This window comes from Photobacterium damselae, from assembly GCF_003026815.1.
GTDB lineage: Bacteria > Pseudomonadota > Gammaproteobacteria > Enterobacterales > Vibrionaceae > Photobacterium > Photobacterium damselae.
Map to the genome: position 1 here is coordinate 115,343 of NZ_PYOG01000007.1, position 57,671 is coordinate 173,013.

General features: G+C 40.8%; 46 protein-coding genes and 1 pseudogene (2 of these 47 running past the window's edge). 26 read left to right on the forward strand and 21 right to left on the reverse strand.

The features are described 5' to 3' along the window. The 4 genes and pseudogenes from cobT to CTN07_RS09090 all read left to right on the forward strand — a co-directional run. Nucleotides 1-585 (forward strand): annotated as a pseudogene (cobT, locus tag CTN07_RS09075) (nicotinate-nucleotide--dimethylbenzimidazole phosphoribosyltransferase) (it extends 436 nt beyond the left edge of the window). 14 nt (nt 586-599) lie between these two features. Then, nucleotides 600-1,403: an adenosylcobinamide-GDP ribazoletransferase gene (locus CTN07_RS09080; protein ID WP_005298495.1), complete on the forward strand. Its 804-nt coding sequence runs from the start codon at nt 600-602 to the stop codon at nt 1,401-1,403. A gap of 4 nt (nt 1,404-1,407) precedes the next feature. Beyond that, nucleotides 1,408-2,013 (forward strand): cob(I)yrinic acid a,c-diamide adenosyltransferase, encoded by a 606-nt coding sequence (cobO, locus tag CTN07_RS09085; RefSeq protein WP_005298493.1) that lies wholly within the window; start codon nt 1,408-1,410, stop codon nt 2,011-2,013. A 171-nt stretch (nt 2,014-2,184) separates the two neighbouring features. After that, nucleotides 2,185-2,601, forward strand: coding sequence for a phosphate-starvation-inducible protein PsiE (locus CTN07_RS09090; RefSeq protein WP_036763499.1), 417 nt, complete (start codon nt 2,185-2,187; stop codon nt 2,599-2,601). A 79-nt stretch (nt 2,602-2,680) separates the two neighbouring features. Here the strand turns inward: CTN07_RS09090 and CTN07_RS09095 are convergent, their stop codons facing one another. Then, nucleotides 2,681-4,009, reverse strand: coding sequence for an anaerobic C4-dicarboxylate transporter (locus CTN07_RS09095; protein WP_005298489.1), 1,329 nt, complete (start codon nt 4,007-4,009; stop codon nt 2,681-2,683). A 472-nt stretch (nt 4,010-4,481) separates the two neighbouring features. Between CTN07_RS09095 and CTN07_RS09100 the strand changes: the two genes are divergently transcribed. After that, a complete protein-coding gene (locus CTN07_RS09100; RefSeq protein ID WP_036763497.1) occupies nt 4,482-4,934 on the forward strand; it encodes a CBS domain-containing protein in 453 nt (150 codons plus the stop codon). Between the two features lie 116 nt (nt 4,935-5,050). On the opposite strand, the gene yhjD is transcribed toward CTN07_RS09100, so the two are convergent. The 5 genes from yhjD to apbC all read right to left on the reverse strand — a co-directional run bounded on the left by yhjD (nt 5,051) and on the right by apbC (nt 11,193). Continuing rightward, a complete protein-coding gene (gene yhjD / locus CTN07_RS09105; protein ID WP_418005617.1) occupies nt 5,051-5,989 on the reverse strand; it encodes an inner membrane protein YhjD in 939 nt (312 codons plus the stop codon). A gap of 269 nt (nt 5,990-6,258) precedes the next feature. Beyond that, nucleotides 6,259-8,379, reverse strand: a complete 2,121-nt coding sequence (locus CTN07_RS09110) for an AsmA family protein (protein WP_005298482.1) — start codon at nt 8,377-8,379, stop codon at nt 6,259-6,261. Between the two features lie 222 nt (nt 8,380-8,601). Then, entirely contained in the window at nt 8,602-9,195 is a 594-nt protein-coding gene (gene dcd / locus CTN07_RS09115) for a dCTP deaminase (protein WP_036763495.1), read from the reverse strand. A 122-nt stretch (nt 9,196-9,317) separates the two neighbouring features. After that, the gene (gene udk / locus CTN07_RS09120) at nt 9,318-9,962 is read right to left on the reverse strand and encodes a uridine kinase (protein ID WP_005298478.1); all 645 of its coding nucleotides are present in this window, start codon (nt 9,960-9,962) and stop codon (nt 9,318-9,320) included. 145 nt (nt 9,963-10,107) lie between these two features. After that, the gene (apbC, locus tag CTN07_RS09125; protein ID WP_005298475.1) at nt 10,108-11,193 is read right to left on the reverse strand and encodes an iron-sulfur cluster carrier protein ApbC; all 1,086 of its coding nucleotides are present in this window, start codon (nt 11,191-11,193) and stop codon (nt 10,108-10,110) included. A 246-nt stretch (nt 11,194-11,439) separates the two neighbouring features. On the opposite strand from apbC, the gene metG reads away from it, so the two are divergent. From metG to CTN07_RS09150, 5 genes are all read left to right on the forward strand, one after another. After that, on the forward strand, nt 11,440-13,488 hold the full coding sequence (gene metG, locus CTN07_RS09130; protein ID WP_005298474.1) for a methionine--tRNA ligase: 2,049 nt from the start codon (nt 11,440-11,442) through the stop codon (nt 13,486-13,488). Nucleotides 13,489-13,842: 354 nt separating this feature from the next. Further along, nucleotides 13,843-15,243, forward strand: coding sequence for an L-cystine transporter (locus CTN07_RS09135; protein ID WP_005298471.1), 1,401 nt, complete (start codon nt 13,843-13,845; stop codon nt 15,241-15,243). A 64-nt stretch (nt 15,244-15,307) separates the two neighbouring features. Continuing rightward, entirely contained in the window at nt 15,308-16,636 is a 1,329-nt protein-coding gene (locus CTN07_RS09140; RefSeq protein WP_005298469.1) for a CoA-disulfide reductase, read from the forward strand. Nucleotides 16,637-17,138: 502 nt separating this feature from the next. Next, nucleotides 17,139-18,410, forward strand: coding sequence for a dicarboxylate/amino acid:cation symporter (locus CTN07_RS09145; RefSeq protein ID WP_107183700.1), 1,272 nt, complete (start codon nt 17,139-17,141; stop codon nt 18,408-18,410). A 267-nt stretch (nt 18,411-18,677) separates the two neighbouring features. Further along, nucleotides 18,678-19,547: a hypothetical protein gene (locus CTN07_RS09150; protein ID WP_005298465.1), complete on the forward strand. Its 870-nt coding sequence runs from the start codon at nt 18,678-18,680 to the stop codon at nt 19,545-19,547. A 48-nt stretch (nt 19,548-19,595) separates the two neighbouring features. Here the strand turns inward: CTN07_RS09150 and serS are convergent, their stop codons facing one another. The 5 genes from serS to lrp all read right to left on the reverse strand — a co-directional run bounded on the left by serS (nt 19,596) and on the right by lrp (nt 27,458). Beyond that, nucleotides 19,596-20,906 (reverse strand): serine--tRNA ligase, encoded by a 1,311-nt coding sequence (serS, locus tag CTN07_RS09155; protein WP_005298462.1) that lies wholly within the window; start codon nt 20,904-20,906, stop codon nt 19,596-19,598. A 184-nt stretch (nt 20,907-21,090) separates the two neighbouring features. After that, nucleotides 21,091-22,434, reverse strand: coding sequence for a replication-associated recombination protein A (locus CTN07_RS09160; protein WP_005298461.1), 1,344 nt, complete (start codon nt 22,432-22,434; stop codon nt 21,091-21,093). Between the two features lie 106 nt (nt 22,435-22,540). Then, complete coding sequence (gene lolA, locus CTN07_RS09165; protein WP_005298459.1) at nt 22,541-23,152, reverse strand: outer membrane lipoprotein periplasmic chaperone LolA; 612 nt, start codon at nt 23,150-23,152, stop codon at nt 22,541-22,543. Nucleotides 23,153-23,284: 132 nt separating this feature from the next. Beyond that, nucleotides 23,285-26,509 carry a DNA translocase FtsK 4TM domain-containing protein gene (locus tag CTN07_RS09170; RefSeq protein WP_439898619.1) on the reverse strand — a complete coding sequence of 1,075 codons (3,225 nt, stop codon included), beginning with the start codon at nt 26,507-26,509 and terminating at the stop codon, nt 23,285-23,287. Nucleotides 26,510-26,963: 454 nt separating this feature from the next. Further along, nucleotides 26,964-27,458 carry a leucine-responsive transcriptional regulator Lrp gene (gene lrp, locus CTN07_RS09175; protein WP_005298455.1) on the reverse strand — a complete coding sequence of 165 codons (495 nt, stop codon included), beginning with the start codon at nt 27,456-27,458 and terminating at the stop codon, nt 26,964-26,966. Between the two features lie 669 nt (nt 27,459-28,127). Between lrp and trxB the strand changes: the two genes are divergently transcribed. The 6 genes from trxB to infA all read left to right on the forward strand — a co-directional run bounded on the left by trxB (nt 28,128) and on the right by infA (nt 34,748). Next, complete coding sequence (gene trxB, locus CTN07_RS09180; protein ID WP_005298453.1) at nt 28,128-29,087, forward strand: thioredoxin-disulfide reductase; 960 nt, start codon at nt 28,128-28,130, stop codon at nt 29,085-29,087. Nucleotides 29,088-29,235: 148 nt separating this feature from the next. Then, a complete protein-coding gene (cydD, locus tag CTN07_RS09185) occupies nt 29,236-31,017 on the forward strand; it encodes a heme ABC transporter permease/ATP-binding protein CydD (RefSeq protein ID WP_005298450.1) in 1,782 nt (593 codons plus the stop codon). Continuing rightward, on the forward strand, nt 31,010-32,731 hold the full coding sequence (gene cydC, locus CTN07_RS09190; RefSeq protein ID WP_005298448.1) for a heme ABC transporter ATP-binding protein/permease CydC: 1,722 nt from the start codon (nt 31,010-31,012) through the stop codon (nt 32,729-32,731). Before cydD ends, cydC begins: the two co-directional genes overlap by 8 nt. Nucleotides 32,732-32,920: 189 nt before the next feature. Next, nucleotides 32,921-33,634, forward strand: a complete 714-nt coding sequence (gene aat, locus CTN07_RS09195; protein WP_005298446.1) for a leucyl/phenylalanyl-tRNA--protein transferase — start codon at nt 32,921-32,923, stop codon at nt 33,632-33,634. 3 nt (nt 33,635-33,637) lie between these two features. Further along, a complete protein-coding gene (locus tag CTN07_RS09200; RefSeq protein ID WP_036763490.1) occupies nt 33,638-34,330 on the forward strand; it encodes an arginyltransferase in 693 nt (230 codons plus the stop codon). Nucleotides 34,331-34,529: 199 nt separating this feature from the next. Continuing rightward, on the forward strand, nt 34,530-34,748 hold the full coding sequence (gene infA, locus CTN07_RS09205; protein ID WP_005298441.1) for a translation initiation factor IF-1: 219 nt from the start codon (nt 34,530-34,532) through the stop codon (nt 34,746-34,748). 132 nt (nt 34,749-34,880) lie between these two features. On the opposite strand, the gene clpA is transcribed toward infA, so the two are convergent. Together clpA and clpS are read right to left on the reverse strand one after the other, a co-directional pair. Continuing rightward, nucleotides 34,881-37,145 (reverse strand): ATP-dependent Clp protease ATP-binding subunit ClpA, encoded by a 2,265-nt coding sequence (gene clpA / locus CTN07_RS09210; protein WP_005298439.1) that lies wholly within the window; start codon nt 37,143-37,145, stop codon nt 34,881-34,883. Nucleotides 37,146-37,189: 44 nt separating this feature from the next. Beyond that, nucleotides 37,190-37,510, reverse strand: coding sequence for an ATP-dependent Clp protease adapter ClpS (clpS, locus tag CTN07_RS09215; protein WP_036763487.1), 321 nt, complete (start codon nt 37,508-37,510; stop codon nt 37,190-37,192). A gap of 257 nt (nt 37,511-37,767) precedes the next feature. Here clpS and cspD point away from each other — a divergent pair, with 257 nt between their 5' ends. Then, nucleotides 37,768-37,989: a cold shock domain-containing protein CspD gene (gene cspD, locus CTN07_RS09220; protein WP_005298437.1), complete on the forward strand. Its 222-nt coding sequence runs from the start codon at nt 37,768-37,770 to the stop codon at nt 37,987-37,989. A 425-nt stretch (nt 37,990-38,414) separates the two neighbouring features. Here cspD and icd read toward each other — a convergent pair whose 3' ends face one another. Beyond that, nucleotides 38,415-39,668 carry an NADP-dependent isocitrate dehydrogenase gene (icd, locus tag CTN07_RS09225; protein ID WP_005298435.1) on the reverse strand — a complete coding sequence of 418 codons (1,254 nt, stop codon included), beginning with the start codon at nt 39,666-39,668 and terminating at the stop codon, nt 38,415-38,417. 142 nt (nt 39,669-39,810) lie between these two features. On the opposite strand from icd, the gene CTN07_RS09230 reads away from it, so the two are divergent. The 6 genes from CTN07_RS09230 to norW all read left to right on the forward strand — a co-directional run bounded on the left by CTN07_RS09230 (nt 39,811) and on the right by norW (nt 46,860). Then, complete coding sequence (locus tag CTN07_RS09230; RefSeq protein ID WP_005298433.1) at nt 39,811-40,458, forward strand: pseudouridine synthase; 648 nt, start codon at nt 39,811-39,813, stop codon at nt 40,456-40,458. A gap of 276 nt (nt 40,459-40,734) precedes the next feature. Next, nucleotides 40,735-41,847, forward strand: coding sequence for a tRNA 2-thiouridine(34) synthase MnmA (gene mnmA, locus CTN07_RS09235; RefSeq protein ID WP_036763485.1), 1,113 nt, complete (start codon nt 40,735-40,737; stop codon nt 41,845-41,847). Nucleotides 41,848-41,862: 15 nt separating this feature from the next. Beyond that, nucleotides 41,863-42,483: a high frequency lysogenization protein HflD gene (gene hflD / locus CTN07_RS09240; RefSeq protein WP_005298430.1), complete on the forward strand. Its 621-nt coding sequence runs from the start codon at nt 41,863-41,865 to the stop codon at nt 42,481-42,483. An 82-nt stretch (nt 42,484-42,565) separates the two neighbouring features. Then, nucleotides 42,566-43,933 (forward strand): adenylosuccinate lyase, encoded by a 1,368-nt coding sequence (purB, locus tag CTN07_RS09245; protein ID WP_005298428.1) that lies wholly within the window; start codon nt 42,566-42,568, stop codon nt 43,931-43,933. A 263-nt stretch (nt 43,934-44,196) separates the two neighbouring features. Then, on the forward strand, nt 44,197-45,684 hold the full coding sequence (gene norV, locus CTN07_RS09250; RefSeq protein ID WP_005298426.1) for an anaerobic nitric oxide reductase flavorubredoxin: 1,488 nt from the start codon (nt 44,197-44,199) through the stop codon (nt 45,682-45,684). A 24-nt stretch (nt 45,685-45,708) separates the two neighbouring features. Next, the gene (norW, locus tag CTN07_RS09255) at nt 45,709-46,860 is read left to right on the forward strand and encodes an NADH:flavorubredoxin reductase NorW (protein ID WP_005298425.1); all 1,152 of its coding nucleotides are present in this window, start codon (nt 45,709-45,711) and stop codon (nt 46,858-46,860) included. Between the two features lie 76 nt (nt 46,861-46,936). Here the strand turns inward: norW and CTN07_RS09260 are convergent, their stop codons facing one another. Then, nucleotides 46,937-47,299, reverse strand: a complete 363-nt coding sequence (locus CTN07_RS09260) for a DUF1294 domain-containing protein (RefSeq protein WP_036763483.1) — start codon at nt 47,297-47,299, stop codon at nt 46,937-46,939. A 246-nt stretch (nt 47,300-47,545) separates the two neighbouring features. On the opposite strand from CTN07_RS09260, the gene CTN07_RS09265 reads away from it, so the two are divergent. The 3 genes from CTN07_RS09265 (at nt 47,546) to CTN07_RS09275 (ending at nt 51,415) form a co-directional block, all read left to right on the forward strand. Then, nucleotides 47,546-48,679, forward strand: a complete 1,134-nt coding sequence (locus CTN07_RS09265) for a ribosomal protein uL16 3-hydroxylase (RefSeq protein ID WP_005298423.1) — start codon at nt 47,546-47,548, stop codon at nt 48,677-48,679. A 242-nt stretch (nt 48,680-48,921) separates the two neighbouring features. Continuing rightward, nucleotides 48,922-49,857, forward strand: coding sequence for an EAL domain-containing protein (locus CTN07_RS09270; RefSeq protein WP_005298422.1), 936 nt, complete (start codon nt 48,922-48,924; stop codon nt 49,855-49,857). Nucleotides 49,858-49,861: 4 nt separating this feature from the next. Then, nucleotides 49,862-51,415 carry a sensor domain-containing diguanylate cyclase gene (locus CTN07_RS09275; protein ID WP_005298420.1) on the forward strand — a complete coding sequence of 518 codons (1,554 nt, stop codon included), beginning with the start codon at nt 49,862-49,864 and terminating at the stop codon, nt 51,413-51,415. Between the two features lie 85 nt (nt 51,416-51,500). On the opposite strand, the gene oppF is transcribed toward CTN07_RS09275, so the two are convergent. The 6 genes from oppF to CTN07_RS09310 form a co-directional block, all read right to left on the reverse strand. Continuing rightward, complete coding sequence (gene oppF, locus CTN07_RS09280) at nt 51,501-52,487, reverse strand: murein tripeptide/oligopeptide ABC transporter ATP binding protein OppF (RefSeq protein WP_005298418.1); 987 nt, start codon at nt 52,485-52,487, stop codon at nt 51,501-51,503. Further along, nucleotides 52,481-53,452 (reverse strand): ABC transporter ATP-binding protein, encoded by a 972-nt coding sequence (locus CTN07_RS09285; protein WP_005298415.1) that lies wholly within the window; start codon nt 53,450-53,452, stop codon nt 52,481-52,483. The genes oppF and CTN07_RS09285 overlap by 7 nt, the downstream gene beginning before the upstream one ends. Nucleotides 53,453-53,525: 73 nt before the next feature. Continuing rightward, entirely contained in the window at nt 53,526-54,437 is a 912-nt protein-coding gene (gene oppC, locus CTN07_RS09290) for an oligopeptide ABC transporter permease OppC (RefSeq protein ID WP_036764885.1), read from the reverse strand. Between the two features lie 14 nt (nt 54,438-54,451). Then, on the reverse strand, nt 54,452-55,372 hold the full coding sequence (oppB, locus tag CTN07_RS09295) for an oligopeptide ABC transporter permease OppB (RefSeq protein ID WP_005298411.1): 921 nt from the start codon (nt 55,370-55,372) through the stop codon (nt 54,452-54,454). 79 nt (nt 55,373-55,451) lie between these two features. After that, the gene (locus CTN07_RS09300; RefSeq protein ID WP_005298410.1) at nt 55,452-57,080 is read right to left on the reverse strand and encodes an ABC transporter substrate-binding protein; all 1,629 of its coding nucleotides are present in this window, start codon (nt 57,078-57,080) and stop codon (nt 55,452-55,454) included. Between the two features lie 491 nt (nt 57,081-57,571). Next, nucleotides 57,572-57,671 carry the 3' portion of a hypothetical protein gene (locus CTN07_RS09310; protein WP_005298409.1) on the reverse strand. It continues 62 nt past the right edge of the window, so 100 of the gene's 162 nt are visible here — the last part of the coding sequence; the start codon falls outside the window, past its right edge — the gene reads right to left on this strand; the stop codon is at nt 57,572-57,574.

A 57,671-nucleotide genomic window follows, 5' to 3' on the forward strand; every position in this document is an offset into this window, starting at 1 on the left:
TAAAACTCGGGGCCTCAGTCTGTGAGACGCTTTACCAGCAAGGAACAAATTGCATCGGTTTTGGTGAAATGGGAATTGGTAACACGAGCAGCGCCAGTGCCATTATGGCTTTAGCACTCAACCTTTCAGCACAAGAGTGTGTCGGCTCAGGTACCCTCAGAACAATTGGCAAAAAAAACCGCATTAATTGAACAAGCTATCACTCTTCATAAAGATCACTGTCATGATGCGTTTGATATTTTAGCCGCTGTTGGTGGTTTTGAGATTGTGCAAATGGTAGGCGCCATACTACAAGCGGCACAAAATAAAATGATCGTGTTAGTTGATGGATTTATCGCAACATCCGCCGCCCTTATGGCGTGTCAAATACATCCTGATTGTCGTCAGTACTTAGTTTTTTGCCACCAATCACAAGAGCAAGGACATCAAAAAATGCTGACTCACTTAGCAGCCTCTCCTCTGCTTCATTTAGATCTTCGTCTTGGTGAAGGTACAGGTGCAGCGCTTGCTCTGCCATTACTCCATGCTGCATGTGCGTTTTATAACGATATGGCCAGCTTTGATGATGCCGGTATCACTGTGTAGTCTGGAGAATTGTGATGAAATTTCAGTTTAATCGAGAGCAAATACGATATCAGTGGCAATTATTTCTGATTGCCCTGAGTTTTTTTACTCGAATTCCAGTTCCTCAAAATACACCATTTACTGAACAGAGATTAAATCAAGCTAACCGTTATTTTGGCCTAGTTGGTTGTATTGTCGGCTTGCTATCCGCTTTAAGTTATCTGGTGTTTGCCGCCATTTTACCGGTATCGATTGCGATTGGCTTTGCCATGATAACCAGTATGCTGATAACAGGAGCTTTTCATGAAGATGGTCTAGCCGATGTTTTTGATGGTTTTGGTGGTGGTTGGACGGTTGAAAAAAAACTGTCCATTATGAAAGACTCCCGGGTGGGTACCTATGGATTATGCTCACTTATTATGATGCTTGGCTTAAAATGGCTAACCCTCACCTATCTTGCCCAAGACAGTGTATGGCTACCAGCTTATGCCCTATTTGTGATGCATGGTGTAAGCCGCGTGGTGGCCGCTTCACTCATCTTCTCTTATCCCTATGTTCGAGCCGATCAAACCAGTAAAGTGAAACCACTGGCAAAACAGCAAAGCCCTTTTGAACTGTGGGTTTTAATCGGTACGGGTTTAGTGCTAGTGTCTATCTTTCCAATCTCTTTAGCTATTTCACTGATTGCAGCTATGGTTATTGTTCGCTTCGCTGCTGGTGCTTGGTTTCAACAACAGCTTGGAGGCTATACCGGTGACTGTTTAGGTGCTTGCCAACAGATCGCCGAATTGATTGGATACTGTGTAATTTTAGCGTTCTACCACCATATTTTAGGGTAATGTTATGACATCAAATAGCGACAAAAACCAACGATATAAAGATCGCCAGCAGAAAGTCAAACAACACATTGATGCCAAAGTAGAAGCGGCTCAACAAGAGAAAGGTCTATTGCTCATCATCACGGGTAATGGCAAAGGTAAATCAACCTCAGGGTTTGGTACTGTTGCTCGAGCTGTCGGACACGGCTATCGCTGCGGCGTTGGTCAATTTATCAAAGGAACTTGGGATTGCGGAGAGCGTAATTTACTAGAGCAACATGGTGTCACGTTTGCTGTCATGGCAACAGGCTTTACATGGGAGACCCAAAATAAAGAAGCTGACACCCTAGCCGCTCAACAAACTTGGCAAGCGTGTAAGAAAATGCTCGCAGATCCGAGTTATGATGTCGTGTTACTCGACGAACTTACCTATATGATTACTTATCATTATATTGACCTTGATGAGTTGATCGAAGCTCTCAATAATCGTCCTCCAATGCAATCGGTTATTATTACAGGCCGAGGCGCTCACCGCTCTCTTATCGAATTAGCCGATACCGTATCGGAAGTTCGTAACATCAAACACGCTTTTGAAAATGGAATCAAAGCGCGACAAGGTGTTGATTGGTAATCTTTGCATAACTGTAAGGGGGCGTAAATTTGCCCTCTTCAGTTATTGGGTCTTTGCAAAAAACTCTTTATAATTCCGAGCAAGAATATCCCCCAAGACCATTAAAACACTCAGTGTGTATTAAGAGGTTATAACACAAAGGGGAAGTGAAAGCCTTGCTTAGGAGATATCATGCCTTCACATTTACCAAAAGGGTTCAGCTCCCGATTTCTTAAGATTTTTCATATCTTAGAAGCAATTTTATTGGTTGCAATTACGCTCTCAACCGTAGTTGCCATGGTCAATGAATTTATTCATGTCATTGTAAATAAACAAATTTTACTTACTGACATCCTATTAATGTTTATCTATCTAGAAGTATTGGCCATGGTTCAACAGTTTGTTGCCAATGGTAAAATACCTGTGCGCTATCCTATTTATATAGCGATTATGGCTATTGCTCGCTATATCACTCTTGGTATGAAAGAGCTAAACGGTGAATTTATTGTTTGGTTATCACTCTCTGCATTTATCCTAGCCGCAGCAACCCTAATTATTCGCGCCGGTCACCATTACTGGCCGTATAAAGAAGATGATTCACACGAATAAATAAAAAGGGAGCTCACCAAGAGCTCCCTTTCTCTATTAATAAGCCACGTCTAATCGAGCTTTACTTTTCTGTGTAGCCTTACATTGGCACTACAACTTGCGCAAGTAAATAGCCAATTACACATGCGCCAACTACCCCAATAAGACCAGGAGCCATAAAGCTGTGATTAAAATACCATTTACCAATCTTAGTAGTACCTGTCACATCAAAGTTAACGGTTGCAATATCTGATGGATAGTTTGGAATAAAGAAATAGCCATAAGTTGCTGGCATTAGACCAATCAAAAGTGCAGGATTTAATCCCATAGCCAAACCGACAGGTAGCATCATACGAGCCGTTGCCGCTTGTGAGTTTACCACTACAGAGACAATAAATAGCGCTAATGCAAATGTCCAAGGGTAGTTTTGAACCATCTCGGTAATACCCGATTTAAATGATGGCATCGCATACTGGAAATAGGTATCACTCATCCAAGCAATACCAAAAATAGCAATTGCAGCAACCATACCCGACTTAAAGACAACGCCTTCAGGAACTTTCTGCACGTTAGTACGAGTAACCAATAAAATTAAACCACCAAATGCCAACATCATCATCTGAATGACAAGAGACATTGAAATCGGTTTAGCATCACCAATGGTGCGAATTTCAGGCACCATCGCAATAATCACAATAGAAATCAGCGCCAAAATAAACAACATAACAGCATGCATTGCCGATTTTGGTAACGCTTCATTTAATGAGGTCGATGTTGTATTTTTAATAGTCTCAGCCCAAATAGGATCTTTTAAGCGTGCTTGATATTCAGGGTCATCAGCAAGCTCTTTACCACGACGAAGGCTATATAAAGAAAGAAGAATCGTACCTAAAAGAGTCGAAGGTACAGTAACCATCAAAATGGTTAGAAGGTGAATACTTTCATTTAAGCCCGATAGTTGTGCTAAGTAGTACACCACCGCTGCTGAAATTGGGCTCGCAGTAATGGCTAACTGAGAAGCTACCGAAGATGCTGCCATTGGGCGCTCAGGACGAATACCATTTTTTAGGGCAACATCGCCAATAATAGGCATGATTGAATACACAGCATGACCTGTACCCAACATAAATGTCATGGTGTAAGTCACTAATGGGCCCAATATTGTCACTCGTTTAGGATTGCTGCGTAAAATTCTTTCTGCTACTTGAAGCATGTATTTTAAGCCACCAGCCGCTTCAAGAATCGAAGCACACGTCACAACGGCTAAGATAATCAGCATAACAGTGATTGGTGGCGATGTCGGAGGCATACGGAAAATAAACACTTCCACAATTAAGCCTAAACCAGATACAACACCTAACCCTATGCCGCCAAAACGACTGCCTGCATACAGCACAAGCAACAGGAATAAAAACTCCAAGTACAGCATGATCGCTATCTCCCTATATCGAAATCAATAAATAACCTTAAATAAACTAGGGATAGCTTGCCCCTGCCATTATGCAAACCTATTGATAAATATCAATTTGTTACAATAAAAGTATTTTTATAAATAGTTATGTGAAGAATCGCAGACATTTTCCAGTGGCTCGAAACAAATACGCTACAAATTAAAAACAGCAACAAAACTCATTGATGTTTTTTAAACAACAAAATAAAGGGAGAATAACGTGCTATAACATAAACACCACAAAACCTCATCCTCACTCTTGTTCTTAACAAATGTCAAAACAAGGGCTATGTCTCACTACTTTTTCATTGGGATCTGTTAACGTCATTAAAGACTATTCGATGTTCATGTTGTGTTCGTATCTCATACTGATCGACTACACTGGATAAGTACCACACCAAAGTAACAGTTATGTGGGAACATGATATCAATTACTGATAAGGATGAAGTAATGCCAACAAAAGTCTCTGAGTACATGACTGCTAAAGTGATTTCCGCAACGGCAGATACCGGATTAAGAGAAGCGTTCTTTTTAATGAAGGATGAAGATATCCGCCATTTACCTATTATTGATAATCAAGGCGATCTGATTGGAATCATCAGTGATAGAGAGTTGCGTCGACCTAACTGGGTTGATGAATCCCCGGATATTGGCCATGAATATCAACTCAGTGATGACCTTAATGTTGGAGATGTCATGATCAAAGATGTGATATCTGTCCGTACTAACGACACATTAACCAAAGCAATTAGTATTATTCTTGAACACAATGTTGGTGCAGCACCTGTGCTCAATAAAGCAGGTGAATTAGTTGGCATGCTCTCTGCTATCGATTTACTGCAAGCTTTCCAAGATACTCTAGAGAGCCAACGCTCAAATAAAAAGAAGAAAAGTGCCGCTTAATCACTCGTAGTTTAAGAGCTACCTCATAATAAAAAACCGCAAGTTACCTTAAGTATTAACTTGCGGTTTTCTTATTTAGTACACTTACTTGCTCACTAAACAAAAACTAGACGGGCTTAATTTGAAGCAGAGGTTTGTTCTTCAACTTCTGGGGCCTCAGTCTGCTCTGCACCATCAAGATGCTTTTTCTTGCTCGGCTCAGCTGTTGCTATCCATGCTGCGCAAAATAGCGTTAATCGAGCAAAAAAGTAGAAAAATGCCATCAAACCAATAATAGAACCAAATGCAGCGCCAGATGGAGATTGAGCCAGCTTAGGTAGCATAAATGTCATCGCAAACTTGATGCCTTCAAATCCGATAGCTGCCATTAACGTACCAAGAATCAAAGCCTTTCGCTCTAGCTTTTTCTTAGGCAACATCCAATAAATCCACAAGAACATCAGATAGTTAGCACTAATAGAAATGGTTAATGCAATCGTTGTTAAAACCGGTCTTAACCAAGTAACATCATTTAACCCTAATGCATTAACAATACTTGCTTGAGCAGAGCCAGCAATCGATGTTAAGGCTACAGTGAAAATAAGTGCAGCCACCAATCCAGTTAAGGCAATAAAATCTTTACCATACTGCAATAGAATATGATCTTTATCTTCTGGTTTCCGTTCCCATATATCACGTGTTTGTGCCCGAACGGCTTCTCGAAGGTTGCCCATCCAACTAATACCCGAGTAGAGGGCAATCGCAAGACCACTTAACCCCACTGTTGTACGCTGGTTCACCGCTGTATTGACTGTATTTTTCAGGGTCTGAGCCAAACTTGGGTCTGTTACTCCATTTACAATTTTATCGATAATATCTGTTAGCAAATCGGCATTAGAAGCAAGAATAAAACCGGCAGCCGCAAATAACACCATCAAAATCGGGATCAAAGATAAAAAGGAAAAATAGGTGATAGCGGCACCAAACTGACTACCAAGTCGATCATTAAAGCGATCGGCAGCTCGAATGAAGTGAGCAATCGGCGGTAAGGCTTTGATTTTTTCTAATAACCACATTGCTGCTGCTGTGATTTTCTGAACAACTGTGCTACTCGTCTTTTCTGATACTTCGTTAGTCATAATGCTCAAAATTGTCTGAATAAACTGAAATTTAAGCGCCATAAAAATGGCTTGTTATAGCTATTGTATCGATAATGCAGGGTTTTGCTTATAGTTTTGATGAAAAAACTGACTTTTTTTACCTTCACCTTACATAACTGCGTCCAAACTAACAAAAACAATAAAGGCTCATTCATCTGCTGAATGAGCCTTTATTTCTTAGTTACTTAATTAAATAACCCTTTCAACAATTGATCCGCTGCATTTTTCAGATCTTCGTTCTTTCCTTCACCACCAAAGATCTTCTCAAGGCCTCGATTTATCTCTTTTTCCGCTTTCTGTTTTAACGTATTGTTTTTAAGCAGCAGCTGTTTGAGATCTAAACGGTATTCAGGTTTATCCCAATTACCTTTGATCTCAATCGGCACAACTAATTGTCCATTGGCTTGTTTATGATCCGAAATTAAGGCATTCACCGTAAAATCAATCTGCTCAGACACAAGATTCGTATTACCTGAACCCGATACATTAAACAAAGGCGAATGAGCCGCTAAATTGCTGGTACTTGCTACCCCATTTTTAATCGTAATAGCGGCAGATAATGATGAAAAATCTGTTTTCTTCTCGGCGTTAGCACCGTCGATAGCTTTGCCTTTAAGCTTAGCTTTCGCTTCTCTGATCATCTCAGGTAAATTCACACCATATAGCGCGCCATTATTGATACTGGCAGTCACTGAACCATATACATGCTGACGAATACTTTGCTCAGACAAGCCTTGACCCGATAGACTCACATCCAAATTTGCCGTACCCGCTAACGAATCATTATCGGCAAGTGCTTTTAATAATGGTTGAATTTGAATGCCTTTAATACGAGGACTAAAACGATACTTTGCTCGTTGTGGATTTGCATCAACCATTGCGGTCGCATCAACCGTACCTCCGTATAGCTTCGCATGTAGCTGTTTTAAATTAAGCACGCCGTTTAAAATACTCATCTGCATTTTTACATCAGAAATATTCACATTAGCGACATGTAATTTATCGACCGCCAACTGACCATTGAGATCAAAGCTCTTCAATGCTGATAAATTAGGTTCTGTCACTTTGGTTTGAGAGACCGAACCTTTGGCAACATCAGAAGCTTGAGATGATTTAGATTCTGTTTGCGCAATAGTTGCATTTTGCTTTGATGACATACCCAGCCATTTATCCACATTAATATCTGGACTGTGTAAATCAAATTGAAGTTTCGGCTTGGTACTGGTTTGATAAGATAACTGACCCGTTGCGGTTACCTCATCAACCACTAATTTAAGATTTGATAATGAAGCTAATTTTTCTGCAACTAGGTATTGTGCATCACCATTAAGTGCAATCTTCATTTCAGGACGAGGTAGCATCGCACCACTTAAATCGGCAGTTAAAGCAATCTGTTCAAACTCAGCCTTAGTCAACGCTTTATCTAGGTTAAGACGTAGAGCACCTTGGCTTGCAAACTTTAGATTCGGTATGCTGCCCTGTGTTTGATACTTAATTGTTGCCCATTGACCAAAATCAAAATGGTCAAGACTTAAACTTAACTGAGGAATATGGAAGGTTTTACTTTCTGCACTTGCTGTAAAATCCACATCTTTTAGGGCTATGTGTTTATAATTTGACGATAAATTGAATGAGGTTTTACCTTTAGCACTAAAGCCAATTCCATTCGTATTACCATCTAAATCAAAATTCATCGCACTCCATTGACCGGGAATAAAACGATCTAAGTTTAAATTTAAATTCGTGAGAAGTGTGGCACTGTCTGTCTGGTCATTGTTAATGGTCGCACTGGCATTTGTCACTTCAATGCCAGCAAGAGAGATGGCCCAAGGCTGTTCAGATTTGGTTGCTGAATCATTTTGCGTCTTGGTTGATTTTTCAGAATGAGCACTCGACTCACTTGGTGACTGGCTAGCTTCACCTAGGCCATCGAGATTACTTACTCCATCTTTGCGAGTCTCAATAAAAATATGAGCCCCATTTAAGATAACCTTACCAATCTCTAATTGATGAGAAAATAGCGGCATAACCGATACTGACAACTCAGCATCTGTAAATTTCATCAAATCAGGTTCCGTAAACCCATTTGGATTACGAAATGCCGTTTTACCTACAGTTAACCCTAAAGTAGGGAAAAATCGCCAACTGATATCACCATCGATAACTAAATCTCGTCCAGTCGCTTTTTTCACTTGTTCACTGATCAGTGGTTTAAATTGATTTGGGTTAACGAGCGTCAAAAGCGCCCCGATACCCAACGCAATGATCAACAGTAATGCGACCACAACGTAAAAGAATTTTTTCATCGGATTCCCTATAGATTTTCTTAAATAGTTATTCCTAACACGTGGCGCTACCCCAAGTTACTTTATTTAGCCAAATCAGATGCCTTGTAACTTGAATAACCACGTTAAAGATAAGCCTAGCCAATAGCTTTGAGACCATAATAACCAATGGAAGTTTAAAGCGATAGCAAAGAAAAAGGGCAACCTTTATGGCTGCCCTTTCCTGATTCAGTTAATTAGCAATTATGCTTCTTTATCGTCTTCATTGATACGACTTGCAACAGCACCTTGCTGATTCTTATACTTTGCGTCTGCACGCTTATTATAAGGTTTTTCAGCAGGACCTGATAATGTCTCAAAGCTTAATGCACCAATTGGCATGTGAGGACGTAAAGCTAATGGCAAACGACCACTGTTATAGAACTCAAGAACAATACGACCAGACCAACCTGGATCAATTCGATGAGCGGTAACATGAACCATTAAGCCAAGACGAGCCAACGACGAACGGCCATCTAGCCAACCCACAATATTAGCAGGTAACGTCACCGATTCATGGGTAACAGCAAGCGCCAATTGTCCTGGGTGTAGGAAAAAAGCTTCATCTTCAGCGACTTCAATTTCATCACTCATCACTTTATCAAGTTGAGCAGAAACTTCTTCTTTTCGACCAGAAAGATCGATATATGGTGCACCGTGATCATTGAAGATACGGAATTTATTACCAAGAGAAACATCAACAGTCAAACCACTGATGCAGTCATCTGACGGGCGTGGTTCGATACTGATCTTGCCTTCATCGAGATATTTTTTAATATCTTTATCACAGAGTCTCATGAGAGTTTTCTCCAGAAAAAGCAAAACTTAAACATAAACAGCCCTGTTCAATTTAAGTCAGCAACAGATCAATTTATAAAAATAAGGCTGACTCAATGGCCAGCCTCAAGAAAAATATAATCTTACGATTTCAGTAGTTTGGCAATATGCGCTTTTAAGACATCAATCGCAATTCGGTTCTTACCGCCGCGAGGAACGATAATATCGGCATACTGCTTAGATGGCTCAATAAATTGCATGAACATTGGACGTACTGTTTTTTGATACTGAACTAAAACAGATTCCATTGTACGACCACGCTCTGCTACATCACGCTGAAGACGGCGTAATAAACAGATATCTAGCGGCGTATCCATAAAGACACTAGCGTGCATTAGGTTACGTAAACGAGGGTCAGTCAGAAGCAGAATACCTTCTAAAATGATCACTTTCTTTGGTGTCATTGTTGAGGTTTCTGTCATACGAGTATGTTCGCTGTAGCTATACTGAGGTACTTCAACTGACTTACCTTCCATAAGCATTTGTAGATGATCACATAGCAGATCGTGATCCAATGCATTTGGATGGTCATAGTTAGTCTTAACGCGCTCTTCCATGCTTAGGTGACTTTGATCGTTGTAGTAACAATCTTCCGTAATGACACCGATCTGATGATCGCCAACTTTTTCTTTTAATTCATTGTAAACAGTACTGGCAATCAAACTTTTACCGGATGCAGAAGCACCTGCAATACCGATAATAACGCATTGGTGTGAGTTTTCAGACATATCAGAAAGCACCTGTTGATACGAGGAGAGTAAATAACGATAAATAAACCGCACGATTATAAGCAGTTGGCCCAATAGATGCCAGTAAAAATCTGGCATCTGGCACGTTTGCTTGATTTCTATTCAAGATAAAGCGATTTATGCCTTACATTGTGCGAATAGTAATCTGCTCTGCAATAGGCTTACCTTCCCAGTATAGGCGACTTGCTACCTGTCCTGCGAGTTCAATATAGGCTTGAGCATGTTCAGATTCAGGATGAGCGGCAACCGTTGGCTTACCATTATCGATATCTTCTCGGATCTGAATATGCAGTGGTAACTGTGCTAGCAATGGTACCGAATAGCTTTGAGCCATTTTCTCTGCACCACCGGTTCCAAAGATCGCCTCATGGTGACCACAATTGCTACAGATGTGATAACTCATGTTCTCAATGATACCCAGTACAGGTACATCGACTTTGTTAAACATGCTGACACCTTTAATCGCATCAGCCAAAGCCAAATCTTGAGGGGTTGTAACCACTACCGCACCGTTTACCGGAATTTGCTGAGCTAGAGTAAGTTGAATATCACCCGTACCTGGTGGCATATCAATAACAAGATAGTCTAAATCAGGCCACCAAGTTTCATTAATAATCTGCGCTAATGCTTTTGACGCCATTGGACCACGCCAAATAGTTGCACTTTCAGCTGGGACTAAATACCCCACCGAGTTTGTGTACAAACCACAGGACTCAACAGGTAGCATCATTTTACCATCTGGAGATTGAGGCTTTTCATTGACAGTACCAAGCATCATAGGAACTGAAGGACCATAAATATCAGCATCTAACAAGCCAACTTTAGCCCCTTGTTGCTGCAAGCCTAATGCAAGATTTACCGATGTGGTTGATTTACCTACACCACCTTTGGCTGAACTCACTACAACAATATTTTTGATACCTTTTAATGGCGCCTTTTCACCTGCAGCAAGGGGAGCTACTCGGCTTTTAACCTCAAATTCCACCGCCACATTTAATTGTGATTTTTCTTGTGCAAGCCAAGCATTTAATTGTTCTATCAAGGTTGCTGCTGCAAAAGGAAGTGTAATCGAGACAGTCCCCTGAGCCGAAACTGAAACCACATTAGGAATATCGGCCCACTCAGGATGTAACCAAGGGTGCTCGAATTGATTTAACCAACGGCAAACATCACTGACGCTTTCAAAACGTGTGATCTTTTCATTATTCATCTTCTATGTGCTCCGTTCGATGTTCATTCCTTTAACGCTGTTTTATTAAGCAATAAATGGAGAAAAATGAACATTATAGGGTAAGGCATGATTGCCTTTTCTTGGCCATACTATCACTAAAGTCAATAGTTCGCCTGATTTCCACTCTTTTGATATGAATTCTCTTATCTCTGCTAGGCAATAGCCCCGCCATCGGGTACTATTTGAGGCTACGTTTTTTACCCATCATGAGCGAAATAAGTAATTATGGCTGCAAATCCAAGAAAAATTCTGGTGACCTGCGCCCTACCGTACGCTAACGGTTCTATCCACCTTGGTCACATGCTAGAACATGTGCAAGCGGATATTTGGGTGCGCTACCAGCGCCTTCGCGGCAACGAAGTTCATTTCATTTGTGCAGATGATGCACACGGCACTCCAATCATGCTTAAGGCCCAGCAGATGGGTATGGAACCTGAGCAGATGATCGCTGAAGTGAGCAAAGAACACCAAGCGGACTTTGCTGGCTTTGATATCGATTTCAGTAACTACCACAGCACCCATTCACCAGAGAACCGTGAACTGGCTTCTTTTGTTTATAACCAGCTTAAGCAGCAAGGTTACATCACAAGCCGCACTATCTCTCAACTGTTCGACCCTGAAAAAGAGATGTTCCTACCGGATCGTTTCGTTAAGGGTACTTGTCCTAAGTGTGGCGCTGAAGATCAATACGGCGACAACTGTGACAACTGTGGTGAAACATACAGCCCAACGGATTTAATCAATCCAAAATCGGCAGTATCAGGCGCAACACCAGTAATGAAAGATTCAGAGCACTTCTTCTTTGACCTGCCTCAGTTCGAGAGCATGCTAAAAGAGTGGACTAAATCAGGTGCGCTACAAGACGAAACTGCAAACAAAATGCAAGAGTGGTTCGAGTCTGGTCTGCAACAGTGGGATATTTCTCGTGATGCGCCATACTTCGGCTTTGAAATTCCGGGTGAAACTGGCAAATACTTCTACGTATGGCTAGATGCACCAATTGGTTACATGGGCTCATTTAAGAATCTATGTGACAAGCGTGACGATCTAGACTTTGACGAGTTCTGGAATAAAGACAGTTCAACTGAGCTATACCACTTCATCGGTAAAGATATCGTTTACTTCCACAGCCTATTCTGGCCCGCAATGCTAGATGGTGCTGGTTTCCGTAAGCCAAATAATGTCTTTGTACATGGTTACGTCACAGTAAACGGCGCGAAAATGTCTAAGTCAAAAGGTACCTTCATTAAAGCAGGAACTTACCTACAGCACTTAGACCCTGAATGTCTACGTTACTACTACGCTGCAAAACTAAACAGCCGTATTGACGATCTAGATCTAAACCTAGAAGACTTCACTCAACGCGTAAACAGCGATGTTGTAAACAAGATCGTTAACCTAGCTTCTCGTAATGCAGGTTTCATCGCTAAACGTTTCGACGGCAAGCTTGCTGAGCGTTGTGCAGAGCCTGAACTGTATGCAGAATTTGTCGCTGCAGCTGATCGCATTGGCGCACTGTACGAATCTCGTGAATACGGTCGTGCTATTCGTGAAATTACGGCTCTTGCAGACAAAGCAAACCAATATGTAGATGAAAAAGCACCTTGGGTTGTAGCAAAAGAAGAAGGTAAAGACCTAGAACTACAAGAAATCTGTTCTATGGGTATTAACCTATTCCGCGTGCTAATGGCTTATCTAAAACCAGTTATGCCAAAACTTGCAGAGCGTACAGAAGCATTCCTAAATGAAACACTAACTTGGGAAGGTATCGCTCAGCCATTAACAGCTCATGAAGTAACTAAGTTTAAAGCGCTGTTTAACCGTATTGATCCAAAGAATGTGGAAGCGATGATCGAAACATCTAAAGCCGATGCAGCCGCTGAAATGGCAGCAAAAGAGCAAGCAGAAGCTGCACAGCAGACCGAGCTAAGCAAAGAGCCAATCGAACCTGAAATTGAGTTTGATGACTTTGCAAAAATCGATCTACGTATTGCGAAAATTATCTCTTGTGAATCAGTGCCAAAGGCTGACAAACTGCTTAAGTTCCAACTTGATATTGGCGGTGAAACTCGTCAAGTATTCTCTGGTATTAAAGCAGCTTACAACCCAGAAGACCTTGTAGGTAAGCTAACGGTTGTTGTTGCTAACCTTAAGCCTCGTAAGATGAAGTTCGGCATGTCTGAAGGTATGATTCTTGCTGCGGGCCCTGGTGGTAAAGATCTTTGGATTCTAGAACCACACGAAGGTGCACAACCTGGTATGCGCGTAATGTAAGCTCACATTATGTGATTAATTGTAAATGCCAGCATTTGTTGCTGGCATTTTTATATCGACAAATATTGTATTTAAACAAGACTTATCCCCTTATATTTCATTCACTTATAGCATACAGTGTTAATTGTATGTTGAATCTTGATCCAGCTCCGCACTCAACTCTCAATTATGCATCAAGCGCCTTAATGTGATTAATAAATAGCGATCTTGCTCATAACTAAAATTTATAAAAATCCTTTATATTGCACACCATTAACGGGCAACGGAACGCTGCTACGAAAAACTAAAATGCAGCAAGATGTACCAAAAGAATACATATCCCCCTTTCTTTTGAATCAATGTTAAGGATTAACTATGACCTTTAGCGTAATTATAAACCTCGCCATATTTCTTGGTCTTATCGCCTTTCTGTATCACATGCAGGCAAAACATTATACTTTCACCAAACGAGTCTTTGCCGGTTTAGGTTTGGGTATTGGCTTTGGTGCTGCACTGCAAATATTCTATGGTTCAGGTTCGGAAGTAATTAAAACTTCGATTGAATATTTCGATATCGTTGGTGTCGGTTATGTTCGGCTACTGCAAATGATCATCATACCTTTGGTAATGGTGTCGATTATCTCAGCCATACTAAAGCTTAATGGCGGCACCTCTTTAGGTAAAATCAGCGGATTAACCATTGGTGTATTAATTTTTACCACCATGATTGCAGCTCTTGTTGGTATCTTAATGTCGAACCTATTTGGCTTAACGGCTGAAGGTCTTACTGCTGGTGCGGCTGAAATGGCCCGAGCGAAAAACTTAGAAACGACATTAAGTAATGTTGAAGCTATGTCATTTGCTAAATTAATGATTGAGTTTATACCTGCAAACCCATTCTTAGATATGACAGGTGCACGTCGAACATCAACCATTGCAGTGGTCATTTTCTCTATCTTTATTGGATTATCAGCCACAGGTATTGCCCGTAAAAAACCTGAAATCTTTGCTCAATTTGAAAGCTTCATCAAAGTTGCACAAGCTATTGTAATGCGAATGGTAACGCTAGTATTACGTCTGACACCATTTGGTGTGCTTGCGCTAATGACCAAGGTAATCTCAGGTTCTAATTACGCTGATATTATTAACTTAGCTAACTTTGTGATCGCATCTTATGCTGCACTTATCTTAATGTTTGTCATTCATTTAGCATTAGTGGCACTTGTTGGTATTAATCCTATCCGTCACTTAAAAAAAATCATGCCAGTACTTGCCTTTGCTTTTACATCGCGCACCAGTGCTGGCTCGATTCCAATGAACGTGCAAACACAAGAAAAATGTTTAGGTATCCCAAGCGGTATTGCAAATTTTGCAGCCTCTTTTGGTTCCACTATCGGTCAAAATGGCTGTGCGGGTATCTACCCAGCCATGCTTGCAATTATGATTGCACCTACCGTTGGCATTAACCCTATGGACTTTGGTTTCATCTGTACCTTAATTGCCATTATTACTGTCAGTTCATTTGGTGTTGCAGGTATCGGTGGCGGAGCAACTTTTGCCGCATTGATCGTTCTCTCTGCGATGGATATGCCTGTTGCTCTAGCGGGCCTACTGATTTCCATCGAACCACTGATTGATATGGGTCGTACAGCTCTGAACGTTTCAGGCTCAATCACAGCAGGAACAATTACCAGTAAATTGATGGGCCAAACAGATATGAACGTCTTTAACAGCGACGAAGTTGTTAACCTTGACGGTGAAGAGAGCGCTGCTTAACTATAATTTACTACTTATTAAGGAGGTGAACGTATCACCTCCTTTGTTATAGCAAGGAATCACAATGAAAATCATCATTATTGGTGGCGAAGCAGCTGGTATGAGTGCTGCAGCAAAAGCAAAACGTATTGAGCCTAATGCTGAAATTGTCGTCTATGAAGCATCAAAAGTGATCTCATTTGGCGCGTGCGGCCTGCCTTATTTCATTGGCGGTGAATTTGATAATGCAGAATATATGGCTGAATTTACCCCAGAGCAATTTGCCACCAAAGGCATCACAGTCTTAACAGAGCATCGAGTTCTCTCTATTGATGATAAGAGCCAACAGCTGACTGTTGAGCACTGCGACGAAACATTCACAACGAACTATGATCGCCTTATGATTGCCACAGGAGCAAAGGAGATCTTGCCACCAATTGCAGGACTCGATAGACAAGGCGTTTATTCTCTACGAAAAATGCAAGATGGCTTAACCATAAAACAGGCTCTAGCCTCACCTACATGCCAGCACGTGACCGTTATTGGTTCTGGATTTATCGGACTTGAAGTCGTTGAAGCTCTGATTAATCAAGGTAAAGATGTTCGCCTTATTGAACGAGCAGAACGACTTATCCCAGATGCTTTTGAACCTGAAATTAGCCAGCTCTTGTATCACGAACTAGAGCAAGCTGGCGTCAATATTCACCTTAATGAATCAGTTGAGGCCGTTGTTGGAGACCACCAGGTTACCAGCATTAAAACTGACCAAGATATTTACCCAACCGACATGGTGATTTGCTGTACCGGAGTCAAACCTAATACCGAATTTTTACATAATACACGGCTAGAACGACTTTCTAATGGTGCGATTATTATCGATCAGCAAGGCAAAACATCCGTAGAAAATATTTGGGCAGCCGGTGATTGCGCCACAATTTGGCATGCTCAACTGCAAAAGCCTGTCTATGTTCCCCTTGCTACAGGTGCCAATAAAATGGGTCGCTTAGTGGGAGAGAACTTAGCAGGAAAATCCCTACAGTTTAAAGGAACCCTTGCAACCAGTTGTGTGAAAGTTTTAGGCTTAGAAGCAGGTCGAACTGGTTTGTCAGAAGCGCAAGCTCAAGCCGAAAATATTGACTATCGCTCAGTTTTTATTAGTGATAAGTGCCATACAAACTATTGCCACGGTCAATCCCCTCTTCATATTAAGCTAATTTATCAGGCTCAAGATAAAAAAATCATTGGAGCCCAAATGATCGGCAATAAAGGTGCAGTCCATCGTATTGATGCATTAGCCGTTGCTATCACTTTAGGAGCGACAACGGACCAATTAGGTATGATGGATTTTGCTTATGCTCCACCGTTCTCTCGTACTTGGGATATCATGAACGTAGCAGGCAATGTTGCCAAGTAAATACAATCATTCACTGGGCTCAATAGCTCAGTGAATATTTATTCAATCAAAGTCATTTTATAAACTGTAAAAAATATCCAACCTAACTATTTTCTCAAAACCATTCCTTGTAAGCATTTGTTAACAATTAACCTTTCCTCTACATTTAGCCATCAATATGAGCAAAAGAATAATTTTCAGCCAATTTTCATAGCTTGAGAATCACGCAATTATTCTACTATTCAACAGATTGATATGCCGATAGACTCGAAAAAACCGAAGGAATTACTCGAAAAAACATAAACCGAGTAAATAACGGAGGGTTTTATTGCCACAAATGTTAACAAACAGTAAAAAATATCGCTTATTGAACACTATTTCCATTTTAAAAATGTGATCTAACCGAGATCTTGCATTTTAATTTTATTTTTTACTTCGCTTTAACACCTGTTCTACTGCTACCCTGCGTAGCACCTCTGGTAAATGAATTACAGAGTGAATAATTATAAGGAGCATTCAATTAATGAAAGCAGAGAAGAAAAAAATGTCCCTAACCGGCCGAGTCATTCTTGGTATGGTATTAGGTATTTTGACAGGGTTTATTATTCGCAGTCTTTTTGCTGATGTCGCCTTTATCCACGACTACATCGTTAACGGTCTATTTGATGTAGGTGGAAAAATCTTTATTGCCAGCTTAAAGATGCTCGTTGTTCCACTGGTCTTTGTCTCTCTTGTTTGCGGAACCAGTTCGCTTAAAGACATTACAACGCTTGGACGTCTTGGTGGTAAAACTCTAGCCTTCTATATTGCAACAACGGCTATTGCTATCACCTTAGCACTCACCATGGGTACGCTGTTCAAACCAGGCGCAGGTGCGGATCTGACTGCTGCAACATCATTTAGCGCCAAAGAAGCGCCATCTTTGGGTGATGTTATCATTGGTATGTTCCCAACCAACCCTATTAGCTCAATGGCTCAAGGCAATACGTTACAGATCATTGTATTTGCCATTTTATTTGGTATTGCCATCAGTGCGGCAGGAAAACCAGGCGAACGTTTAGCGGCGGTATTTTCAGATCTCAATGAAGTCATCATGAAACTGGTCGCTCTATTGATGAACATTGCTCCATTTGGTGTGTTCTTCCTAATGGCGAAACTGTTCACAGGATTAGGCCTTGATGCCATCTTCAACTTATTAGGTTACTTCTTAGTCCTAACAGCTACACTGCTGATCCACGGCCTAGTGACATATTCGGTGATGCTAAAATCCTTTACCGGACTTAGCCCGAAGACCTTCTTTAAGAAGATGGAAGATGCCATTATGTTTGCCTTTTCAACTGCATCTTCGAACGCAACCATTCCTGTTACGATGGAAACAGCAACCAAACGCATGGGGGTAAACAATAAGATCGCTTCGTTTACCGTACCGCTTGGTGCAACCATTAATATGGATGGTACTGCTATCATGCAAGGTGTTGCGACGGCATTTATCGCTCAGGCCTTTAATATTGATTTAACCATGAGTGATTATCTTGCAGTTATTATGACGGCAACATTAGCTTCGATTGGTACTGCTGGCGTTCCTGGTGTGGGTCTTATTATGCTAGCCATGGTTCTTAACCAAGTGGGCCTACCTGTTGAAGGTATCGCTCTGATTATGGGTGTAGACCGCTTGCTTGATATGATTCGTACTGCAGTAAATATTACAGGCGATACGGTTGTGACCTGTATTGTGGCAAAAACTGAAGGTGAATTAGATTTAGATCGCTTCCACGATCCTCTAGCAGGTGAATAAGATGAAACGGTTTCTTTTCATGGTCGCGAACAGCAAGCCAGTTAAATAGATAAATAACAAGTAAGACAGGTTAAGGCGACTTAGTTGGGGCTAAGTCGCCTTTTCTTTTATGACGAAGATAAAAGATTAATGTTCTGTAGTAGTGCAACCTTGCACCTTAGTAGCGCAAACTTATTTGCATCAATATTTAATTAATTGATAAGTAACAAAAAAATATTGGTATTTTCTTTGCTGCTTTTTCTTCTAAGCAAATAGGGAGAGAGCTTCATGGTATTATCAATCATCATAAGTCTATTCATATTCACAGTCTGTTGTGGGTATGTTATCTACCTTTACAACCGAGAATCTCAAGACCTACAGCAGCAATTTAATCAGATTATTGGATTACGTCAGCTGATCTTCTTACTGCGATTTCACCGTAGAGAGAGCCATAACCGCTTACTAAAGCCGACCGAAAAACAACTCAATATCGAACAACCTTTACCAGAAAGTATTGCAATTCAAAGCTTACTTTTATCTCTACTTGGTCAAGCAGAGCACCAACACCGCCCAATGTTTCGTTTGCTTAAACAAAGAACTCTACCCATTTTAGAAGAGTGGCCTAGTTACAGTATCGCCCGTAATCAAGCCGTTCATGGTAAAGCTATCCGCCATGTTTTCTATTTGATCGATGATTTAGTCACTCAAGCATTATTATCTGCCGATCAAGAAGAACTGTTTAAACAATACCAACTGGCATGGCCTATGATTTTAAATGCGTTAGATAGCCTTGCTCGCTTTCGCTGCGATATTGAGTTAACCAGTAAGCCCAAACAGCACTATTATCAAAGTTTACAAATACAGCTCAAAGTGATTGAACGTCGATTAAAGCAAGTCTCTTTGATTCAACAGCATCAACTACCAAGTATTGCGTTCGATGATCTTGAGTACAAATTCAATCAACTCAAACACAGTGATAAACAGCCTATAGATGCGCAACAATCGCTGTATTTTTTATCTCAACAGATCTCAGATTTTATCTTTACCCTATTTGATTTAATGCTAAAAGACATTGCCCAATCACTTGATGTTCGGATGCCCGATATTGCACCACAGCAACAACCAAATATATTCACCCTTCAATCGAATAAACCATAAAAAAACCCAGCACAATGGCTGGGTTTTGTATGTACTTAATCGAGAAGATTAACCACCGATGTATTCAGCACCGTTCATGTACTTACGAAGTACTTCAGGGATACGAATACGACCGTCAGCTTCTTGGTTGTTCTCAAGAATAGCAACCATAGTACGGCCTACAGCAAGACCTGAACCGTTTAGTGTATGAACAAGCTCTGGCTTCTTCTCGCCTTTACGACGGAAACGAGCTTGCATACGACGAGCTTGGAAATCCCACATGTTAGAACATGAAGAAATTTCACGGTAAGTTTCTTGCGCAGGAACCCAAACTTCTAGGTCGTAAGTTTTGCAAGAACCAAAGCCCATATCGCCAGTACACAGTACAACTTTACGGTATGGTAGCTCTAGAAGCTGAAGCACTTTCTCAGCATGACCTGTTAGTTCTTCAAGTGCAGCCATTGAATCTTCAGGTTTGGTGATCTGAACAAGCTCAACTTTGTCGAACTGGTGCATACGGATAAGACCGCGAGTATCACGACCGTAAGAACCAGCTTCTGAACGGAAACAAGGAGTATGCGCAGTCATCTTCACAGGAAGATCAGCTTCCTCAGAGATAGTGTCACGCATCAGGTTAGTTACAGGCACTTCTGCAGTAGGAATTAGAGAAAGAGTACGAGGCTCTTCATCATTCACTTTTTCAGTTAGTGGCTGAGTATGGAAAAGATCAGCACCAAACTTAGGTAGCTGGCCTGTACCAAATAGGCTGTCTGCATTTACTAGGTATGGTACGTACATTTCTGTATAACCATGTTCTTCAATGTGAAGATCTAGCATAAATTGTGCGATTGCACGGTGTAGACGAGCGAACTGGCCCTTCATTACGATAAAACGAGCACCTGTGATCTTAACTGCGCTAGCAAAATCAAGACCGTCACTCATTTCACCAAGATCAACGTGATCTTTAACTTCAAAGTCATAAGTCTTTGGCTCACCCCAACGAGAAATTTCTACGTTGTCGTTTTCGTCTTTACCAACAGGTACTGACTCATCTGGGATGTTTGGTACAGTTTGCGTAATTGCATCTAACTCTGCTTGTAGTGCAGCAAGTGCTTTTTTCGCTTCGTCTAGCTCTGAACCAAGGTTACCAACTTCAGCAAGGATACGCTCTGCTTCTTCGTGATCGCCTTTTGCTTTAGCCTGACCAATCGACTTCGATCGCGCATTACGCTGAGCCTGAAGTTCTTCAGTTTTAACTTGAAGGGACTTACGTTGCTCTTCTAGTTGGCGTAAATTTTCTACGTCTAGTTTAAAACCACGACGCGCGAGTTTTTCAGCTGTATCGTCCAGCTCAGTTCGAAGTAATTTAGAATCTAGCATGCTAATCCTGTGCTCTTTATATTCTGAGTATGCACATCATTCCGACAGTTCTTGTCAAAATGTTCTGGTCTCAATCTGGACAAATAACGATTAAGATTTACTCAAGGTTACTTATCCAGATTGTTCTAATGTTATTCATCTTCAGTAGTACTAAAGACTATCCCTAAACGATACCCAAAAAGCCTTAGTTTTGGTAGCGCTTTAATGGGCTTTTTGCATCTAAACTGGCAAGATAATCCAACTTTTCCGCAATTTTGGTCTCAAGACCGCGATTTGAAGGGTAATAGTAACGAGTATGTTGCATTTCTGGTGGAAAGTAACACTCACCGGCAGCGTATGCTCCAGGCTCATCATGTGCGTATCGATATTCTGCTCCATACCCCAACTCTTTCATTAATTTGGTTGGCGCATTTCGCAAATGAACAGGAACCTCATAGTCAGGGCTATTAAGTGCATCTGCTTTAGCTTGATTAAACGCAACGTAGACAGCATTACTTTTGGCCGCACATGCTAAATAGACAATCGCTTGAGCAATAGCACGTTCGCCCTCATAAGCTCCCACTCGAGTAAAGCAATCCCATGCAGATACCGCCACTTGCATCGCCCTTGGGTCTGCATTACCAATATCTTCAGAAGCAATAGCCAATAAGCGCCTTGCTACATACAGCGGATCACAACCTGCTTGTAGCATTCGAGCAAACCAATATAAGGCACCATCTGGATTTGAACCACGAATCGACTTATGTACTGCCGAAATCATGTCGTACCACATATCGCCTTTATTATCGAAACGAGCAATCTTCTCACCTGCAACTTCGGCTAATAAAGGTAGCGTGATCTGCTTGATCCCCTTGCTATCTTCTTCTGCCATATCGATAAGCTGCTCAAGATAGTTGAGAGACATTCGAGCATCGCCACACACTAAATCGGCTAACCGCTCTTTGACATCGTCGACAAAATTTAGATTGGTATCGCTTACCCCACGCTCTTTATCATTAAGAGCTTGATCCAAAACTTCTAGAATCTCTTCTTTTTCCAGCGATTTCAGCTTATAAACGCGGGCGCGAGATAACAGAGCGTTATTAAGTTCAAACGAAGGGTTTTCGGTTGTCGCACCAATAAAGGTGACAGTTCCATCCTCAATGTGCGGTAGAAAAGCATCTTGCTGACTTTTATTAAAACGATGAACCTCATCAACAAATAAAATGGTACGCCGACCCGCCATTTTATTATCACGAGCTTTATCAATAGCAGCTCGAATATCTTTAACACCAGATGTTACCGCAGATACACGCTCTACTTCAGCATTAGCATAATTAGCCGCAACTTCGGCAAGAGTGGTTTTCCCCGTACCTGGCGGCCCCCATAAAATCATTGAATGCAGATGCCCAGCTTCAAGTGCTCGACGAAGTGGTTTCCCTTCTCCTAAAATGTGCTTTTGCCCAATGTACTCTTGTACTGTACGCGGACGCATTCTGGCCGCTAAGGGACGAAAATCTGAAGAGAAATCTAGGCTGAAGTTATTCAAAATAACCACTCCCATATAACAGAAAAAGGTGGCACTTACGCCACCCTAGAAAATATTGGTCACTTAGCGCTCGGCCAAGTTTCGTATGACTACCGCTATATAACCATTAATTACGCTGGTCGTCTACTTCAACCCCTTTCGGTGGTACAAACGTAAAGAGCTTCGCAGCAGGTGTTGCGGTTTTAAAATCGTTAAACGTAAATGAGCTCTTTTGTCCATCTTGCTCAACCACAGTAAAATTACGGACTTGACCATTCTTATTTACTGTCAGAACAAATTTACCCATCGATGAAGTTTTATCTTTAGGCGTTAAGGTAAAAGTATCTGCTGTTTGATGGACATTATATTGTGACCAATCACTAGCACTATTACGTGTTAATAAAACAAATGGCGTCTGTTCAGTGGCATTTTTTAACCACATTGCCGTTACTTGCTCAACAAATGGATTGTAATACCAAACCGTTTTACCATCAGAGACTAACAAATTCTCGTCCGGCTTTTGGGTATCCCAACGAAATAGATTTGGACGCTTAACCGCAACAGTACCACTACCATTAACTAAGGTTTCACCATCAGGGCTCACAACTTTTTGCTGAAAATCAGCCGTAAATGCGTTTACCTTATCCAAACGAGCACTGAGATCTTGCTGTGCATCAGCCCATACGTTTGATGCAAACAACAAAGGGGCAACTAACAAGCCCAATACTGCTTTTTTCATTCTTTTCCCTCTTTCAACAAGATCTGTCATACCAATAAAAACTATTGCCGTTGGTATAGCAGTAATTAAATAATTGCCGCCACCTAATCATATAGGATGGCGGCAATTTCATTGTTTACTCACAACAAAAAATTAATGCTGTGGTACAGGCGGTGGAGCCAATACTTCACGATTACCATTATGACCAGGAGCACTCACAATACCGTGAGCTTCTAATTGCTCAACAATACGCGCGGCTCGGTTATAACCAATTTTAAAGCGGCGCTGAACACCAGATACTGAGCCTCGACGAGTTTCAGCAACAAATGCTGCTACTTCGTCAAACAACTGGTCAAGATCATCATCACCACCAGTACCTGTCTCACCAGGAAGTAGACCTTCAGCCCCCTGATCGGATTTTAAAATACCATCAATATATTGAGGCTTACCACGAGCTTTCCAATCATTCACTACGTTATGTACGTCATCATCAGATGCAAATGCACCATGCACACGAATTGTATGGCTTTGACCCGGCGGTAAATACAGCATATCACCCATACCTAATAGTGACTCGGCACCACCTTGATCAAGAATGGTTCGAGAGTCTGTCTTAGTCGATACTGTAAAGGCCATACGAGTTGGAATGTTAGCTTTGATAAGGCCGGTAATTACATCCACAGATGGACGCTGAGTAGCAAGCACTAAGTGAATACCAGCAGCACGGGCCTTTTGAGCTAATCGTGCAATCAGTTCTTCTACTTTCTTACCAACCACCATCATAAGATCGGCAAATTCATCAACGATAACCACAATACTTGGCATTTTTTCAAGTAATGGTGGGTACTCATCCATACTGTCGCCTGGACGCCATAATGGATCATGAATTGGGTGGCCAGCTGCGGCAGCTTCTTCTAGCTTAGCGTTATAACCGGCAAGATTACGAACACCACATGCAGCCATTAATTTATAACGGCGTTCCATTTCACCCACACACCAACGAAGCGCATTACCGGCGTCTTTCATATCGGTAACCACTTCAGTTAAGAGATGAGGAATACCTTCATAGATAGACAATTCAAGCATTTTCGGGTCGATCATAATGAAACGACAATCTTCGGGCTTACACTTATACAGCAAGCTTAAGATCATAACGTTCACACCAACCGATTTACCCGAACCTGTTGTACCAGCAACGAGCAAGTGAGGCATTTTACTTAAATCAGCAACAACGGCTTCACCAGAGATATCATTACCAAGAACAATAGGTAGCGCGCCATGTTTGTTCTGGAATTTCTCACTGCTAATCACTTCAGAAAGATAAACGGTTTCACGACTCTTGTTTGGTAACTCAAGACCGATATAAGGCTTACCGGGAATAACTTCAACCACGCGAACGGCCGTTGCTGACAGGGCACGAGCTAAGTCTTTTGCAAGGCCTGAAATACGGCTAACTTTTACACCCGGTGCAAGGTCAAGCTCATAACGAGTAATAACAGGACCTGGGTAGACCCCTTTTACTTGTGCCTTGATTTTATAATCAGCCAGTTTTGATTCCACCAGACGAGCAATACGCATAAGCTCTTCTTCTGACGCAGGTTCGACAGTTTGACGAGCAGGTTGCAGTAAATCAACGGTTGGCATTGGTGTTGTTGGTGTCGGTAAGTCCGGTTCTTTTTGCATTAAAAACGGATTATCTAACCCAGCAAGATGAGCTTGTTCTTTTTGCGCATCACGAATACGTTTCAAAAAGGCTTCTTCATCACTTAGCTCTGCTGCAGCGACATCATCAACATCTTCAGCGGCCAATTCGGCTCGATCTAACTCAGATAAACCATCCTGCGCACCAATTTCAGGAGTAGAAATAAACTCTTGAGTCGGTTCAAATGTTGTCGCTGGTTGAGGGCGAGGTTCTGCTGGTTGAGGTACGGTTTCATACCCTTGAGATGCCGCAGCATAAGCGTTTGGTGTCGGCGTTGCTGCTGACTCAGATGCTACTGAATCTATTGTTTGCTGTGTCTCTTCATCAACATAAACCGTAAAATCTTCATCGCGTTCCAGTTCACGCTCTAATTCAGCTACCGTGAGCCCTTTTGCTTGTGATGTTGATGTGATCGGAGCACTCGCAGGTAACTCTGTCGTTTCATCATACTCATTCATCAATGGCGCAGCTTGAGGCACAACCATTGCTTGAACATCGGGCTGCTGAGTCATATTAGCGGCTACAGCAGAAGCAACAGCCGTAGACACTTCAGGTTGTGAAGGGGCTGGTTGGACGTGCTGAGACACCATTTCTTGCTGAGCCTGAGCCTGAGCCTGAGCCTGAGCCTGAGCCTGAGCCTGAGCAGCATTAAAATCGCTCTGCGGCGCTGTTGCAACACTTGGAGTAGCCACTTGTTGGACAGCCGGAGTCGTTGATGGCTGTTGCGCATGAGTTACCGTAGAGGCAACTGTTGCAGCTGTAACAACTGGAGCTATAACAGATTCTTGCTGAACAACTGATTGAGCTTGCTGAGAAGTAGGCGCTACATTTTGACGTTGAGGCATAACAATCGTCGGTGTAGATTCAGGAGCCCAAGTTGGTTCTTGACGAGCAATACTTTCTTTATCGTCATCCAGATCTAATGTTGGTTCTGAATAGCTAGCAAGTAATGCATCATCCGCATCAAGATCATCATCAATATCTGCTAATACTTGAGCGTATGGCATGTCTACTTCGGCCGGTATTTCAGTAGCAAAAGCTCGAATACGTTCCGATTTATCTGGGCGAATTTTGTTTAAAATCCAAGTCAAAGAACCAATGGCCTTCTCACCGATAGTATCAACAATACTTACCCATGAAATACCCGTAAATAGAGTAAAACCGATAGCCCATAAGAACATCATAACTAATGTTGTTCCCAAGACATTAAGCATAGGTAACGTAATATTAGACACAACGTCACCTACTACCCCACCAGAAGAGAAGTACCAAATATCGTCAAAGTTTAAATCAGCCAGAGCACAGCTGGTCATAAGCAGAATGATCAAACCAAGCAAGCGTGTGCCATACACCATGTAGTCGGCCGACATTTTCTTTGCTCGGCGGCGGAACAATAGCCAAGAAAATAAAACTAAAACAACAGGAAAGACATAAGCCAACGAGCCAAACGTAAAGAAAAACGTATCGGCAACCATGGCACCTAATGTACCCGCAGCATTTTGGACAGGTTCTTGCCATGCCGTTTGTGACCAAGATGGGTCTGCAGGATTAAAACTGATTAAAGCCACCATAATATAAATGGCAACTAAAATGCTTATAATTAAAAAGCTCTCAATAATGCGCTGTACACCTGAAAGTCGCATTTGACGTAGCTTTTTTCCTTTTACCTTCCTCAAGAAAAACTCCGGTGTCTCTAACTAACCAATCACGCAATTCCTTCGTGCTGATCAAAGCAGATGGATATTACTTTATATTCTTATTCAACTTCTGGTTGCCCAGCCCATACCCATTTCTATCAAATAATGGCGAAAACAATAGTGTTCGACATTATACAGAAATGGGCACAAGAAACGTCGCCTTAGTGTAGACGTCTGTTACAAAAAAAGATTCATCATTATGTCAATTCATCGGTTTATCTGTCGATTAAACCAGCATCTTTATGATTTTTGAATTCACTGATGAAATATACAGTATAGAAAGGAAAGCGCCAACTATCCAAATTGCAATCTGGTGCAAGTTCAAACAATTAAGCAGAGATAAGAGAAAAGCGGTTGATGGCAGACAAAAATAGCAGGCAAAATATGAGCGACTATCTAGCCGCTCATATCACGAGAATCTAAATTCAATCAATTAACGCGTTTTAATTACCAAGTTATTTGATTGCTTCACTTCTTCCATTACAACATATGTACGAGTGTCATTTACGCCAGGAAGACGAAGTAGTGTCTCACCCAGTAATTTACGATAAGCAGACATATCTGATACACGTGTTTTTAATAGGTAGTCAAAATCACCCGATACAAGATGACATTCTTGAATATCTTCTAACTCTTGTACCGACTTATTAAACTGCTCGAACACATCAGGAGCACCACGGTTTAGTGTTATCTCAACAAAAACAAGTAGAGACGCATCTAAATACTGAGGGTTAAGTAATGCAGTGTAGCCACTAATATAGCCTTGACGTTCTAGACGACGAACACGCTCAAGACAGGGAGTTGGGGAAAGACCTACACGTTTTGATAACTCAACGTTAGAGATACGACCATCTTTCTGTAACTCGTTTAAGATATTGCGGTCAATACGATCCAATTCCTTGGACGGTTTTTTCTTGGTATCTACCATTGTTTTATTCCACCTTTTTACTTCCTTGCAAAAATATACAATATCTTTACCTAATTTAGAATCAAATCCTGAAAAATACCAATTTTCATTATAAAAAATCTCATATTCAGCATTTATATAGTCATCCATTCCATTTTATAAGTACTGCTATTTTTTGCGTTACTTATTTTTGGATAAACCATTATCTTCATTTAAGTTAGGAATGCAGTGTCAACCTAGCATAATACACTAAACATTACGGGTATAATTTCGACTGCTAAAGAAGTTTTTACCAGATCAGAGAGTAATATTAAAGCAAAATAACAAAAACAGAGGTGAATTTAGTCAGTAAATTTTAAAATTAACTAGATGATTATGTTATATAAAAGTCTTTTAGATATAGCAATCGTCACATTAGGTTACTCAATTCTTCATCAATAGCTGCGTTTTCATACGCCGTACCATATCTCTAAACTGATTTTTCATTTATCAGTTTGAAATAGGATGAAAAAATTATTAACACATTTAAATTCAGTTAATTAGCCTATGGTAATCCCCTGTTAAGATCATGGCTATTACAGCGATAGTTTATAACCTACCTGCATTCGTACGCTTTCTCTTTCTTTACTTCTTTAATTTACCTACAATCAAGCACTAATAATAAATACTCTCATTCAGCCTGGAGAAGTCATGAGTAACGTAAGACATTGTAATCTACTCATTCTTGGTTCTGGTCCTGCTGGTTACACTGCCGCTGTTTACGCTGCACGTGCAAACCTAAAACCAGTTATGATCACTGGTATGCAGCAAGGTGGCCAGCTAACAACCACAACAGAAATTGAAAACTGGCCAGGTGATGCAGGTGACTTGACCGGTCCAGCTCTAATGGATCGCATGAAAGAGCATGCTGAAAAATTTGAGACCGAGATCATTTTCGATCACATCCATTCAACTGACTTTTCTCAGCGTCCATTCCGATTAAATGGTGACATGGGTGAATATACTTGTGATGCTCTGATTATTTGTACTGGAGCATCAGCAAAATACATTGGCCTTGAATCAGAAGAAGCATTCAAAGGTAAAGGGGTATCTGCTTGTGCTACCTGTGATGGTTTCTTCTATCGTAACCAAAAAGTAGCGGTTGTAGGTGGCGGTAATACGGCAGTTGAAGAAGCGCTTTATCTGTCAAATATTGCTTCAGAAGTTCACCTTATTCATCGTCGTGATACCTTCCGCTCAGAAAAAATTCTTATCGACCGCCTGATGGATAAAGTAGAGAACGGTAATATTATTCTTCACACCGATCGCACTTTAGATGAAGTTCTTGGCGATCAAATGGGTGTAACAGGTGTTCGCCTTAAAGATACTCAATCAGACAATACTGAAGAACTGGATGTTATGGGTGTCTTTATTGCTATCGGCCACCAGCCAAATACCGCTATTTTTGCCGATCAGCTTGCGATGGAAAACGGCTACATTAAGGTACAATCTGGCCTTACCGGTAATGCAACTCAAACCAGTGTAGAAGGCATTTTTGCTGCTGGTGATGTAATGGATCATATTTACCGTCAAGCAATTACCTCAGCAGGTACTGGCTGTATGGCCGCACTTGATGCTGAACGTTATCTTGATGCCTTAGCTCAAAAATAATCAATAACAGACCGCTGCCTTTTTGGTGGCGGTTTGCTTTTCTTTCTTATATTTAGAAGTCTTTTACTTCTAACATAAGGCTTACTTACTAGGAAACAGTCTCTTTAAGTAATCCTTGTGTTTTGCTTTTTAACATTGAAACCATTCTATGGATAAACAATTACAACGTGATTTAACCAAGTGGTTGAAATCTCAAAGTAAACTTGCAAAGCGCTGGTTAATGCTAAGCGTTGGCTTGGGTTTTGTCTCTGGGCTATTGCTCATTGGACAAGCCGCATTACTGGCCAGCATTCTCCATCAATTAATTATCGAACATGTCGATAAGCATCAGCTTATTAGCCAATTTATCGGTCTTGCTGTGGTGATTGGTTTACGAGCACTATGCAGTTGGGGACGGGAGATTTGTGGCTACCGCTGCGGTGAACAAATTCGCTTGCATATACGTCAACTGATCATTCAGCGACTGCAAAATTTAGGGCCTGCATATATCAAAGGTAAGCCAGCAGGAACTTGGGCAAGCTTAGTCTTGGAACAAGTTGAAGAGATGCAAGATTTCTTCGCTCGATATATTCCTCAGATGTCTATTGCTGTGTTGGTTCCATTTATTATTCTAGTTGCGGTTTTCCCTATGAACTGGGCGGCTGGTTTAATCTTTTTAGGTACAGCACCTTTAGTTCCACTTTTTATGGCTTTAGTGGGCTTAGGGGCAGCCGATGCTAACCGTCGTAACTTTAAAGCGCTACAACGTCTTTCTGGGCATTTTTATGATCGCCTTAAAGGACTCCAAACCATTCGCCTATTTAATCGCGCAGAAGCCGAGGCAGAAAATTTAGATGTTGCCTCTCAAATCCTACGTAAACGTACAATGGAAGTCTTACGTTTAGCTTTCTTATCTTCTGCCGTACTTGAATTCTTTTCTGCTATTTCAGTCGCTATTGTCGCGGTTTACTTTGGTTTTGCTTTCATTGGTGAACTTAACTTTGGTAATTATGGGGCTCCAATCACCTTATTTACCGGCCTATTTGTGCTGGTTTTGGCACCTGAGTTCTATCAACCATTACGCGACCTTGGTACGTTTTATCATGCAAAAGCACAGGCTATTGGCGCAGCAGAATCTATTGTTGAATTTCTAAACCTTGAAGCAGATGAGATGAATCAAGGTAGTGAGAACCTTCCTTCTCCAGAAGCGATCACTATCAAAGCTCGTGATTTAGAAGTTCTTAGCCCTGAAGGACAAGTTCTCGCAGGGCCAATCAGCTTTACCATTAACCAACAAGAACATGTCGCCTTAATTGGCCCAAGTGGCGCGGGAAAAACCAGCTTACTTAATGCTCTGTTGGGTTTCTTGCCTTATCGCGGTCAATTAACCATTAATGGTATTGAGCTTAAAGCATTAGATCAGCAACAGTGGCGTCAAACCATCAGTTGGGTTGGGCAAAATCCTTTGTTATTTCATGGTTCAATCCGAGATAACATCGCACTTGGCAATCCACTCGCTACAGATGCCAATATCGCTCAAGTAGCAAAAGAAGCGTATGCCGATGAGTTTATCTCTCGTCTAGAGCACGGCTATCAACATCATGTCGGAGATCGTTCTGGCGGTTTATCTGTTGGTCAAGCTCAACGTATTGCTGTGGCTCGCGCTATGTTGCAAAACGGAGCTTTCTGGTTGCTCGATGAGCCAACGGCTAGCCTTGATGCCAATAGTGAACACTTAGTGCTACAAAGTCTTACTCGTGCCATTAATAAGCAGACAACGTTAATGGTCAGCCACCGCTTAGATCAGCTGCATTCCATGGATCGAGTCTTAGTGATGGAGCACGGTAAATTGGTTCAAAATGGCGCATTTGATGAGATTAAACATCAAGGCTTACTGGCCGAAATGCTTGCCTACAGTAAACAGATTAATCAAGGGGATCTCGATGCGTGATTTAATCCCTTATCTAAAGATGTACCGTAAACATTGGTTTGGCTTAACATTAGGAATGATCCTCGGTTTAGCGACCATACTTGCGGCGATCAGCTTATTGACACTTTCTGGATGGTTCATTGCCGCATCAGCGGTTGCAGGTTTAACCATTGCACGCGAAACATTCAACTATATGTTACCCGGCGCTGGTGTTCGTGGATTTTCTATGGCGCGAACCGCAGGCCGCTGGGGAGAGCGTGTTGTTAGCCATAATGCGACGTTTAAGCTGTTGGCTGATTTACGTATTTTCTTCTTCCGTAAACTCACGCCATTAATACCGGGTCGCCAGACTAACTTACGCGATGCCGACTTACTTAACCGTTTAGTTGCCGATGTTGATGCAATGGATCACGTCTATTTACGATTAGTCAGTCCATTGATCGTTGGTGTACTAAGCCTAGTTGCAGTAACGGTATTTTTATCTTGGTTTGATCTCACTATTGGTCTGACATTAGGTGCGATTTTATTGGCTCTTATGTTGCTGTTGCCTGTTATTTTTTATCGCTTAGGTAAACGTAACGGTGAAGCACTAACATATTCAAAGGCAAACTATCGCATCACCCTACTTGATTGGATTCAAGGCCAAGCTGAACTGCTGTTGTTTAATGCTGAAGAGCGTTACCGTGTTCAAGCCGAATCAGAACAACAAAGCTTATTAACCGCTCAGCGTAAGATGGCAAACCTAACAGGTGTTGCCAATGCGATCTTGATGGCAGCCACGGGTTGGACGCTAGTTCTAATCACCTGGATTGCAGCAGATGGTGTTGGTGGCAATCCACCAGATCCTTTTGTGGCAATGGTGGCCTTTGCTACGATGGCAAGTTTTGAGCTAATGATGCCTGTTGCTGGCGCATTTCAATACTTAGGTCAAACACTTACTTCGGCACGTCGCCTTAATGAAATCACTGAAGCGAAACCAGATACGCCGTTTGACCCAAATGGTTATCAAGCCAAGGCACAAGGTAACATTGCAATCGAAAATATTAGCTACACCTATTATGGTAGTGAGCAGCCTGTTCTAAAGCAGGTTAATCTTAGCCTGAAACAGGGTGAGAAACTGGCTATTTTGGGTCGAACTGGGTGTGGTAAATCCACTTTGCTACAGCTACTTACACGTAACTGGGATCCACAACAAGGGCAAATTTCCCTAGATGGTATCCCATTACCACAATGGCAAGAAGGCGCGCTTCGTAATGCGATGACCGTTGTTAGTCAACGCGTTGATGTGTTTAATGGCTCGCTGCGTGAAAACTTACTGCTAGCAAAGCCACAAGCCTCTGATGCTGAATGTGTGCAGGCACTTGAACAAGTTGGGTTAACTACGCTACTGGATGGCCAAGGTCTCGATACGTGGCTCGGTGAAGGTGGTCGCCAAATATCAGGTGGTGAACGTCGCCGTTTGGGTATCGCTCGCGCCCTGTTACATGATGCGCCAATCCTTCTTATGGATGAACCAACGGAAGGTCTAGACCGTAGAACTGAACAACAGATTCTTGAGTTATTGCTTGAACATGCTAAAGACAAGACTGTTATCTTTATCACCCATAGACTTATTGGTCTTGATGAGATGGATCAGATTTGTCTCATGGATGAAGGACGTATTATTGAGCATGGTAAGCATCAACAATTACTGGCTCAGAAAGGACGTTACGCAGAGTTATGTCAACGTCTGTAGTGCCCAAAGAATAAGTACGCCATAACAACAAACGCCAAGAGTTCTATCTTGGCGTTTTTTATTATATTAAATTTTTTGATATACCTAACTGACGATAAGATACTAGGTTCTAGGTTCTAGGTTCTAGGTTCAGCCACGTTAACTTAGGTATATAATTATGCCACTTTCATCGCGCCACATAGACACATTATGACTATCTACTTACCACAACTTTCACCATGGGATACAGCCTTCCCCAACCCAAACGATGCTTTTGATGAGCCTAATGGTTTACTTGCTATGGGCGGTGATCTCAGCCCAGAACGTTTAATGGAAGCTTATCGTAATGGTATATTTCCGTGGTACTCTCTTGATGAACCGATTCTCTGGTGGAGCCCTAATCCTCGGGCTGGGTTCAACCCCGCAACATTTCTACCAAGCAAAAGTTTGCGTAAATTTCAGCGGAAAACGAATTATACAGTAACCATAAACCAAGCTTGTCATCAGGTCATAGAGCAATGTGCCAATTGTCGCGGTCCAGAGCAAACTTGGATCACTCCTGAAATGATTTCAGCTTATCAGAGGCTGCATGATTTAGGCTATTGCCACTCCGTTGAAGTTTGGCTCAACAATCAATTAGTCGGCGGATTTTATGGTATTGCAATAGGAACCATCTTCTGTGGTGAATCCATGTTCTCTCTTGCAGATAATGCGTCAAAAATAGCGCTATGGCAGTTCTGTCGTCACTTTTATGCAAGCGGAGGAACCAGCATTGATTGTCAAATGATGAACCCTCACCTCGCTTCATTAGGGGCTGAAATCGTAACCCGAAACGAATTTCTTCTTCAATTATCTACAGAGCGAGAAAAATCGGTATCGAGCCACTGCTATCAACCTCAACAACTGGCCATCTATACAAGTTAATTTATGAACTCAATGTCTTTACAAATTGGTTTAACGCCAGAGTCTCAATGTAATTATTTACCCGATCAGCAAGAGCAAGTTGGGGTTGTCATGGAACAGCCATGGCACTCTCCACTTGGCTATCAAGTACTGATTGCATCTGGGTATAGACGTAGCGGCCGTGCCATTTACAAACCTATGTGTAGGGCTTGTTCGGCATGCACTCCCCTTCGTATTGATTGTGCTCATTTTACTCCGACTAAAAGCCAGAAACGGCAACAAAACCAGATGAGACAACTGCACTGGGAGTTCAAGGCTACTCTGGATGATAACTGGTTTGAACTGTACGAAAAATATATCAATAATCGACATAGCGATGGCTCAATGTATCCAGCTAATAAAGAACAGTTTTTCGACTTCTGTACGGCATCATGGATGGATACTTGGTTTCTCCATGTCTATGAAAATAATCAATTAATCGCCATTGCTGTAACCGATGTGTTTGAAGATTCTTTAAGTGCCGTGTACAGCTTTTTTGAACCAGAACACGCTTGGTCGTTAGGCACTTTATGCGTCTTATTTCAAATTGAATTCTGCCGCCAATCAAACCGTCCATGGCTCTACCCGGGCTATCAAATTGATGCGTGCAAAGCAATGAATTATAAAATCCGTTTTAAGCCTCACCAAAAATTAATTGATGGGTATTGGCAAGATTGATTGCTTAAAAGACCAACAATTTTAGAAGCGGCATAAGGTTTCTTGGCTAAATTGGCGATAAATTGCGTTTTAATCGACAACAAAAGCTGACAAAGACCATAACCAAGGGTAAAATTACGCCCTAAATTTACATTTAAACAAATTCGAGGCATCAACCAGCCCGATCAGATGAATGGCTGGTAGCCTATAAGAGGATTCAATGGCAAAAGAAGACGTAATTGAAATGCAAGGTACTGTACTTGATACACTACCTAACACTATGTTCCGTGTTGAGCTAGAAAATGGTCACGTAGTGACAGCTCACATCTCTGGTAAAATGCGTAAAAACTACATCCGTATCCTTACTGGCGACAAAGTAACTGTGGAACTGACTCCTTACGACCTAACTAAAGGCCGCATCGTCTTCCGCGCACGTTAATCTTTTCGTCAAGATTATAGATGCAAGAAACCCAGCATTACGCTGGGTTTTATTTTTTCTACGGATAAAAAAACCGCAGAGCTAAGGCCCCACGGTTACTTTTATGCTTATAGAGTCATACTGAACAATGACTTAATGCGCCGCTTCCATCTCACTGCTGAATTGGAAATCTAACTGATCATTAATCAGATCAACACGCACCGAACCACCATTAACCAGCTCACCAAATAGTAACTCATTGGCTAATGGTTTCTTCAAGCTGTCTTGGATAACACGCGCCATTGGACGTGCGCCCATCGCCTTATCATAGCCTTTATCAGCCATCCATTCACGAGCCCGATCGGTTACTTCCATTGATACACCACGAGCATCTAACTGTGCTTGCAGCTCAACAATGAACTTATCAACCACTTGTGAAATAACCTCTTTCTCAAGATGATTGAACCAGATGATACCGTCTAAACGATTTCGGAATTCTGGCGTAAAGACACGTTTGATTTCTGCCATTGCATCATGGCTGTGATCTTGCTGAATCAGACCAATCGACTTACGGGTTGTTTCAGTAACCCCGGCGTTCGTTGTCATCACCAAGATAACATTACGGAAATCAGCTTTACGGCCATTGTTATCCGTTAACGTACCATTATCCATCACTTGAAGTAACAGGTTAAATACATCTGGATGTGCTTTTTCAATCTCATCAAGCAGTACAACCGAATGAGGATTTTTAATGACAGCATCGGTTAATAGGCCACCTTGATCATAACCAACATAGCCAGGAGGCGCACCAATCAAACGACTGACAGTATGACGCTCCATATACTCAGACATATCAAAACGCAGTAAATCAATGCCTAAAGTACGGGCAAGTTGAACTGTTACTTCTGTTTTACCCACACCCGTAGGGCCTGCAAAGAGGAAAGAGCCAACAGGCTTATTATCTGCGCCTAACCCTGCACGGCTTAGTTTGATGGCTTCAGTCAATACATCGATCGCATCATCTTGACCAAATACCAGCATCTTAAGCTTACTATCAAGGCTTTGCAGTACATCACGATCACTTGATGAAACCGATTTTTCAGGAATTCGAGCCATTTTTGCAATCATAGCTTCAATATCACTGACATTGATGGTTTTCTTACGACGACTGGCAGGTGCTAAACGACAACGAGCTCCCGCTTCATCAATAACATCAATCGCCTTATCAGGTAAGTGGCGTTCATTAATGTATTTAGCCGATAATTCAACAGCTGCACGAATCGCTTTATTAGTAAAACGAACCTCATGGTGCGCTTCGTATTTTGGTTTCAAGCCCATCAAGATCTTAGTGGTATCATCAATAGATGGCTCCACCACATCAATCTTTTGGAAACGACGAGACAGTGCACGTTCTTTCTCAAAAATATTGCTGTACTCTTGATACGTGGTTGATCCCATACAGCGAAGCTTACCACTACTTAAGAGCGGTTTGATTAAGTTCGCCGCATCAACCTGACCACCCGATGCCGCACCCGCACCAATAATGGTATGGATTTCATCAATAAACATTATCGCGTGATCTTCTTTTTCTAACTGCTTCAAGATCCCCTTAAAGCGTTTTTCAAAATCACCGCGATATTTTGTTCCGGCAAGCAACGAACCAATATCTAACGAGTAAATCACACAGTCTTTAATTACATCGGGAACTTGGCCTTCAACAATACGCCAAGCCAAACCTTCTGCAATCGCCGTTTTACCTACGCCAGCTTCACCCACCAGCAATGGATTATTCTTACGACGACGACATAACACTTGAATCGTACGCTCAAGCTCTTGGTCTCGACCAATTAGAGGATCAATCCCCCCCGCTTTCGCCAGATTGTTCAGGTTGGTTGCAAAGTTTTCTAACTTATCTTCAGAGCTTTGCTCAATTCGCGTTTCATCTTGATTTGCAGATTCAGACGGTGAATTGTCATTAACACTATCTTTGACTGTACCGTGAGAAATAAAATTCACGACATCGAGACGAGTGATATCACTTTTCTTCAATAGATAAGCGGCATGAGATTCTTGTTCGCTAAAGATAGCAACCAAGACATTCGCACCTGTCACTTCATTTCGACCCGATGATTGCACATGGAAAACCGCACGCTGCAATACTCGCTGAAAACTTAACGTTGGCTGAGTTTCTCGCCCTGTATCATCTTCAGGAATTAATGGCGTCGTTTGATCGATAAACGAATGCAGCTCTTTACGCAATTGGTCTAGATCAGCGCGACACGCTAACAGAGCCTCTTGAGCAGCGGCATTATCAATAAGAGCTAATAGCAAATGTTCAACCGTCATAAATTCATGACGCTTTTCTCTTGCTCGGGCAAACGCACCGTTCAAGCTTGCTTCAAGTTCTTTGTTTAGCATAAGGCACCTCCCCTAAAAACCACTTCCCTGATGGGTTGGAAAATTTAAGCTTTTTCCATCGTACACAGTAGTGGATGTTCATGCTCACAAGCATACATCATAACTTGTGCCACTTTGGTCTCTGCTACTTCTGCTGTGAAGGTCCCACAAATCGCTTTTCCTTCATAATGAACGGTAAGCATTAACTGCGTGGCTTTCTCCAGATCCATGGAGAAAAACTTTTGTAACACTTCTATCACAAAATCCATCGGAGTGTAATCATCATTGTTTAAAATTACTTTATACATCGATGGCGGTTTAATTTGGACCTCTTCTTCCTCAAGGACATCTGAGTCAGGAGTTATCCATTCGTATAGCTTGCTCATAATTTCAATCTTAGTTCATTAGCCCGAAAGCTGACCATATCTTGAAAGATAAAAAGGTTTTACCAAAATGTTACATTCTAGGCTTGACTGTCTAGCTCGTTTTACTAAAGTGTAACCTGTAGTAGATATAAACTGCATTATAACCGCATTGGTATGCAATACTTAATCTAAGCAATAATGAGGTTTGTTACTTATTTGTGATATTGCTTGTATTCGCTGATGTGAAGTGGAACTTAAATGCAAGAAGGATGTAAAGCATGGCTATAGGTACAGTAAAATGGTTCAATAATGCCAAAGGATTTGGCTTTATCTGCCCAGAAGATGGTGATGGTGATATTTTTGCTCACTACTCTACCATTCAGATGGACGGCTACCGTACACTCAAAGCAGGACAGCAAGTCAATTATGAAGTACAAACTGGTCCTAAAGGGTTCCATGCTAGAGAAATCACTCCCATCGAAAGTAACGATGCAAAATAAGTTCTTTCATCAGAATTAAAGGTGGGATAACCCGCCTTTTTTATTGTCTGAACACCCTATTCAATGAATGATTGCTGCATAATTAACAATTCACCCAATGTTCTATACAGGTTTTACACTTTGTCAAAGAACTCAGCAAGTTAAAGCCGTTAGTATTGATCTGTCTTAAATGAGTTACCCCATTTTTACTGCTTGATCTATCATAGATCAACTCATAGTAAGAACAAATTCTCTTGCTCCATATTGACCTATTTTGAGAGTAAGCGCACGCCTAGCTTCTCCATTTGTATAAATTACGATCACAAATCCACAAAATAGAGAAATTAATGTGGCATAGCCGTTATACCCATTATTACCAATGCCAGTGAGCAGAAACAAAAAGGCCCAGCGCAATGCCGGGCCAAGAGATATCTTGATAAAACGAATTACATTTGCTCAATCATATCATCAGCAAACTCAGAACATTTACGAAGTGTTGCACCTTCCATTAAACGTTCAAAATCATAAGTCACCGTTTTATTACGAATAGCCGCTTCCATTGAGCTAATGATAAGATCAGCAGCTTCTATCCAGCCTAAGTGACGAAGCATCATTTCAGCAGACAAAATTAATGAGCCTGGGTTTACTTTATCTTGGCCCGCATATTTAGGTGCTGTACCGTGTGTTGCTTCAAATAGAGCCACACCATCACCAATATTCGCTCCCGGAGCAATACCGATACCACCAACTTGAGCAGCAAGAGCATCTGAGATGTAATCACCATTTAAGTTCATTGTTGCAATCACATCATATTCAGCAGGACGTAATAAAATTTGCTGTAAGAACGCATCAGCAATGCAATCTTTTACTACGATCTCTTTACCCGTATTAGGATTTTTCAGTGTCATCCATGGGCCACCATCAAGCAGTTGAGCACCAAATTCATCGGCTGCCACTTCGTAACTCCAATCCTTAAATGCCCCTTCGGTAAACTTCATGATGTTACCTTTATGAACAATAGTCAGAGAGTCACGATCGTTATCGATAGTATATTGGAGGGCTGCACGCACTAAACGTTTAGTGCCTTCTTCTGAGATAGGCTTAATCCCGATTCCACACTCTTGAGGGAAACGAATTTTTGTTACACCCAGCTCTTTTTGCAGAAAGTTGATCACTTGCTCAGCTTCTACTGTGCCTGCTTGGTACTCAACGCCAGCATAAATATCTTCTGAGTTTTCACGGTAGATCACCATGTCCGTTAGTTCTGGATGTTTAACTGGACTTGGAACACCATCAAAATAGCGCACAGGACGTGCACAAATATACAAATCAAGCTCTTGACGCAGGGCCACGTTTAAAGAGCGAATACCACCACCAACAGGAGTTGTTAATGGCCCTTTAATTGCAACTTTGTATTCACGAATAAAATCGAGAGTCTCTTGAGGTAACCATGCGTCTTCCCCATAAACGTGGGTCGATTTTTCCCCTGTATAAATTTCCATCCATGCAATTTTACGATCACCGCCGTACGCTTTTTGTACTGCGGCATCAACAACTTTGATCATCGCAGGGCTTACATCAACCCCAATGCCATCACCTTCAATATAGGGAATGATTGGGGTGTTAGGAACCACCAGCTTACCGTCTGAATCGAGCGTGATTTTTTGGCCATCAACTGGGACTACGACTTTACTATCCATTTAGATCTCCTAACTTCCATTTGTTATCTTTTTGTAAGATGCGTGAAAATCATACGCGAAATTTTATCAATAAGCCAATCAAGAAAATTTAGCGTATAATAAAGGCGTTTAATTCATTCACCCCTGAAATCACCTGTTATTTATGAAGCCAAATACTCCATTTCGTCAACCTCGTCGTGGTAATAATGAGCGCCGAGCATCAAGAAAAATTAATAAACCAAAACGTCCACGCGGCCCTCGAAAGATCATTTTATTTAACAAACCATTTAATGTTCTTACTCAATTTTCTGGTGAACCAGGGGATATCACACTGGCTGATTTCATCCCTGTAAAAGATGTCTATCCTGCAGGTCGTCTAGATAAAGATAGTGAAGGACTATTGGTTTTAACGAACGATGGCATTCTTCAAGCTCGGCTTACGCAACCAAAATCCAAACAACCAAAAACATACTGGGTTCAAGTTGAAGGGGCACCATCAGAGGAATCACTCCAAGCGCTGCGCAAAGGTGTTGAATTAAAAGATGGCATGACACTACCTGCGGGAGTTGAAGTTATGTCTGAACCTAACATTTGGCCTCGAAATCCACCAATACGTGAACGAAAAAATATTCCAACTACATGGCTTGCCATTACGCTAAAAGAAGGCCGTAATCGACAAGTTCGACGTATGACAGCTCACATTGGTCACCCTACATTGCGCCTTATTCGATATAAAATGGCTGATTGGACCGTTGATGATTTAGAGCCTGGTCAATGGCGAGAAATTACGCTAGAAACATTGCCGCAATAAGCAAACCCTAAAGACTGAGATAGCGATCAAATGCGATGATCGCTATAGTTCCTCCCATATCGCTCTTCTCACATCAATAAAAACCACTATACACACCAAATCTTTTCCACTATCATCACAACGCAAACGATTGCGCAACAATAAAAACTGCCGTTTCGTCTAGTGAAAAAGAGAACATAGAATAATTAAAGTGTGATTTCGCTCTCGATCTGTTTCAGTCGATAGCTTTCTGTTAGAATTACGCTCTTAACACTAAATTAGCGACTGAAGAGAAAAATGTCAGATAACAGCACGAAAAAAGTCATTGTCGGTATGTCCGGCGGCGTTGATTCATCGGTATCGGCTTACCTACTCCTTCAACAGGGTTATCAAGTTGAAGGTTTATTTATGAAGAACTGGGAAGAAGACGATAACGAAGAATACTGCTCTGCTGCAGCTGATCTTGCCGATGCTCAAGCTGTATGTGACAAACTTGGTATTCCTCTGCACACAATTAACTTTGCCGCTGAATACTGGGATAACGTTTTCGAATACTTCCTAGCTGAATACAAAGCAGGTCGTACGCCAAACCCAGATATTCTATGTAACAAGGAAATCAAGTTTAAAGCATTCCTTGAATTCGCAGATGAGGTTCTAGAAGCCGATTACATTGCTATGGGTCACTACACGCGTCGTACTTTCCCACAAGCAGGCGAAGAACCTCAGATGCTGCGTGGCCTTGATAACAATAAAGATCAAAGCTACTTCTTATATACTCTTAGCCACGAACAAATTGCTCGTAGTCTATTCCCTGTCGGTGAACTGGAAAAACCAGAAGTTCGTCGTATTGCTGAAGAGCAAGGATTAGTAACGGCTAAGAAGAAAGATTCAACAGGTATCTGCTTTATCGGTGAGCGTAAGTTTACAGAATTCTTAGGTAAATACCTTCCAGCTCAACCAGGTAACATTGTCACTGCTGATGAAGGTACGGTAATTGGCGAACACCAAGGTTTGATGTACCACACTTTAGGTCAACGTAAAGGCCTACACATTGGTGGTCAAAAAGGTGGAAATGGCCACGAAGACCCATGGTACGTAGTCGATAAAGACGTAAAACGTAATGAATTGGTTGTTGCTCAAGGTCATGACCATCCACGTCTTAAGTCAAACGGTTTGATTGCATCACAATTACACTGGGTTGACCGTGAACCAATTCGTCAACCTGTGACTTGCACAGTGAAGACACGCTACCGTCAACAAGATATCCCATGTACCATTATCCCTATTGATGATGAAAATATTAAAGTGATTTTTGATGAGCCTCAGATTGCGGTTACTCCAGGCCAGTCTGCTGTATTCTATAACGGCGAAGTGTGCATGGGCGGCGGCATCATCGAAGAGCGCATCTAGTAGGAGATGTCACAAGTGGCTAACACCTTATATGACCGAACTATTGCATTTGCAGGGATTTGCCAAGCGGTAAAATTAGTCCAACAGGTAGCTCAAACGGGTCGCTGCGATAACGAAATGTTAACGGCAACGCTAGAAAGCATCTTAGTTACCGACCCTGCAAATACGTTAGCGGTATATCACAGCGATGAAGCGAATCTTCGCATTGGCTTAGAAGCTTTGGTTAAAGATATTGATAACACCTCATCGGGCAATGAACTAACTCGCTACTTAGTGGGCGTGATGGCACTAGAGCGTAAACTCTCTGGCCGTCGAGACAGTATGGCTCAATTGGGTGATCGTATCGATCTTCTTAAACGCCAAACGGAACATTTTGAATTACTTGAAGAGCAAATGCTGAGCAATATTGCGAGTGTGTATTTAGATATTATCAGTCCTCTTGGGCCTCGAATCCAAGTCTCTGGTACTCCTGCACAACTGCAAATTCCTCAAGTTCAGCATAAGGTGCGCGCCCTATTACTCGCAGCCATTCGCAGTGCTGTACTATGGCGACAAGTAGGAGGTAAACGCCGCCATCTGATCTTTGGTCGTAAACAGATGGTTGAGCAAGCAAAAATCCTTCTCGCTCGCTGCTAAACACTTTTAGTCGCTCATTCTTTTTGAGCGACTTTTTATTTGTACTATGAGTTTAACCCTTACTAATCAGGAGAGACCCAATATGGAACTGTCAGCATTGACTGCTGTTTCCCCAGTAGATGGCCGCTACGGAAGTAAAACAAGCGTATTACGCAGCATTTTCAGTGAATTTGGTCTGCTAAAATACCGCACCATTGTTGAAATCCGTTGGTTACAAAAATTGGCTGCTACTGACGCTATTGTGGAAGTTCCTGCATTCAGCGCAGAAGCGAACGCATATCTTGATCGTATTGCGGCTGAATTTAGCGAAGAAGATGCACTACGCATTAAAGAAATTGAACGTACAACAAACCACGATGTTAAAGCGGTTGAGTACTTCTTAAAAGAAAAAGTAGCGCAAGTTCCTGAACTGCACGCTGTTAATGAATTCATTCACTTTGCTTGTACTTCTGAAGACATCAACAACCTTTCTCACGCACTGATGCTAACTGAAGCTCGTGAAAAAGTGATGCTACCTGAAGTTCGTAATGTTATTGATGCTATCAAAGACCTTGCAAACCAATTCCGTCACGTACCTATGCTTACTCGTACTCACGGTCAGCCAGCTTCTCCATCAACAATGGGTAAAGAAATGGCAAACGTGGCGTACCGTATGGAGCGTCAATTTAAGCAAATTGCTAATGTTGAGATCCTAGGTAAGATTAACGGTGCTATCGGTAACTATAATGCTCACCTATCCGCTTATCCTGAAATTGACTGGCACCAGTACAGCGAAGAGTTTGTTACCTCTCTTGGCGTAACTTGGAATCCATACACAACTCAGATCGAACCACACGATTACATTGCTGAATTGTTTGATGCATTTGCTCGTTTCAATACTATCTTGCTGGACTTTGACCGTGACGTATGGGGCTATATCGCTCTGGGTCACTTCAAACAAAAAACAGTTGCAGGCGAAATTGGCTCATCAACAATGCCTCACAAAGTTAACCCTATTGACTTTGAAAACTCTGAAGGCAACCTTGGTCTTGCAAATGCCATCTTTGCTCACCTAGCACAAAAGCTACCTGTCTCTCGTTGGCAGCGTGACCTAACTGACTCAACAGTATTACGTAACCTAGGTGTTGGCTGTGGCTATGCAATTATTGCTTACACATCAACATTAAAAGGTATCAGCAAGCTAGAAGTTAACCAAGCAGCATTAGAAGCTGAGTTGGATCGTAACTGGGAAGTGCTAGCAGAACCAATCCAAACGGTAATGCGTCGCTACGGCATCGAAAAACCGTACGAAAAACTAAAAGAACTGACTCGTGGTAAACGTGTTGATAGTGAAGGTATGCGTACTTTCATTGATGGCCTAGAACTACCAGAAGAAGAGAAAGTTCGTCTAAAAGCGATGACTCCTGCAACCTATATTGGTGCAGCTGTTGAGCTAACTGATAAACTGTAAATTATTTCTGCAGTAAAATCCTCTTTAAGCGAGTCAATTTGGCTCGCTTTTTTTGTTTCAATTTTCCGTAAACATCAGAACCACCTTCTCCTCTCCATCTCACCAAAAAGAAATTTTTAAAAATAAAACAATTTAAATCAATAGTTTATTTTAAACGTGCATTTTGGATGCAACTTTATGATTGACGATTTTATTTTTGAGAGTAAACTTGCATTCAGAATATATGTTTAAGTGATTTTATTAGAGAACCAAAGGATACGACCATGGCTATTCAAGTTAAAAATAATATTCAATGGGTAGGTCAACGCGACTGGGAAGTGCGTGATTTTCATGGTACGGAATACAAAACAACCAAAGGTACAAGTTATAATAGCTATCTAATTCGTGAAGAAAAAACAGTACTTATTGATACTGTTGATCACAAATTTAGTCATGCTTTCCTACAAAACTTAGAACAAGAAATTGATCTAAATGAAATCGATTATGTTGTTATTAACCACGCAGAAGAAGATCATGCGGGTGCGTTATCAGCATTAATGGCTCGAATTCCTGGTACTCCAATTTACTGTACCGCTAATGCTATTGACTCGATTGTTGGTCATCACCATCATCCTGAATGGAACTTTAATGTAGTAAAAACAGGTGATAGCCTTGATATCGGTAACGGCAAATCTCTTGTTTTTGTTGAAACTCCAATGCTGCATTGGCCTGATAGCATGATGACATACATGACTGGCGATGCTGTGCTATTTAGTAATGATGCTTTTGGCCAACATTACTGTGATGAACGCCTATTTAACGATGAAGTCGATCAAACTGAATTAATGGAGCAGTGCTTACGTTATTACGCCAATATCCTAACGCCATTTAGCCCTCTTGTTACGGCTAAAATCCATGAAGTACTCGGCTTTAATCTGCCTGTTTCTATGGTAGCAACCTCTCACGGTGTTATTTGGCGTGAAAACCCAACTCAGATTATTGAACAATACCTTACTTGGGCAAACGAATACAAAGAAGACAAAATCACGATTTTCTATGACTCCATGTCGAATAATACTCGAATGATGGCAGATGCTATCGCTCAAGGTATTACTGAAACCGATCCAAATGTAAGCGTGAAAATCTTTAATGTTGCTCGCCACGATAAAAATGAAATTCTGGCTCATGTCTTTGGTTCAAAGGGTATTCTTGTTGGTTCTTCTACTATGAACAATGTCATGATGCCAAAAGTTGCAGGTATGCTAGAAGAGATTACCGGCCTACGCTTTAAAGGTAAAAAAGCGGGAGCCTTCGGTAGTTATGGTTGGAACGGTGGCGCTGTTGATCGTATTCATGCTCGTTTAACTGATGCCGGATTCTTTACTACAATCGGCCTTAAAACAAAATGGCGTCCAGATGGTAAAGCAATCGAAGAGTGTCGTGAACATGGTCGCACAATTGCTCGTGAATGGGCCCTTGCACCTCTTACAGTAAAAACACAACCAAGCGTAACACCTGTAACGCCTACGAAATCAGCACCATTAAATATTCAGCAAGCCACAGCGCCAAGTACTGAATCAAAAATGCAGTGTAATCCTCAAAAAATTGGCCAGAAAATGCTTTGTACTGTATGCCAATGGGTATATGACCCTGAAATTGGTGAGCCTAACCAAGAGGTGGCACCAGGTACAGCATGGGAAGATGTTCCAGATAGCTTTCTTTGCCCAGAATGTGGCATTGGTAAAGACGTATTTGAACCAATTAATGACTAAGTTCTGGCCGAAGAAGGAATAAGTATGTCACACCCTATTATTGTTATTGGTAGCGGTTTTGCCGCTTACCAATGGGTAAAATCTTTTCGTAAGTTAGATCAAGATACTGAAATTACTATTATTACTGCAGATAATGGTGACGATTATTCAAAACCAGATCTTAGTCATGTCTTTTCTCGACAACAACGCGCTACAGATTTGGTAAAGCAATCTGCAACTGAATTTGCTCAAGCTAATAGTGTAAAGTTAATCACTAACACCTATGTTACGGCGATTGATCCACAAGCAAAAACAGTCTCAATTGATGATCAGGTTTTAACTTATTCAAATCTAATTTTAGCAACAGGCTCACGAGCATTTGTTCCTCCGTTTGCAGGCAATGCAACAGATGAGATCATTACTCTAAATAGTTTACAAGAGTTTGAACAAGCCCAAGAGCGATTAATAACGGCAAAACGAATTACGGTTCTCGGTGCAGGTTTGATCGGTACTGAAATTGCTATGGATCTTGCAAGTAGTCATAAGCAGGTTACATTATGTGATAAAGCGTCATCGATTCTTCCTGCCATGCTGCCACCATTTTTAGGCTCAGAAGTACAACATACTATGGCGTTAAATGGTGTCGATTTTAAGTTAAATCGTGGAATTTCAGCTATTAATCGACATCATCAAGAAATGCTAGTTGAACTAGATAATGGTGAAGTAATCAGTTCCGATGTTGTTATTGCCGCAATGGGGCTAAGATCAAATACGCAATTGGCACAACAAGCCGGATTAATGGTTAATCATGGTATTGTTGTTAACCAATATATGCAGACATCAGATGCAAATATTTATGCTCTTGGTGATTGTGCAGAGCTTTATGGCAGAGTGAGAGCATTTATTCAACCAACCATGTTGGCCGCAATGGCATTAGCAAAAACATTAGCAGGTACGGCAACGCCCGTTCGTTTACCCGCCAGTTTAGTTAAAGCTAAAACACCTTGGATTCCACTAAATTTAGCAGGAAAAACGGTAGGCTCAGAGCTAACATGGGAAATACAGCGAAACAGTGATGGCTATGTTGCAAAAGCATTTCATGTTGAAACATCAGAGCTGTCTGGCTTTATTGTTTCTCATGACCAAGCAAAGGCTGCATTCCCTCTATTGAGGCTGCTTCCTGGCGAAGTTGCATAGCTATAGCTTAATTTAAATTCATTGCTTACATTTCTTTTTTTTGGGGAAGATGGTCTCTTCCCCTTTTTTATCTCTGTCAAATTACGCCTAGTGTATGAAGAAATTTCATCCCCATTGGTGTCAATAACCATATAAAAATCGCACTATTTGCGACAATAGCCATCCATAAGATCAGCTTAAACGGTTGTTTTTGTGATTTATGACGTAGTGTCTGTTGAGCAACAAGTGCCCCAGGCCAACCGCAAGCAAACTCCATTATATGAAGTGTTTTCTCTGGTATTCGCCACTCTCCATGCTCTGCTGCACGTTTGTCTTTCCAATAAAATAAGAAAGTAACTACAGACATCACACAATAAATAACAAATAAAAATAGCGGTATTTTAAAAAAGAAAACGCTACATAAAACAAAAATTAAAAAGCCAAGAGCCAAAACTATCATCTAGCTATCCTAAACTGCCTATCAAAATCATTCTAATTATTGGTAACTTAACACGATATAAGCTTAAAATTGCCAGCATTTGGTTAAAAATATCTATAACAGCTCAACTCATTTTTAATTTCTCATGTGCCCCCTCTTTTAATCATTATCTTGTTATCACTTCCACCCCACCTTACTGAATCTAGCACCTTGAAGTGACTTAGGTATATAATCACGCCAATTTATACCAATATGAAAGACAGCCTTATGTACCAACTGACATTTTCATTCGAAGAGTTTTTAGAAAAATACTGGCAGAAACAACCTGTTATCATTAAAGGTGGCTTCAAAGATTTTGTTGATCCTATCTCTGCCGATGAGTTAGCAGGATTAGCAATGGAAGAAGATATCGACTCTCGCTACGTTGCAAGAGATGGTGACGAATGGGACGTACAACACGGTCCGCTATCTTTTGATAATATGCCAGAAAATAACTGGTCTTTTTTAGTCCAATCAGTGAACTACTGGCACGAAGGTGCGGCCCGTTTAGTTACCCCATTTCGTCAATTACCAGGGTGGCTGCTTGATGACTTAATGATCAGTTACTCGACTCCAGGTGGTGGTGTTGGTCCACATATTGATCAATATGATGTATTTATTACTCAAGGTTCAGGCAAACGTCGTTGGCGTGTAGGCCCTAAAAAAGACGATTATGAAGAAGAATTTCGTCACCCGGCTTTACGTCAAATTAAATCCTTTGAACCTATTATTGATGAAGTAATTGAAGCTGGTGATATTTTATATATTCCACCAGGTTTCCCCCACGATGGCGATACTATTGAAACTGCAATGAGTTTCTCTGTAGGTTTCCGCTCTCCCAAAAAACAAGAATTATTAAGTAGCTTTGCCGATCATATTATTGCGAACGATATTGGTGATGTGCATTATCATAATCCAAATTTACCCGCTCGAAATAATCATGGCGCAATATTAGCAAGTGAACATCAAGATCTTGAGAATATGATGCGCAGCTTACTTGATCATCCAGAATTAATGAAACGTTGGATGGGTGAATATCTCAGTCAGAATAGACATGAATTAGATTTGGTTGTTTGTGACCCTGAATATACTACTGAAGAGCTACAACAACAGTTGTTTAATGGTGAAACATTAGCTCGCTTAGGTGGCTTACGAGCTTTCTACCATGCAGATGAAACACATATCATTTTTATCAATGGTGAAACGTTTGAACTACCAGACTCATTAGATAAAACAGGATGTTTCCTTGCTGATATTGAATCGTTTACCGCGCAAGACCTTGGTGAATACGCGACAAATACTGACTTTATGTCGCTACTCACAACCCTTGTGAATTTAGGCTATTGGTACTTTAAAGACTAATAAGCTTTACTGGGGTGTTAAACACAACACCCCAACATAATCTCTTTATAACCAATCAGTTAAATATAAAAAACACTAAATAATACTAAAATTAAACCAATATAATTGCTTTATCATAATGCAAATAAAACAAAATATTACATGGCCTAAATACGTATTTCTCAAAAGTCTTTAGAATGGATCTTAAGGATTTTTTGCTATAGTCGAGAGCGTTTTTCATAAATAGTAAATACGAGTACGTTATGGCTAAAGTACATAAACTGACATTTTTGAATGTAGCAATCCTAGTAACGATCTGTATCTCGATCTTTATCGAAGTATTAGACATCAATCACCAGGGTTTGTCATTAGCAGTCTATGCCATATTAGCTGTAAACCTGCTAACAAGCCTATTCTTATACTACAAACTAACACCAACCTCTATTTTACTAAAATATCAATTACTTAATGCCGTAAAGAAAAATGAATTATTACCTTACTATCAACCTATTATTGACAGTAAAAATAATACAACTTGTGGCTATGAAGTGCTTATTCGCTGGAAAAAACCGGATAATAAGATCATTGAACCTTTAGATTTTATTCCAGAATCAGAACAGAACGGGTTAATCACCCCAATAACCTTTCAATTGATCAGTCAAGTTGCAAAAGATATCAAATCACTACAAGAGTTAAATCAAGGTTTTTCAATTAACCGTTATTTTAGTATTAATGTCAGTGCAACAACTTTAGAAGATGATGAACTCGTTCGATATATCAAAGCCGTATTAGAAGAATATAATATTCCAGGCCAATACTTTGCATTAGAGCTCACCGAAAGAACACCAATTAAAAATTTAGAAAACGCATCAAGAGTGTGCCAAGAATTAAATGCTATTGGAATAAAAATAAAAATTGATGATATAGGTATGGGCTACAATGATGTTACGATTCTTCAAAAATTGTGCGCAACTACCATTAAAGTTGATAAATCCTTTATCGATAAAATAGATAAAGTTGAACAGAAAAACCTTTTAGAATGCCTTGTCATTTTTGCAGATAGAGCCGAAGTAGAAATTATTGCCGAAGGTATTGAAGATAAATCTCAAGCAGAAACCTTAAATTCAATTGGTATTCACTATCATCAAGGATTTCTGTACGGCAAACCTCAGCCTATTACCAGTATTAATATGGGGTAATAATATGTCTGAGAATAAACACCTACTTGCTAATGAGAACTCATTTTATGAACACCATTTTTTATTTAAAAGTAAAACTTGGCATAATATTTTTGTTGTCGGTATAAATTCATTACTCATTATCGGTCTTATTGCCTTTAACTTGTATCGTCAAATCGATGCAAATAAAAACTATATTGATTCTAATCTTAAGTTAGTCAAGTCAAGCATGATGACGCTTGCTTATCGAAATGATCGCTATGCCCAAACGGTAACGAAGACGCTGAAAGATGTCTCTATCATGTCTCAACCCGGTTTGGTTTCTATTAATACTTATCCATCAATGAATGAATTTGGCTTTAATCGCGGTATTTATCCAGATAATTTATTGAATGGCAGTCTAATTGGTGTAGGAAAGCCAAGTGAAGCGATTTATCATGACACGAATCTTTTTCAAATCTTAGATGATCTATGGGCAGAACAGCATCGCAGAAATATTACTTATAATTATTATTATATCTCGCATCAACACAGATATTTTTATTTATCATCTAAATATTCTTTAAATGATTTTAATATGACGAAAGACTTCTTTACGACAGATTTTTATTCGCAACAGAGATCTGATCTGCAACAAGAGTCTACCTTAAAAAAAGGATTTTATTTTACACCGCCCTATCGTGATTTTTTTACTCATGACATGGTTATTACTATTAAATCGCCAGTGTTTTCAGCTAAAGATATCATTATTGGAGATGTTGGTGTTGATATCCCAGTCAAATCCTTGATGCGAGCAATTACGTTACCGAATGATTTTAAACAGTATTTAAATATCTATTTATATGATGATATAAAGAAGCAAACCATTACTTTATATGATGGGAAACGAAGTTATTTACCTTGGATTAATATGAATAGACAAATCAATGATACTTTATCTATTCATGCTGAAATATCTAGCTGGTATATTTTGTATTCATCTATTCAAGATATTTCATTAATAATAGTTCTCATAATAGCGCTTAACTATATGTATTCACTATTAAAAATGCATAAAGCACAAAAGAATGAATATAAAATAGAAGCGTATACCGATTCCTTAACCGGTCTTTATAACCGAAGGATTATAAAAAGCTCTGTTATGCCATTATTACAAGAAGCTAAGGATACCCATTCTCCTGTTTCTTTTATTATTATTGATGCCAATGACTTTAAAATCATCAATGACAACTATGGGCATGATGTTGGGGATATGGCTCTAAAACATATTGCTAATCAAATTTTTGCTTTAAGCCGCAGTAGTGATATTTGTATTCGATTAGGCGGAGATGAATTTTGTATTGTGCTACCTAATACAACAATTGGCCAAGCCCATTCATTGAGTAGACGATTAGAACTTGCCGTATATGGTATTAAATTTTATTCACAAAAGATTACAACAACAATCACAACTAGCTGTGTACAGTATGATGGTGAAGAAACACTAGAAGAAACATTCGCTCGTGCAGATAAAATCTTATATAACAATAAATTACATAAGAAAGAGCGACTTAAAAAATTAAAAGAGCAACTGCTTTAAGTACAGCGACTCTTGTGATTTTCTATTTTTCACTTTTAAATGAATGAGCCCTGTACATAGTAGTTTCAGGGCTCATTTTGTCTAATTAGACATTAATGCAAGCAACGGCATGATAGTCTGAACCTTGTAGTTTGGGCTTAAGTCTTGAGCACTCTTCCGTAGCTTTCGGACATCGAGTTCTAAATACACAACCTGATGGCGGATTCATCGGTGAAGGCAAATCCCCTTCTAGTAACTCGATGTGTTTATTTCGTTCCAATTCAGGATCAGGAATGGGGACGGCAGACATTAACGCTTTGGTGTATGGATGTTTAGGGTCAGCAAAGAGCGCTTCCCCCTCTCCCATTTCTACCGCATTACCTAAATACATCACTAAAACACGGTCAGAAATATGCTTTACCACCGATAAATCATGAGCAATAAAAATTAAGCTCAGACCCATCTCTTGTTGCAGTGATTTTAAAAGATTCACAACTTGAGCTTGAATCGATACATCAAGTGCCGACACGGGTTCATCACAAATGATCATTTTAGGCTTAAGAATTAATGCTCGCGCAATACCAATACGCTGACACTGACCGCCAGAAAACTCATGTGGATAACGGTTAATTACATTAGGAAGTAATCCAACCTTGGCCATCATCTCTTTAACCTTCTGCTTTACTTCATCTTTTGACAGCTCTGGATAAAAGGTTTTGAGCGGCTCTGCAATAATTTCCCCCACCGTCATTCTTGGGTTTAATGATGCAAGCGGATCTTGGAAAATCATTTGAATTTCTTTACGCTTTAAACGCAACTCTTTAGCAGATAATGCCGTTAAATCTTGCCCGAGCCAAACTACCTTACCCTCTGTAGCTTCAACAAGACCAATAATGGCACGAGCAAAGGTTGATTTACCACAGCCCGATTCCCCCACAACACCTAAGGTTTCGCCTTCAAAGATACGAATGCTGACCCCATCAACCGCTTTTAATTGAGTCGGCTTAGACCAAGGCCATGATGATTTTGCCGCAATACTAAAATGAACCTTTAATTCATCAATATCTAACAATACTTTTTTTTCTGCTAGCATGATGCCACCTCCATTTCAGCAAAACATGCACGTAAACGACCATCTGCAAAAGGGGTCAATATAGGTGCTTCTTGATGACAACGAGCAGACACTCGATGACAACGCTCTTGGTATGGGCAGCCGACAGGTAAATTTAATAAGTTTGGCGGATTACCAGGAATGGTTGGCAGCATTTCCCCTTCAGTATCAAGACGAGGAATCGCTTTCAGTAGCCCTTCTGTATATGGATGGCCCGGTTGATAGAAAATCTCATTGATCTTGCCGTATTCCATGGTACGCCCAGCATACATCACAAGGACCTTGTCACAACTTCCGGCAACAACCCCTAAATCATGAGTGATCATAATAATCGAGGTGTTAAAATCTTGTTTAAGATCATTCAATAACTCCATAATTTGAGCTTGAACTGTCACATCAAGAGCGGTTGTTGGCTCATCGGCAATGAGTAGTTTTGGTCGACATAATAGCGCCATGGCAATCATAACTCGTTGGCGCATACCGCCAGAAAACTCATGGGGATACATGGTCATACGGTTACGCGCTTCGGGAATTTTTACTGCATCAAGCATACGAACCGACTCTTCGAAAGCTTGCTGTTTTGACATTCCCTTATGTAACATTAAGACTTCCATCAGCTGATCGCTAACTTTCATATAAGGATTTAAGGAAGTCATTGGGTCTTGGAAAATCATCGCAATTTGTTCTGCTCTGATTTTGTTAAGCTCGCGCTCAGGCAAATTTAAAATATTACGACCTTCAAATTCTGCTCGGCCACTGATTTTACCGTTTTTTGCCAATAGACCCATAATAGCGAAAACAGTCTGACTTTTTCCTGAGCCTGATTCACCAACGATGCCTAATGTTTCGCCCTGATTTAGAGAAAAGTTAAGATCATTAACCGCCGTTACGATGCCATCTTGAGTCGTAAACTCAACGCGTAAATCTTTTACATCTAATAAACTCATATTACATCCTTTTACTGAAGTTGATGCTAACTCATTGTTATTGTGTAAATAGCACCAAGATCATTTATTATCCTTAACGATCTTTTGGATCCAACGCATCACGCAAACCATCACCGACATAGTTAAAACAAAAGAGTGTTACCACCATGAAGGCTGCAGGATAAAGAAGCTGCCAAATTGCCACTTCCATTGTCTGAGACCCTTCTTGTAGCAAAGCCCCCCAACTGGTCATAGGTTCTTGCACCCCAAGACCTAAGAAACTTAGAAATGACTCAGTTAATATCATCGATGGAACTAACAACGTTGAATAAACCGCAACGATTCCCAGTACATTAGGAACGATATGACGAGTAATAATGCCCCATTTACTCACACCACTAACGTATGCTGCTTCAATAAATTCTTTATTGCGTAATGACAGTGTTTGCCCCCGGACAATACGCGCCATATCAAGCCATGAAATTGCTCCAATCGCGATGAAAATCAACATGATATTACGACCAAAGAAAGTCACGAGCACAATGACAAAGAACATAAACGGAATCGAATATAGTATTTCCAAGATACGCATCATTACTCGGTCAGTTTTGCCTCCGATAAAGCCAGATGTTGCGCCATATAAGGTTCCAAGTAAGACGGCAACAAAAGCGCCTAAAATACCGACCATCAGTGAAATTCGACCGCCAACTAACGTTCGAGTATACAGATCGCGACCTAGGCTATCGGTACCAAAATAATGCCCTTCTGCACCAAATGATGGCGCCGCATGCAAAGCATACCAATCGGTATCATCAAAGGCATATTGGCTAAACATCGGGCCAAAAGAGACCCAAAGAGTAATAACACACAGAATAACCAGAGAAACCATTGCTGCTTTATTGCGCATAAAACGGATTCGAGCATCCTGCCATAAACTGCGACCTTCCACTTCCAGTTGATCCGAAAACTTTTCTAAAGCCTCTACATTATCTTTTTTTACCAGCATCATAATCAGGCTCCTTAGTAACGAATCTTTGGATCGATATAGGCTAAAACAATATCGACAATGGCGTTAAATACGATAGTTAATGTACCGATCAAAATTGTCACACCAAGTACTAAGGAATAATCACGGTTAAACGCAGCATTAACAAATAGCTTTCCAATTCCAGGTAAACCGAAAATGGTTTCAATCACGACCGAACCGGTGATTATACCGACAAATGCAGGTCCCATATAAGAAACAACAGGTAACAGCGCAGGTTTAAGTGCATGTTTAATAATGATATAGGGATAGCTTAATCCTTTAGCTCGAGCCGTTCGGATAAAGTTACTATTAAGTGTTTCAATCATGCTACCGCGGGTAATACGAGCAAAGGTTGCCACATAAAGTAGTGCCATACCAAACATAGGCAAAATCATATATTGCCACGAACCGTCATTCCAACCACCAGCAGGCAGCCACCCCATTGAGATAGAAAAAATGTAAATCAATACAGGGGCAAGAATAAACGATGGCATAACCACCCCAGCCATCGCGGTCGACATAATGAGATAATCAACCCATGTGTTGTGTTTAAGTGCCGCGATGGTCCCTACGGTTACTCCCATCACAACAGCAAAAATAAAGGCCGCAATACCAATCTTTGCTGAAACGGGAAAGGCATCAGCAACCAATTCATTCACCGTAAAGTCTTTATATTTAAAAGAGGGTCCAAAATCACCTTGAACAATATTGCCTAAATACGTGGTGTATTGTTCAAAAACAGGTTTATCTAACCCATATTTTGCTTCGATATTCGCCATAACTTCCGGAGGTAAAGGTCGATCGGACGAAAAAGGGTTTCCCGGTGCGAATCGCATCAAAAAAAAGGAGATAGTAATTAATACAAGTAAGGTCGGTATGGCCTCAAAAATCCGTTTTGCAATGAACTTAATCATAAACTCAGCCGCTTCAATGTTGTGTTAAAACTCGCTGCCCCATCCTGAGGCAGCGTTATCGTTATAATATTTTTAGCTATTATTTTGCGATGATATAAAGATCTTTGGAGTAGATATTATCTTCAGGGTTCTTCATTGGATAACCGCCGACCTTTGGATTCACCAATCGCGCATTCACATAGTGGTAAATAGGCATAATTGGCATATCTGTCGCTAATAGACTTTCCGCATTTTTATAAGCTTGAGCTCGACTCTCAATCGAGGCAGCAGCTAATGCATCATCAAGTGCTTTGTCGTACGCTTTGCTGGTGTACTTTGGATAGTTCTGAGAGTGACCATCTCGCATAATCGCTAAGAATGTTGAAGCTTCATTATAATCACCACACCATCCAGCACGCGAAACATCAAAGTTACCTTGGCGCTTACTGTCTAAGTAACTCTTCCACTCTTGGTTTTCAAGATTTGCGGTAACACCCAATGATTTCTTCCACATCGAGGCAATAGCAACAGCAATCTTCTTATGGTTTTCAGAGGTGTTATACAGCAGATCAAAGGTTAAAGGTTTATCGCCATATCCGGCTTCTTTAAGCAGCTCTTTCGCTTTAGCAACACGTTCTTTTTGCGATAAGCTCGAATAATCAGGCAGGTCTACTTCAATACCGTTAGTAGCAAGAGGGGTAAAGTTGTAAGCTGGAGTTTCACCTTTACCAACAATAAACTTAGCAATGACATCACGATCAATCGCATAAGACAGTGCTTTGCGTACACGAACATCATCAAACGGTTTACGTGCCGTATTAAATTCATAGTAGTACGAACATAAATATGGCGTTACCTTAACAGCGTCTGGATGCTCTTTTACTAAACGCTTAAAGTGCTCGTTTGGCACCTCATAGGTAAGATCGATTTCACCAGCCAAGAAACGGTTCATTGCTGCTACTTGGTTTTCAATCGGCAAATACGTGACCTTGTTAATGATGGTCTCTTTGTTGTCCCAATAGTTTTCATTACGAACAAGTTCGATACGCTCATTGACAACCCATTTATCCAGTTTATAAGCACCGTTAGAGACATAGTTATCAACCGAAGTCCATTTATCACCGTGTGCTGCAACGGTCTTAGCATGAACAGGTTTCATTGATGTATGCACTAACATTGCCGGGAAATAAGGAACGGCTTTATCGAGTGTCACTTTTAAAGTGTGAGGGTCAACGGCTTCAACACCCAATGAATCAGGCGCAGCTTTGCCATTAATGATCGCTTCTGCATTATGCATAGTCGTCATTGATAAATACGAAGCATAAGGGGATGCTGTTTTTGGATCAGCAAGACGACGCCAAGTATAGACAAAGTCTTCAGCCGTTACTGGATCACCATTTGACCATTTAGCATCTTGACGAAGATGGAAAGTCCATACTTTATTATCGCTACTCTCCCAAGACGAAGCAGCTCCAGGAACTAGGTTGCCTTTATCATCTTGGTTAATCAGTCCTTCTAAAAGATCTCGGATAATATTTGATTCTGGTACCCCAGAGACTTTTTGCGGATCAAGCGACTCTACTTCTGAGCCATTATTACGCACTAACTCTTGTGAGTCAGCCAATTTAACACCTTCAGGTACTTGCGCTGCTACAACAGAAAAGCTACCAGCAGAAACAGCCAAACCTGCGCTCATCCATAGAGCCTGAGTGATTTTATTTTTATACATGCATTTACTCCAAATACATCCTTACGTCCATGATGTTCTTCAGTTGATAGGTCTCGACTCCTACGTTATTGGTCTCTATTTCATCCTCAATAAAGCCAATCAAACCGAAGAATTGCCTATGACATTAACAGGCATTGAAGCAATTAGCCACATTTCCATTACAAAAAGCGGCATTATTCTTAATAAGTGGTAATAATTCAGTAAAAAAAACCAAGCAATTTATAGCCCGTAGACATTTCTTTTAAAAAAGCCAACCAAAAAAGTAAATTCCGCCAAAAAAACTAAATCAAAAGGCATTATTGAATAAAAAACACACAATTATGCATGTAAATAGATAAATTAACTTAAACCATACAATTAATACTGGTTACTGTTAACAATTCATGGCTACTCCTCTATTTCTATATAGATCAATCTATTCATTTTTCAGACAAAATAAAAACGCCTCCACAAACATTTATTTGCAAAGGCGCTTTTGTTACAAAGTCGAATTATTTATTTTCACTATCTAGATTAATTAACTGTTTATCTTCACTTACCGCCTGATCTCGGCGCTCTAACAGTAACTGCTCTTCATCTTGATGATCGTCA

What these genes read in the sequence shown, in the direction of transcription:
- serS (WP_005298462.1), bottom strand. Translation starts at nt 20,906, where the DNA reads ATGCTAGATTCTAAATTACTTCGAACTGAGCTGGACGATACAGCTGAA.
- cydC (WP_005298448.1), top strand. Translation starts at nt 31,010, where the DNA reads ATGCGTGATTTAATCCCTTATCTAAAGATGTACCGTAAACATTGGTTT.
- CTN07_RS09090 (WP_036763499.1), top strand. Translation starts at nt 2,185, where the DNA reads ATGCCTTCACATTTACCAAAAGGGTTCAGCTCCCGATTTCTTAAGATT.
- CTN07_RS09300 (WP_005298410.1), bottom strand. Translation starts at nt 57,080, where the DNA reads ATGTATAAAAATAAAATCACTCAGGCTCTATGGATGAGCGCAGGTTTG.
- lrp (WP_005298455.1), bottom strand. Translation starts at nt 27,458, where the DNA reads ATGGTAGATACCAAGAAAAAACCGTCCAAGGAATTGGATCGTATTGAC.
- CTN07_RS09140 (WP_005298469.1), top strand. Translation starts at nt 15,308, where the DNA reads ATGAAAATCATCATTATTGGTGGCGAAGCAGCTGGTATGAGTGCTGCA.
- norW (WP_005298425.1), top strand. Translation starts at nt 45,709, where the DNA reads ATGTCACACCCTATTATTGTTATTGGTAGCGGTTTTGCCGCTTACCAA.
- oppF (WP_005298418.1), bottom strand. Translation starts at nt 52,487, where the DNA reads ATGCTAGCAGAAAAAAAAGTATTGTTAGATATTGATGAATTAAAGGTT.
- clpA (WP_005298439.1), bottom strand. Translation starts at nt 37,145, where the DNA reads ATGCTAAACAAAGAACTTGAAGCAAGCTTGAACGGTGCGTTTGCCCGA.
- CTN07_RS09285 (WP_005298415.1), bottom strand. Translation starts at nt 53,452, where the DNA reads ATGAGTTTATTAGATGTAAAAGATTTACGCGTTGAGTTTACGACTCAA.
- infA (WP_005298441.1), top strand. Translation starts at nt 34,530, where the DNA reads ATGGCAAAAGAAGACGTAATTGAAATGCAAGGTACTGTACTTGATACA.
- CTN07_RS09200 (WP_036763490.1), top strand. Translation starts at nt 33,638, where the DNA reads ATGAACTCAATGTCTTTACAAATTGGTTTAACGCCAGAGTCTCAATGT.
- CTN07_RS09275 (WP_005298420.1), top strand. Translation starts at nt 49,862, where the DNA reads ATGTCTGAGAATAAACACCTACTTGCTAATGAGAACTCATTTTATGAA.
- oppC (WP_036764885.1), bottom strand. Translation starts at nt 54,437, where the DNA reads ATGCTGGTAAAAAAAGATAATGTAGAGGCTTTAGAAAAGTTTTCGGAT.
- udk (WP_005298478.1), bottom strand. Translation starts at nt 9,962, where the DNA reads ATGTCTGAAAACTCACACCAATGCGTTATTATCGGTATTGCAGGTGCT.
- purB (WP_005298428.1), top strand. Translation starts at nt 42,566, where the DNA reads ATGGAACTGTCAGCATTGACTGCTGTTTCCCCAGTAGATGGCCGCTAC.
- CTN07_RS09230 (WP_005298433.1), top strand. Translation starts at nt 39,811, where the DNA reads ATGAAGCCAAATACTCCATTTCGTCAACCTCGTCGTGGTAATAATGAG.
- apbC (WP_005298475.1), bottom strand. Translation starts at nt 11,193, where the DNA reads ATGAATAATGAAAAGATCACACGTTTTGAAAGCGTCAGTGATGTTTGC.
- CTN07_RS09100 (WP_036763497.1), top strand. Translation starts at nt 4,482, where the DNA reads ATGCCAACAAAAGTCTCTGAGTACATGACTGCTAAAGTGATTTCCGCA.
- oppB (WP_005298411.1), bottom strand. Translation starts at nt 55,372, where the DNA reads ATGATTAAGTTCATTGCAAAACGGATTTTTGAGGCCATACCGACCTTA.
- CTN07_RS09095 (WP_005298489.1), bottom strand. Translation starts at nt 4,009, where the DNA reads ATGCTGTACTTGGAGTTTTTATTCCTGTTGCTTGTGCTGTATGCAGGC.
- CTN07_RS09150 (WP_005298465.1), top strand. Translation starts at nt 18,678, where the DNA reads ATGGTATTATCAATCATCATAAGTCTATTCATATTCACAGTCTGTTGT.
- metG (WP_005298474.1), top strand. Translation starts at nt 11,440, where the DNA reads ATGGCTGCAAATCCAAGAAAAATTCTGGTGACCTGCGCCCTACCGTAC.
- mnmA (WP_036763485.1), top strand. Translation starts at nt 40,735, where the DNA reads ATGTCAGATAACAGCACGAAAAAAGTCATTGTCGGTATGTCCGGCGGC.
- icd (WP_005298435.1), bottom strand. Translation starts at nt 39,668, where the DNA reads ATGGATAGTAAAGTCGTAGTCCCAGTTGATGGCCAAAAAATCACGCTC.
- clpS (WP_036763487.1), bottom strand. Translation starts at nt 37,510, where the DNA reads ATGAGCAAGCTATACGAATGGATAACTCCTGACTCAGATGTCCTTGAG.
- cspD (WP_005298437.1), top strand. Translation starts at nt 37,768, where the DNA reads ATGGCTATAGGTACAGTAAAATGGTTCAATAATGCCAAAGGATTTGGC.
- aat (WP_005298446.1), top strand. Translation starts at nt 32,921, where the DNA reads ATGACTATCTACTTACCACAACTTTCACCATGGGATACAGCCTTCCCC.
- norV (WP_005298426.1), top strand. Translation starts at nt 44,197, where the DNA reads ATGGCTATTCAAGTTAAAAATAATATTCAATGGGTAGGTCAACGCGAC.
- dcd (WP_036763495.1), bottom strand. Translation starts at nt 9,195, where the DNA reads ATGAGACTCTGTGATAAAGATATTAAAAAATATCTCGATGAAGGCAAG.
- cobO (WP_005298493.1), top strand. Translation starts at nt 1,408, where the DNA reads ATGACATCAAATAGCGACAAAAACCAACGATATAAAGATCGCCAGCAG.
- CTN07_RS09260 (WP_036763483.1), bottom strand. Translation starts at nt 47,299, where the DNA reads ATGATAGTTTTGGCTCTTGGCTTTTTAATTTTTGTTTTATGTAGCGTT.
- trxB (WP_005298453.1), top strand. Translation starts at nt 28,128, where the DNA reads ATGAGTAACGTAAGACATTGTAATCTACTCATTCTTGGTTCTGGTCCT.
- yhjD (WP_418005617.1), bottom strand. Translation starts at nt 5,989, where the DNA reads ATGTGGTTATTAGAAAAAATCAAAGCCTTACCGCCGATTGCTCACTTC.
- CTN07_RS09145 (WP_107183700.1), top strand. Translation starts at nt 17,139, where the DNA reads ATGAAAGCAGAGAAGAAAAAAATGTCCCTAACCGGCCGAGTCATTCTT.
- lolA (WP_005298459.1), bottom strand. Translation starts at nt 23,152, where the DNA reads ATGAAAAAAGCAGTATTGGGCTTGTTAGTTGCCCCTTTGTTGTTTGCA.
- CTN07_RS09270 (WP_005298422.1), top strand. Translation starts at nt 48,922, where the DNA reads ATGGCTAAAGTACATAAACTGACATTTTTGAATGTAGCAATCCTAGTA.
- CTN07_RS09110 (WP_005298482.1), bottom strand. Translation starts at nt 8,379, where the DNA reads ATGAAAAAATTCTTTTACGTTGTGGTCGCATTACTGTTGATCATTGCG.
- CTN07_RS09080 (WP_005298495.1), top strand. Translation starts at nt 600, where the DNA reads ATGAAATTTCAGTTTAATCGAGAGCAAATACGATATCAGTGGCAATTA.
- CTN07_RS09135 (WP_005298471.1), top strand. Translation starts at nt 13,843, where the DNA reads ATGACCTTTAGCGTAATTATAAACCTCGCCATATTTCTTGGTCTTATC.
- CTN07_RS09265 (WP_005298423.1), top strand. Translation starts at nt 47,546, where the DNA reads ATGTACCAACTGACATTTTCATTCGAAGAGTTTTTAGAAAAATACTGG.
- cydD (WP_005298450.1), top strand. Translation starts at nt 29,236, where the DNA reads ATGGATAAACAATTACAACGTGATTTAACCAAGTGGTTGAAATCTCAA.